General features: G+C 69.5%; 47 protein-coding genes (2 of these 47 running past the window's edge). 15 read left to right on the forward strand and 32 right to left on the reverse strand.

Annotation, left to right across the window (positions count from 1 at the left end; translation table 11 throughout):
• The 16 genes in view from KY572_RS08330 to KY572_RS08405 are tightly spaced (at most 48 nt apart) and all read right to left on the reverse strand, a layout consistent with a single transcriptional unit that may run on beyond the window.
• On the reverse strand, positions 1-1,888 hold the 5' portion of the coding sequence (locus tag KY572_RS08330; protein ID WP_224241986.1) for a hypothetical protein. Its footprint begins 14 nt before the window's first position; 1,888 of the gene's 1,902 nt are visible here — the first part of the coding sequence; the start codon lies at positions 1,886-1,888; its stop codon lies beyond the left edge, outside the window.
• Entirely contained in the window at positions 1,888-2,361 is a 474-nt protein-coding gene (locus KY572_RS08335) for a hypothetical protein (RefSeq protein ID WP_224241987.1), read from the reverse strand. The genes KY572_RS08330 and KY572_RS08335 overlap by 1 nt, the downstream gene beginning before the upstream one ends.
• A gap of 30 nt (positions 2,362-2,391) precedes the next feature.
• Positions 2,392-4,053, reverse strand: coding sequence for a hypothetical protein (locus tag KY572_RS08340; RefSeq protein WP_224241988.1), 1,662 nt, complete (start codon positions 4,051-4,053; stop codon positions 2,392-2,394).
• Between the two features lie 30 nt (positions 4,054-4,083).
• Entirely contained in the window at positions 4,084-5,655 is a 1,572-nt protein-coding gene (locus KY572_RS08345; RefSeq protein ID WP_224241989.1) for a baseplate J/gp47 family protein, read from the reverse strand.
• Positions 5,648-6,055 carry a GPW/gp25 family protein gene (locus KY572_RS08350; protein WP_224241990.1) on the reverse strand — a complete coding sequence of 136 codons (408 nt, stop codon included), beginning with the start codon at positions 6,053-6,055 and terminating at the stop codon, positions 5,648-5,650. The genes KY572_RS08345 and KY572_RS08350 overlap by 8 nt, the downstream gene beginning before the upstream one ends.
• Before the next feature lie 2 nt (positions 6,056-6,057).
• The gene (locus KY572_RS08355) at positions 6,058-6,267 is read right to left on the reverse strand and encodes a hypothetical protein (protein WP_224241991.1); all 210 of its coding nucleotides are present in this window, start codon (positions 6,265-6,267) and stop codon (positions 6,058-6,060) included.
• Entirely contained in the window at positions 6,267-6,710 is a 444-nt protein-coding gene (locus tag KY572_RS08360) for a hypothetical protein (protein WP_224241992.1), read from the reverse strand. Before KY572_RS08360 ends, KY572_RS08355 begins: the two co-directional genes overlap by 1 nt.
• 2 nt (positions 6,711-6,712) lie before the next feature.
• Complete coding sequence (locus KY572_RS08365; RefSeq protein ID WP_224241993.1) at positions 6,713-7,348, reverse strand: phage baseplate assembly protein V; 636 nt, start codon at positions 7,346-7,348, stop codon at positions 6,713-6,715.
• A gap of 27 nt (positions 7,349-7,375) precedes the next feature.
• Positions 7,376-9,352 carry a peptidoglycan-binding domain-containing protein gene (locus KY572_RS08370; protein WP_224241994.1) on the reverse strand — a complete coding sequence of 659 codons (1,977 nt, stop codon included), beginning with the start codon at positions 9,350-9,352 and terminating at the stop codon, positions 7,376-7,378.
• A 48-nt stretch (positions 9,353-9,400) separates the two neighbouring features.
• Positions 9,401-9,934: a hypothetical protein gene (locus KY572_RS08375; protein ID WP_224241995.1), complete on the reverse strand. Its 534-nt coding sequence runs from the start codon at positions 9,932-9,934 to the stop codon at positions 9,401-9,403.
• Entirely contained in the window at positions 9,931-11,559 is a 1,629-nt protein-coding gene (locus KY572_RS08380) for a DNA circularization N-terminal domain-containing protein (RefSeq protein ID WP_224241996.1), read from the reverse strand. Before KY572_RS08380 ends, KY572_RS08375 begins: the two co-directional genes overlap by 4 nt.
• A gap of 2 nt (positions 11,560-11,561) precedes the next feature.
• Entirely contained in the window at positions 11,562-12,575 is a 1,014-nt protein-coding gene (locus KY572_RS08385) for a contractile injection system protein, VgrG/Pvc8 family (RefSeq protein ID WP_224241997.1), read from the reverse strand.
• Positions 12,576-12,578: 3 nt separating this feature from the next.
• Positions 12,579-13,973, reverse strand: coding sequence for a hypothetical protein (locus KY572_RS08390; protein WP_224241998.1), 1,395 nt, complete (start codon positions 13,971-13,973; stop codon positions 12,579-12,581).
• Positions 13,970-14,806, reverse strand: coding sequence for a hypothetical protein (locus tag KY572_RS08395; protein ID WP_224241999.1), 837 nt, complete (start codon positions 14,804-14,806; stop codon positions 13,970-13,972). Before KY572_RS08395 ends, KY572_RS08390 begins: the two co-directional genes overlap by 4 nt.
• 16 nt (positions 14,807-14,822) lie before the next feature.
• Positions 14,823-15,221 (reverse strand): hypothetical protein, encoded by a 399-nt coding sequence (locus tag KY572_RS08400; RefSeq protein WP_224242000.1) that lies wholly within the window; start codon positions 15,219-15,221, stop codon positions 14,823-14,825.
• Positions 15,222-15,236: 15 nt separating this feature from the next.
• Positions 15,237-16,934 carry a phage tail sheath protein gene (locus KY572_RS08405; protein ID WP_224242001.1) on the reverse strand — a complete coding sequence of 566 codons (1,698 nt, stop codon included), beginning with the start codon at positions 16,932-16,934 and terminating at the stop codon, positions 15,237-15,239.
• 255 nt (positions 16,935-17,189) lie between these two features.
• On the opposite strand from KY572_RS08405, the gene KY572_RS08410 reads away from it, so the two are divergent.
• Complete coding sequence (locus KY572_RS08410; RefSeq protein WP_224242002.1) at positions 17,190-18,236, forward strand: NAD(P)-dependent alcohol dehydrogenase; 1,047 nt, start codon at positions 17,190-17,192, stop codon at positions 18,234-18,236.
• A 104-nt stretch (positions 18,237-18,340) separates the two neighbouring features.
• The gene (locus KY572_RS08415; RefSeq protein WP_224242003.1) at positions 18,341-18,757 is read left to right on the forward strand and encodes a group I truncated hemoglobin; all 417 of its coding nucleotides are present in this window, start codon (positions 18,341-18,343) and stop codon (positions 18,755-18,757) included.
• Between the two features lie 19 nt (positions 18,758-18,776).
• Here KY572_RS08415 and KY572_RS08420 read toward each other — a convergent pair whose 3' ends face one another.
• Positions 18,777-23,342 carry a tetratricopeptide repeat protein gene (locus KY572_RS08420; RefSeq protein ID WP_224242004.1) on the reverse strand — a complete coding sequence of 1,522 codons (4,566 nt, stop codon included), beginning with the start codon at positions 23,340-23,342 and terminating at the stop codon, positions 18,777-18,779.
• Positions 23,343-23,441: 99 nt separating this feature from the next.
• Here KY572_RS08420 and KY572_RS08425 point away from each other — a divergent pair, with 99 nt between their 5' ends.
• The 8 genes from KY572_RS08425 to KY572_RS08460 all read left to right on the forward strand — a co-directional run bounded on the left by KY572_RS08425 (position 23,442) and on the right by KY572_RS08460 (position 35,628).
• Positions 23,442-23,819 (forward strand): peptide chain release factor-like protein, encoded by a 378-nt coding sequence (locus KY572_RS08425; RefSeq protein WP_224242005.1) that lies wholly within the window; start codon positions 23,442-23,444, stop codon positions 23,817-23,819.
• 44 nt (positions 23,820-23,863) lie between these two features.
• Positions 23,864-24,286 (forward strand): HD domain-containing protein, encoded by a 423-nt coding sequence (locus KY572_RS08430; RefSeq protein ID WP_224242006.1) that lies wholly within the window; start codon positions 23,864-23,866, stop codon positions 24,284-24,286.
• A gap of 234 nt (positions 24,287-24,520) precedes the next feature.
• Positions 24,521-27,394 (forward strand): PAS domain-containing protein, encoded by a 2,874-nt coding sequence (locus KY572_RS08435; protein ID WP_224242007.1) that lies wholly within the window; start codon positions 24,521-24,523, stop codon positions 27,392-27,394.
• A gap of 105 nt (positions 27,395-27,499) precedes the next feature.
• The gene (gene asnS / locus KY572_RS08440; RefSeq protein ID WP_224242008.1) at positions 27,500-28,900 is read left to right on the forward strand and encodes an asparagine--tRNA ligase; all 1,401 of its coding nucleotides are present in this window, start codon (positions 27,500-27,502) and stop codon (positions 28,898-28,900) included.
• Between the two features lie 98 nt (positions 28,901-28,998).
• Entirely contained in the window at positions 28,999-31,695 is a 2,697-nt protein-coding gene (locus KY572_RS08445) for a type VI secretion system Vgr family protein (RefSeq protein ID WP_224242009.1), read from the forward strand.
• A 15-nt stretch (positions 31,696-31,710) separates the two neighbouring features.
• Positions 31,711-32,295 carry a hypothetical protein gene (locus tag KY572_RS08450; protein ID WP_224242010.1) on the forward strand — a complete coding sequence of 195 codons (585 nt, stop codon included), beginning with the start codon at positions 31,711-31,713 and terminating at the stop codon, positions 32,293-32,295.
• 3 nt (positions 32,296-32,298) lie between these two features.
• Positions 32,299-34,572 (forward strand): type VI secretion system Vgr family protein, encoded by a 2,274-nt coding sequence (locus KY572_RS08455; protein ID WP_224242011.1) that lies wholly within the window; start codon positions 32,299-32,301, stop codon positions 34,570-34,572.
• A 12-nt stretch (positions 34,573-34,584) separates the two neighbouring features.
• Positions 34,585-35,628, forward strand: a complete 1,044-nt coding sequence (locus KY572_RS08460) for a DUF2169 family type VI secretion system accessory protein (RefSeq protein WP_224242012.1) — start codon at positions 34,585-34,587, stop codon at positions 35,626-35,628.
• A gap of 159 nt (positions 35,629-35,787) precedes the next feature.
• Here the strand turns inward: KY572_RS08460 and KY572_RS08465 are convergent, their stop codons facing one another.
• The 4 genes from KY572_RS08465 to KY572_RS08480 all read right to left on the reverse strand — a co-directional run bounded on the left by KY572_RS08465 (position 35,788) and on the right by KY572_RS08480 (position 39,075).
• On the reverse strand, positions 35,788-36,507 hold the full coding sequence (locus KY572_RS08465) for a hypothetical protein (protein ID WP_224242013.1): 720 nt from the start codon (positions 36,505-36,507) through the stop codon (positions 35,788-35,790).
• A gap of 3 nt (positions 36,508-36,510) precedes the next feature.
• Positions 36,511-37,752, reverse strand: a complete 1,242-nt coding sequence (locus KY572_RS08470) for a DUF4150 domain-containing protein (protein ID WP_224242014.1) — start codon at positions 37,750-37,752, stop codon at positions 36,511-36,513.
• 10 nt (positions 37,753-37,762) lie between these two features.
• On the reverse strand, positions 37,763-38,629 hold the full coding sequence (locus tag KY572_RS08475; protein WP_224242015.1) for a 3-oxoacyl-ACP synthase: 867 nt from the start codon (positions 38,627-38,629) through the stop codon (positions 37,763-37,765).
• A 224-nt stretch (positions 38,630-38,853) separates the two neighbouring features.
• Positions 38,854-39,075, reverse strand: a complete 222-nt coding sequence (locus KY572_RS08480; protein WP_224242016.1) for a hypothetical protein — start codon at positions 39,073-39,075, stop codon at positions 38,854-38,856.
• Between the two features lie 54 nt (positions 39,076-39,129).
• On the opposite strand from KY572_RS08480, the gene KY572_RS08485 reads away from it, so the two are divergent.
• Positions 39,130-40,212, forward strand: coding sequence for a HEAT repeat domain-containing protein (locus KY572_RS08485; protein ID WP_224242017.1), 1,083 nt, complete (start codon positions 39,130-39,132; stop codon positions 40,210-40,212).
• 73 nt (positions 40,213-40,285) lie between these two features.
• On the opposite strand, the gene acnA is transcribed toward KY572_RS08485, so the two are convergent.
• From acnA to KY572_RS08510, 5 genes are all read right to left on the reverse strand, one after another.
• On the reverse strand, positions 40,286-43,018 hold the full coding sequence (gene acnA, locus KY572_RS08490) for an aconitate hydratase AcnA (RefSeq protein WP_224242018.1): 2,733 nt from the start codon (positions 43,016-43,018) through the stop codon (positions 40,286-40,288).
• Between the two features lie 160 nt (positions 43,019-43,178).
• Positions 43,179-44,450 carry a phospholipase D-like domain-containing protein gene (locus KY572_RS08495; protein ID WP_224242019.1) on the reverse strand — a complete coding sequence of 424 codons (1,272 nt, stop codon included), beginning with the start codon at positions 44,448-44,450 and terminating at the stop codon, positions 43,179-43,181.
• Positions 44,451-44,586: 136 nt separating this feature from the next.
• Positions 44,587-46,179: an FHA domain-containing protein gene (locus tag KY572_RS08500; RefSeq protein WP_224242020.1), complete on the reverse strand. Its 1,593-nt coding sequence runs from the start codon at positions 46,177-46,179 to the stop codon at positions 44,587-44,589.
• A 7-nt stretch (positions 46,180-46,186) separates the two neighbouring features.
• Entirely contained in the window at positions 46,187-47,110 is a 924-nt protein-coding gene (locus KY572_RS08505) for a helix-turn-helix transcriptional regulator (RefSeq protein ID WP_224242021.1), read from the reverse strand.
• A complete protein-coding gene (locus KY572_RS08510; protein ID WP_224242022.1) occupies positions 47,107-48,126 on the reverse strand; it encodes a helix-turn-helix transcriptional regulator in 1,020 nt (339 codons plus the stop codon). Before KY572_RS08510 ends, KY572_RS08505 begins: the two co-directional genes overlap by 4 nt.
• A 307-nt stretch (positions 48,127-48,433) precedes the next feature.
• Between KY572_RS08510 and KY572_RS08515 the strand changes: the two genes are divergently transcribed.
• Complete coding sequence (locus KY572_RS08515; protein ID WP_224242023.1) at positions 48,434-48,901, forward strand: hypothetical protein; 468 nt, start codon at positions 48,434-48,436, stop codon at positions 48,899-48,901.
• A 97-nt stretch (positions 48,902-48,998) separates the two neighbouring features.
• Here the strand turns inward: KY572_RS08515 and proB are convergent, their stop codons facing one another.
• Positions 48,999-50,135: a glutamate 5-kinase gene (gene proB / locus KY572_RS08520; RefSeq protein WP_407659910.1), complete on the reverse strand. Its 1,137-nt coding sequence runs from the start codon at positions 50,133-50,135 to the stop codon at positions 48,999-49,001.
• Positions 50,136-50,285: 150 nt separating this feature from the next.
• Here proB and hflX point away from each other — a divergent pair, with 150 nt between their 5' ends.
• Positions 50,286-51,938 carry a GTPase HflX gene (hflX, locus tag KY572_RS08525; protein WP_224242024.1) on the forward strand — a complete coding sequence of 551 codons (1,653 nt, stop codon included), beginning with the start codon at positions 50,286-50,288 and terminating at the stop codon, positions 51,936-51,938.
• An 89-nt stretch (positions 51,939-52,027) separates the two neighbouring features.
• On the opposite strand, the gene KY572_RS08530 is transcribed toward hflX, so the two are convergent.
• Positions 52,028-52,501, reverse strand: coding sequence for an FBP domain-containing protein (locus tag KY572_RS08530; protein ID WP_224242025.1), 474 nt, complete (start codon positions 52,499-52,501; stop codon positions 52,028-52,030).
• Between the two features lie 20 nt (positions 52,502-52,521).
• Positions 52,522-53,532: an AraC family transcriptional regulator gene (locus KY572_RS08535; RefSeq protein WP_224242026.1), complete on the reverse strand. Its 1,011-nt coding sequence runs from the start codon at positions 53,530-53,532 to the stop codon at positions 52,522-52,524.
• Positions 53,533-53,706: 174 nt separating this feature from the next.
• Here KY572_RS08535 and KY572_RS08540 point away from each other — a divergent pair, with 174 nt between their 5' ends.
• Together KY572_RS08540 and KY572_RS08545 are read left to right on the forward strand one after the other, a co-directional pair.
• Entirely contained in the window at positions 53,707-54,444 is a 738-nt protein-coding gene (locus KY572_RS08540; RefSeq protein ID WP_224242027.1) for an SDR family oxidoreductase, read from the forward strand.
• A gap of 201 nt (positions 54,445-54,645) precedes the next feature.
• Positions 54,646-55,026 (forward strand): hypothetical protein, encoded by a 381-nt coding sequence (locus tag KY572_RS08545; protein ID WP_224242028.1) that lies wholly within the window; start codon positions 54,646-54,648, stop codon positions 55,024-55,026.
• A gap of 1 nt (position 55,027) precedes the next feature.
• On the opposite strand, the gene KY572_RS08550 is transcribed toward KY572_RS08545, so the two are convergent.
• From KY572_RS08550 to KY572_RS08560, 3 genes are all read right to left on the reverse strand, one after another.
• Positions 55,028-56,701, reverse strand: coding sequence for an amidase (locus KY572_RS08550; protein WP_224242029.1), 1,674 nt, complete (start codon positions 56,699-56,701; stop codon positions 55,028-55,030).
• Positions 56,702-56,768: 67 nt separating this feature from the next.
• A complete protein-coding gene (locus KY572_RS08555) occupies positions 56,769-57,275 on the reverse strand; it encodes a GNAT family N-acetyltransferase (RefSeq protein WP_224242030.1) in 507 nt (168 codons plus the stop codon).
• Positions 57,272-57,671 carry the 3' portion of an SAM hydrolase/SAM-dependent halogenase family protein gene (locus KY572_RS08560; protein ID WP_224242031.1) on the reverse strand. 395 nt of this gene lie beyond the right edge of the window, so 400 of the gene's 795 nt are visible here — the last part of the coding sequence; the start codon falls outside the window, past its right edge — the gene reads right to left on this strand; it ends in the stop codon at positions 57,272-57,274. The genes KY572_RS08555 and KY572_RS08560 overlap by 4 nt, the downstream gene beginning before the upstream one ends.

The raw sequence follows: 57,671 nt of genomic DNA on the forward strand, positions 1-57,671 counted from the left end.
TGGCGACTTCCGGCTCGAAGCGCTCCACGTCGGCACGCACTCCCTTCACCTCCCAGTAGAAGGCCTGCGAGGGGTTGTTGCGGTCCGTGGCGCGGACCACGAAGTGCCCCTCCTGGACCGCCGAGGCCGCGAGCGACGACACGGGCCCCTTGCCCTCCAGCTTGGGCGTGAGCTGCACCGTGCGCTCCTCCTTGCGCACCAGCGCCTCGAAGTAGCGGGGCAGCTCCACCCGGGCCACGCCATCGTCCAGCCGCGCCTCTCCCCGGTAGTAGACGCCCAGCTCCGGGCCCTCGATCGAGGCGTGGAGGAGCTCCTTGCCCTGGGGATCCAGCGGGTGGTCGATCTTGAAGAACTTGCCCGTGCTGGAGGTCAGCCTCCCGGTGATGGTGAGGTTGCCGGTGCCTCGCTCGAGGATCATCCGGTAGGCATTGAAGTCACCCCACCAGAAGTTCTCGTTGTTGGCGTCCGTCCCGACGCCCACGTCCCACAGCGCCTTGTTGTTGCGGTACCACTGCGTCAGCGTCCGGTTGCCGTTGCCATCCAGCCGCAGCACCAGCTCGCCAGGCGCGGCCACGTGCAGCCGGCAAGCCGGATCCTGGGTCCCGATGCCCACATGGCTGCTGCGGAGCGTCATCCGCTCGCCGCCCTGCTGCCAGAAACCCACGGCATCGTCCGGGTCGTTCTCGATGCCGATGAGCAGCTTCATCACCTCGCCGGAGGTGGCGAAGTAGCGGATGAAGGCCTCATCGCCCGAGCCCCCCGCCGCATCCACCGGGAACTGGATGCCGGCCGTCCGGGCATTGCCCACCTTGGGGGTGATGGCGCCGGTGAACTCGGTCCCGGCCTCGGCCCAGATCTTCACCTTTCGCTGCTTGTTGGAGCCTCCGCCGACGATCTCCAGCGCGTCCGACCACTTGCGGTAGGCGATCTTCCCCGCCGAGGGCTCCTTGTCCGCCACGTTGGCGCCCAGCTCGAGGCAGCTGCCGACTCCTCCCAGGGACAGCAGCTCGGTGGGAGTGGGATCGTTGATGCCGACCTGGCCCGTCCCCTTGATGGTGAACATCTCCGCGCCGGCGGCGGTGCCGAAGAAGGAGAAGCGCGCGCCCGTGTTTCCCACGTGGAAGCGCATCTGCCCGGCCCCCATGCCCAGGCCGTACAGGTCGGTGGGGTTGTCGTGCAGGGCGATCTTCGTGTTGGCCATCTCCGTGCCCAGCGACAGCTTGGCGGGCAGGTTCACCTGCGCCGTGCCGATGCCCAGGCTCGTCTTGACGTCCACGATGCCGTTGCGCACCGTGAGGCGCTCGCCGCCCTGCTGCCAGAGCCCCAGGGTGTCGTCCGGATCGTTGTCGATGCCGATCATCAGCTTCATCACCTCGCCAGAGACGGGGTAGTAGCGGATGTAGGCCTCGTCCCCCGAGCCGCCGGCCGAGTTGACGGGGAACTGGATGCCCGCGCCGGTGGAGTTGCCCACCCGGGGCATGATCGTCCCGCCCGTGACGGTCAGGTGCCCGCCCGACAGCGTCAGCGAGCCGGTGATGGTGTCCCCGGCCCGGTTCACCTTGGTGGACTCCAGCGTGCTGGCCCGGTTGTCCAGGCCCGTCAGCCGCGTGTCGAAGCCGCCAGCGCGAGTGATGAGCGTGTTGATGTCCGCCAGCAGATCGCGGTCCACCACCTTGAGCTGGGCCACCGTCACGCGGGAGCCGGGATCGATGCGCGTGCCGTCGATGGCGTTGGGCTGGATGCCCTCGCGCGGAATGAGGGTGCCGTCCGCGCCGCCCTTGTGGGTGTGGGATTGGATCTCCTGCCGCGCACGTACCTGGATGTCGTTCCAGTCGCCGCTGCGGATGAGATCGTTCGGGTCCTTTTTGATGTAGGGCTCGGGAGGCATTAGAAGGTCACCTTCCAGGACAGCGTCATTTCCATGTTGGGGCTCTTGTTGACCACGTCGAACGTGACGCGGTTGTAGAGCACGGGCGGGCGGCCGCTCACCTCCACCTGGACACCCGCCTCCGCCAGGGGCTGCACCGCGCCGCTGCCCGCCGCGGGGAGCGTGGCGGTGATGGTGGCCTCGCTGTCCTTCACCGCGACGGTGGCCTCGGCCCGAGCCAGCTGCTTGGACAGCGCCGTGTCCTTCGGGTCCGGCGCGTTCACCGACCCGGCGTCATCCTTCTTGCCCGTGCCCACGGCGATGAAGAGCCGGGGCGTGCCCTGGATGACGCCGGTGACGAACTGCGCCACCAGGGAGCGCCCGGCGTCCGTGATGAGGTTGTCCACCTCGCGCCGGTCCACCTCGCGCCCGGCCTCGTCTCGCAGCACCAGCGTCAGCCGCCCCTTCATCCCGTGCCTCTCCGTGTTGCCCATGTCTCTGTCGCTCCCGTCGCGGTCCACGCCTCAAGGCGCGAAGCGAGACCAGTCCATTCGCGTGACGTCGAAGATTCCCCCGAGGGTGAGCAGCCCCTCGCCCAGCGGCTGCTTCTCCGCGGGCTGTGGCGCCGTCGCCTTCACCTGGAGCCGCTCCCGCATCCGCGCGTCCTCCGTGGCGCGCGCGGTGAGGTGGACGCCCGGCGTCTCCTCGCCCAGCGGGTGCGTCTCCTCGCGAGGCGGCTCCGGAAAGTCCACGGACACCTGGACGCTGGCCGCGCGGGCCCGCTCCACGGAGCGCCGGAGCAGATCCAGCACCTCGTCGCGCAGCTCCGCGTCCCGGACGGGGACCTGAGGCACGCGCAGGCGGAAGCTGGCCGGAGGGCGCGTCCACCACTCCAGGGTGATGTCCACCTTGCCCGCCATGGGCGCTTCCGGCGCGTCCTGGAGCAGGTTGGTGATCTCCGGGGCGGCCAGGGCCTGCACGTCCTTGCGGGTGAAGCCCCGGTAGGCCCACGTCACCTCGCCCGGCTCCACCGTGGGCGACATCACCTCGTGCTTCAGCAGCGCGAAGCGCGAGGCCATCGGGTCATCGCTCTTCTCGGCGGTGAAGTGGGAGACGTCGAAGAAGGCCTTGCCCTGCAGGAAGAAGATGCGGTCCGAGACGTCCCGGAAGGTGCCGTCCGCCTTGCGCACGAGCGCGCGGCCCTTCGGATCCATGAGGAGCTGCAGCGCGGGGCCCTCCGTGAAGTAGCCCTCGAAGGGCCGCACCTCCTCGGCGGTGCGATCCGGGTGGAGGAGGAGCGCCTCGCCCGCGGCGAGCTGACCGGCGAACAGGAGCGTGCCGTTGCTGCCCAGGTTCTGCACCGTGGGGTAGCTGACCGGCTCGAGCGCGACGATCTGCACCTCGGGGCGATCCTGCACCAGGCTGGGGCTGCGCACCCGGAACGTCTCGCCGTGCCGCAGGCCCGTGAGCAGCAGGCTGCGCGGGGTGAGCGGGCTGTCGGTGAGCAGCATGCGCGCGAGGACGGGGTTCTGCCCCGAGCGCTCCGTGATGGCCTCCGCGCTCTTCTGTGGCCCCTCCTTCTTGCGCGGCCCCTCCTTGTCCCAGACGCAGCGCCCGGAGGCCTCTGGGTTGGCGCAGCCGGGGCAGCTCGCCCGGGTGCCGGGGCGCACGCCCAGCCCGAGCGTGGTGTCGGGCGCCTTGGAGCCCTCTGGCAGCCGGACGAGCCGGGGGCACAGCTCCGTGTCCAGCGCCGCCGCGCCCAGCGTCAGCACCGAGCGCACGGTGGTGGAGCCCCGGGTGGCCACGGGCGCGCTGTGGCGCACCCGGCGGCGGAAGAGCTCCGCCTTGTCGGCCTCGCGTGGCCACTCGGTGGAAGGCTGCTCCCAGTCCGCCCGCTCCCAGGGCTCGCTCTCCAGGTTCAGCAGCCGCGCCAGCCCCTCGAGCGGGTGTGAGGGCTCGTCGAAGGGAGGCACCCCACCGGCCAGCGCCACCCACCGGTCCCTCAGCACGCGCTCGATGGCCAGGTCCAGCTCCGCCAGGCGCGCCGCCATGGCGTCCACCAGCACGGAGACGACGCTGCCCGCCGGCTGCTGCGCGTAGATGCGAGGCAGCACCGAGAGCAGGCGCTCCCGGCGGCGCTGGTGCAGCCGCTCTCGTGGGTTCAGGGGCTCGTCACCGTCCGCCATGACGGGCCTCCCCTCTGGCGAGCGCCGGACTCATGCACCGCCTCCCGCGCCCAGCACCTGACGCAGCTCCAGCACCTCGCGCGGATCCAGCACGTCCTGGTCCCCCGCCCGGACCAGCTCCACCGCCCGCCCGTCGCGCGCGTGCAGCAGCAGGAAGCGGGCGCTGGTGACGGTGGTGGGGCCCAGCCGGCCCTGGAGGGCCGTCAGCAGGGTGTCGAACTTCAGCGGATCGCGGTTCGCCTGCTCCGCCATGTCGTCCAGCGGGGCCCGCAGCGCCGCGCGCACCTCCGCCTCCGTGACGGCCTGGCGGACCTGCAGCTCTACATCCATGAAGACGCGTGGAGCGGGCGGCTCCAGCTTGAGCGCGAACGGCTCGTGCAGCCGGCGGTCGCGATCCAGCCCCGCGCGCTCCCCGGCGCCCACCTGCACGTCTCCGTTGCGCAGGCGCCGGCGGGCCGTCTGGTCCTCCAGCTTGCCCGGCAGCGTCTCCACGTAGGCCCGGAGCAGCGTGTCCTCCTGGGTGCTCGTGGGCTTGGGGAAGACGTCCGACACCTTGTCGTTGCTGGCCAGGATGTTGCGGATCTTCGCCGCGCGGACGTTCTCGCTGGCGCCCAGGCCCTCGATGTAGCGCGCCAGGCCCTGCTGGATGTCCCGGGCAATGGCCTGACGCTCGGCCTCCGGGTAGTCCTGGTTGAGCACCACGGTGGCCTCCACGCGCAGCCAGATCCAGGTGACGCCGCGCAGCATCACCTGGATGCCGGCGGGCCGCGTCTCCTCGATGGCGCGCCGGGCGCGCAGCTCCATGGCGCTGTCGAACTCCACGTCGCCCACCACGACTTCCACCACGCCGGGCTTGCTCTGGGGCTCGTCCACCGTCACGCGCGTGAGTCCCAGCTCGCGCAGCGCCAGCTCCATGGACTCGCGCGTGCCCAGGTTGGCGCCCGACACGGCCCTGCGCGCCCGGGCGCGCAGCTCGTCGTCCGTCTCGTCCTCCTGCTGCTGGACGAGCCGCACGCGGTTGGTGACGCCCTCCACACCCAGCATGGGGCGGGGCATGGTGTTGAGCACGCCCGGCGCCGTCATCTTCTCCAGCTTCTCGGCGTACTTCGCCTGCGCCTCGGCGTCCTCCGGGGTGGTGCCGGCCTTGGGCCTCGGCGGCAGCGCCTGGGTGGAGCGCACCGCCACGGTGGCCTCGGTGCCCCCCTTGGGGATGCTCGAGGAGGCGGTCGTCTCGAAGGGCACGGTGTCCTTGCCGGCCACGGGCGTGCCGGCGGGGATGGGCACCTCCTCGGGCGCGGGCTGGGCGCGGGTGAAGGTGACGGTGCCCTGCAGGTAGCCGCCGCGGCGGCGGACCACGCCCAGCAGCGCCACCACGTTGTCCAGCGCGGCCCCGTGCGCCGTGTCCACGTAGCCCAGCTGGTACACCTGGTCGAGCTGCGCGTAGGCCACGGCCAGCTCTCGCGAGAAGGCCTCCACCAGCGTGCGCACCACGCTGCCCTCGGTGGTGTCCGTGAGGGCCACGCGGCCGCCCATGCCGGAGGACAGGTCCTCCAGGAGGCTGTCCACGATGGACGCGAAGTCCTTTTTCAGGAACTCAGCCAACGTCGATCTCCACCTTCACCTCGAGGGGGGCCCCGGTGGCGGGCCGGACGGCGGCCTCCACCATCACCACGCCTGGCGCGTCCTTGCGCGGCAGCACATCCACCCGCGTCACCTCCTCCACCCGAGGATCCTCCATCAGCGCCCGGCGCACGTAGCGGCGCAGCAGCTCGCGGTTGGGGCCATCCATGGGCTCGCCAATCAGCTCGTGGATGCGGCTGCCGTAGCGCGGGTGGCCGAGCGTCCGCAGCTCGCCGCGCCCCACCAGCAGCCGGAGGATGAGGGCCTGGGCCAGGTTGTCACGCCCCTCCACCGTCTCGAAGTCCGCGGTGCTGGCCACCAGGTCCACCCCGCCCGTCCGAGGGAAGAGGAGCCGCAGGTCTCTCTTGAGCACGTCGGCCATGGCTACATCAGCCTCCCCGGCGCCACCGAGGCGGCCGGCGAACAGGAGATGCCCGGGGACACCATGGCCTGCTGGGCCAGCATGGACAGCGCGGTGGCCACCACCTCGGCGATGGCGCCCGCCAGGTCCGGGGCGTTCTCGCCCTTGAGCCCGTTCTGCGTCATGAGCCCCTTCACGATGGACTCCAGCTGGGCCTTGGTTGGCGCGGGCATTACATCAACCTCCCAGGCGCCGTGGTCGTCAGCCCCGCGATGGCGATGCCGGGCGCCACCTTCACCTGCGTGGTGAAGAGCTGGATGCCCTGCGCGAGCGCCCCGGCGATCACCTTGGCCAGGTCCGGCGCGTTCTCTCCCTTGATGCCGTTGGAGGTGAGCGCGGCCTGGGCCAGGGGCTCGAGCTGCGCGGCCACGGGACCTCCCGCCGGCGGAGGCATCAGCGAGCCCGGCCCCACGGTGCTGCCACTGAGCGCGGGCGGAGGCGCGGAGGCGGGGATGCCGGGCATCACCATGGCCTGGGCCAGGAAGAGGGAGAGCGCCTGGGCCGTCACGTCGGCCAGGGCCTTGGCCAGGTCCGGCGCGTTCTCCCCCTTGATGCCGGCGGAGGTGAGCGCGGCCTGGGCGATGGGCTGGAGCTGCGCGGCTTGGGGCGCGGGCATGGTCATCCTTTCGCCTTCACGCTCTGGGAGCCCACCAGCGGCGCCCCGGTGAAGTAGCACTTGTGCGTCTTGTCGGTGATGACGCCCCCGCCGCCGGTGCCCAGGTCGATGTTCCCCGAGGCGTCCACCTTGCAGTCCTGGCACTTGAGCTCGACGTTGCCCTTCACGTCGAGCTTCAGGTCCTCGTTGGAGACGAGCTCCACGGTGCCGTCCTTCTTCATCGTCAGCATCGTCTTGCCGGCGGTGACGACGGCCGAGCCCTCCTTGTCGATGGCCAGCGAGGTGCCACCCGGCGGTGACTCCACCCGCCACTCGTCCTCGTCGTGCTTCGGGGGCCGCACCTCGTCCGAGTACAGCCGCCCCACGATGATGGGGCGGTTGGGGTCTCCTCCCACGTAGGAGAGGAGCACCAGGTCGCCGACGCGTGGCGGGCTCACCATGCCCACATGGGGCGTGGCGATGGGGACCTTCTTGAGCTCCAGCTCTCCCTCGCGCAGCTTCACGTCGCACTGGTGGTTGTGCGCATCGCCCTCGTCCGCGTGGGGCGAGATGGCCGTCACCACGGCCAGGTCTCCCAGCCGCAGCGACTTCAGCTCGTCCCGGACGATGGCCCGGAGGATGGACATCAGGTCACTCATCGCTCGTCACCCGCCACGCGGCTCCCGCTACTTCTTGCGGAAGGTGTAGGTCACCTGCACGTCGTCGAAGTACGCGTCGATGTCCCAGCCGGCCGTGTAGTGGCCCTCGAGGATGACGAGCATCGCCGTGGCCCCGGGGGGCACCAGCACGTTCTCCACCGACTGCTTCACCCAGTAGCGCTTCTGCGACACCTCGTCGTCCGAGAGGCGCGCGGTGGTGTCCGCCGACTGGGGCCAGGGGTCCGCCTTGCGGGTGGCGGAGACCAGGTCCGCGGCCTCGGAGGTGCGCACGCGCGGACGCGGGGTGCCCGGGCCCTTGAAGACGTCATCCCCGTAGAACTCCACGGCGATGGTGCCCCGGTCCGGCTGCCCCGTCGTCTGGCTGCGCTCCTCGTAGAGCGAGCGGCGCATCACGCTGGCGGTGATGAACAGGTCCCACCCCGCCTTGCGGTCCAGCGTATTGAGGGGGATCCACTGGTACATGCGCGTCACCGAGCCCGCGGGCGGCTTGCCATCCGCCCAGTCCGGCGAGGCCGTGAAGATGGAGTTCTGCGGCTTGCCGGTGCGGCCAGGCACCCAGGGCTCCGTGAAGCGCGCGGCGAAGAAGTACTGCCCGCCGCTGGCGGCCTCGCCCTCGGACCAGCGTCCGCCCTCGTAGCGGTTGGGGCCCGGGCGCAGGTAGCGCGAGCGCAGGGCGACGAAGCCGGGGATGGCGTCACCACCCGCGTCGCTGATCCAGCCGCCGCCGGGCTGCACGGGCGCGGGGCCCACCGCCGGCAGCGCCGCGCCGGCCTTGTAGTAGGGGTAGCGCGCGTGCGCCACGGGGGTGATGCCCTCCTCCTGCGGGGCCTCGGCGCCCGGGTTGACGATGCGCAGGAAGCCGCCCGTGCTGCGCGGCGCGGTGGGCTCGTCCATCGGATCGATGTCCGCGGGCAGGCGCGTGGCGTCGAAGGGCTTGGCGCGCAGGATGTTCTTGGCCGAGTAGTCCAGGTGCATCAGCCGGTTGAGCGTGGCGTTGTCCAGCTCGCCGCTGATGGGCAGCTCGTTGATGGCCTGGAAGCGGCGCAGGCGCTTGGCGAGCTCGGCGCCGAACGCCGTCTTCTGCGCCACGGTAGGCTCGGTGTAGCCCATCTTCTCCAGCAGCCCGAACGTCTCCGCGATGTCCAGGGTGCGGTTGGCCTCGGTCGTCTCGCGGCCGTCGAAGAACCACTCGATGATGGTCTCCGGGCTGCCGCCGCTGCCGCTCCACGTCTCCAGCACGCGCGCGGGCAGCTTGGCGTTGTCCGTGCGCCACAGCCGGCGGGAGCCGTAGCGGGAGATGGCCAGCTTCTCCTCCTCCGGGTGCGTCTTGTCGCCCAGGCCGTACACCGTCAGGTCCTGGTTGAAGGCCCACTGGAGCAGGCGGATCTTCCCGCTCTTCTCCACGTTGACGTGGTGCAGGGTGGAGGCGGGGATCTTCGCCTCGTCCACCGTGCCGTTGGCCAGCCGGGGCAGCATCTCCTGCTCGATGCACAGCAGCCGGTACAGCTCGTGGCCCAGCACGTACACGTCATCCGGGTCCGGGATGTAGCCCAGGTACTCCTTGATGCGGTCCATGATGCCGCCCACGCCGGAGAGCGGGTTCTGGGCGTCCGTGACGGAGATGCCCACCACCGTCTGCACGCCCTTGACGAAGTTGTCGCTGGTGGCCGCCTTGATGAAGTCCGCCGTCACCTCCACGAGGGCCTTGGCCGCGTCCGTCTGGACGAGGATCTCCTGGATGTCCATGGTGAGCTCCACCATGTACGAGAGCGCCTCGGCGAAGCCATTGATGGCCTCACGCACGCCCAGGGCGATGTAGTCCTGGGGGCCGGTGGCGTTGCGCGCGCGGGCGATGCGGATCCACCGCGGCGGGCGCCCCAGGTCTCCCGGATCCTCCAGCGAGTGGCGCACCTGGAAGAGCAGGTAGGCGACGAGCGAGAATGGGTTGCCGGTGGTGGTGGTAGGCGCTGTTTCGGGCGGCATGGGCTGCTTCCTTTCGTGCGTGTCTCGAGAAAAAACGGAGGGTGTCGGTCAGGGCGGGCGGGGAGTGATGTCGGCCAGGAGCGTCCCCAGCGCTCCGCCGTCCGTCAGGGTGGGGTTGGCGCGGCGGCCCAGGAGCAGCTCCAGCTCCTGGCGCACGCCCGCGGGGTCCTCGGGGGCCGGCACCAGCCCGGCGATGCGCACGCCGACCTGCATGGCCGAGTGGCCGGCATTCGCCGCGTCGGTGATGGCCTGGAAGGGCCGGGGATCCAGCCCGAACTTCTCGGGCATCTGACCGAAGTCGATGCCGGTGGCCAGCGCGCCCACGAGATCCGTGGCGACCTCGAGCAGGGCCTTGAGGGCATCTGCCACGCGCAGCACGTCCACCACGTCCTTCAGGGCCCCGGCCAGCCACGCGAGCGCATCCGCCACGGCGGCGAGCACCTTGCGCGCCAGCTCCGGGATGGTGCCGGAGGCCGTGCCGAGCGCGCGGATCCTGCGCCCGGGCTCGCCCTGCACCTGGGTGCGGAAGTCGGCCAGGCCCGCCTTCAGCGCGACGAAGAGGTTCTCTCCCACGGGGCTCATGCCGTGCCTCCCTGGGCGGCGGAGCTCTTGTAGCCGAGCAGCTTCTGCCTCACGTTCGCCACGCCCGTGCGCAGCGAGTCCAGCGACTCCACGGAGGGCGCCATGTCCAGCACGGCGGCGCCGCCGGCCAGCACGTCCTGGCCCGTGCCGAGCGCCTTGGCCATGGGGCCGGTGGCCTTCATCGCGTCGCCGAGGCCCAGCGCCGCGAGGTCCTCACCGCTGGCCTGGGTGATCTTCTCCAGCCCGCCCACCAGCGAGCGGGTGAGCTGCAAGAGGCCCGAGAGCGCGCCCAGCTGGAGCAGCGGCTCGCGAGCGCCCTCCAGCAGCCGGTCCACCTCGTCCAGCACGCCGGCGAGGAAGTCCACGGCCGAGTCGAGCTGAGCCTCCGCGCCCACCTGCTTCACGATGGCGATCACCGCGTTCACGGTGCTGGTGGCCAGCAGCTCGCTCAGGGCGGTGATGAGCTCGCCGGTGGCGGTGACGATGTCGCTGAGCTGCCCCACGTCGCCGGGGTCCTGCCCGCTGAGCGCGCGCACCGGGGACAGCGGGTCGAACCCGCGCAGCTTGGAGGCCAGCTGGCCTCCCTTGTCCCCCACCTTCTTCAGCTTGGAGAGGAACTCCGCCGAGCCCGCCACGCCCTGGACGATGGCGGCGGCGTCTCCCAGGTCCACGCCGGTCAGGTCCTTGACGATGTCCACGCCGCCCGCGGCCAGCTTCTCCACGAACTCGCCCAGGCTGCCGGCGCTGCGCAGATCGTTGATGAGCCCCACCACCTTCTGGGGGTCCACCTTGCCGAGCGTCTGCAGCACCTGGCTGAACTGCCCGCCGGTGAGCGCGTCCGCCTTGTCCACCAGGGCCTTGCCCAGGTCGCTGACGCCCAGCCGGTCCAGCAGGCCCGGGTTGGAGGCGAGCAGCCCCGGGATGGAGGACGGATCCTGGATGGCGTTGTACGCGGCGATGACGTCCGACATCTGGACGTTCTTGAGCTTGTCGGTGATGGCGCCGAGCGCCCCCGAGTCCAGCCCGACGGACGAGAGGATGCCATCGAGCCCGCCGCCGGTGAGCCCGCCCGCGGCGCTGTCCAGCGCGCCCGCGAGATCATCGGTGGAGAGGTGGTCCACCAGGTCCGGGTTGGCCTCGACCAGCTCGGGGAGCGCGGTGGCATCCTGGATGCCGGTGGCCGCGTCCACGGAGCCCTCCGCCCAGCTCGCGGCGTCCGCCTCCACCGCGGCGTCCACCTCAGACAGGGCGGCCTCCGGCTCGGGCGGCTCCTCCACGTGCTCGCGGACCTGCAGGCGGTACCAGTAGCGGTCGCGATAGCCCGCCACCTGCCGCACCTGCAGCGTGTCGATGAGCACGTCGGTGAAGTCCATGCCCGCGGTGATGTCCGCGGAGAAGGGCACTGGCTCGGCCTCGGCCTGAGCGGTGCGCAGGGCCTCCAGGGCCTCCAGCGCGTCCTCGCCCCAGAGCAGGCCCTCGAGCTGGAGCCGCACCGCCGAGCGCCCCAGCTCCTGGAACAGGCTGCCAGCGCGGCCGGGGATGTGCTGCTCCACCCAGCGCCGGCCCTCGTCGGTGACGATGGCCTGGACCCCATGAAGGTCGACTCTGGCGATCCGCACGGCCATCGTTAGAAGTCCATCCTCGTGATGAAGCCCACGCGCGCGTCCAGCCGGTGCCGGACGCGACGCACCCGCAGCGGCCCCGGCGCCGCGCCCTCTCCGGGAAGCTCACTCACCGTCACCCGATCGCCCGGCTTCACGCCCGGGGCGCCCAGCACCTGCAGGAAGCCGCGCACCGGGCGGGCCGCCACCGCCGCCGCTCGTGCCTCGGCCACCGCCTTCGCCGCCTCACCCGAGCGCACCGAGCCATCGAGCACGAGCCGCGGCCGCTCCCCCTCCTGTCCCGGGGAGACCGAGCCGCCTTCGCCCACCGAGGCCTTGCCGTTCACGCTGGACAGGTCCTTGACGAGCCAGTGCTCCTTGCCGGCTCCCTGCGAGCTGGCGGCGCCCTCGCCCCAGACGGAGAACGAGTCGAACGCGGGCGTCGCGGTCTCCAGGTGCAGCGCGAGCACGTCCCCGCCGTACTGGAAGGTGTGCTCCTCGCCCTGGGTGCTGGCGGTGATGAAGCAGACCTTGCCCTCGCCATCCGAGAAGAGATCCGCGCCGCACAGCTCCGCCAGGCGCTGGAGGTGGCGCAGCGCGCGCGGGCCCTTGTGCACCACCCACGTCGCCAGCGTGGGCCCGTCCTCCACGGTGCCCGCATCCACGCCCGCCTGGCCGAGGATGTCCTTGACGATGGCGCCCGCGGTCTTGGCCTCGTAGGCCGTCTCCAGATCGAAGGAGGCCAGCTTCGCCATGCCGTCCATGGCGGTGACGCGCAGGGCGGTGGCGGTGCGCGTCACCGCGAGGACCTCACCGGTGAACACCGGCGACGCCCCGTCACCCTTCCCGAGAGACACCTGCACCGAGTCTCCCAGCTCCGGGGCGCTCAGCGAGGGATCGGCGATCTCCACCACGCAGCGTCCGCCCACGCCGCCCATCGCCAGCTCTCCCGACAGCGCCAGCAGCTGCCGCGCCTCGCGCTGGGGCGTGGTGCTCGCCGTGAGTGAGCCGATGCGGACCTCGCCTTCCACTCGGAGCATGGCTCAGACCTCCACCCCTTCACCGCGAGCCGCGGTCTCGAGGATGTCGACGAGCAGCTCCTCCAGCTGCTCCCGGTCGAGCGGGAGCGCCTGCGCGGCAGGCGGAGCGAACGGATCTTCGTTCCGAAGGAGGCTCTCGGGAGGTGCGGCGAGCTCGGGCAGCGAGGGCGCGGCCGGAGCTGCGCCACGGCTCGGCGGGAAGGCAGCCCCCGAAGGCTCGGGCGCGAAGTACTGGAGCAGCGCGGGCCCAGGTACTGCCGGGCTGCTGCTGCTTCGCTCCAGCACGGGGACGGGCTGGCCCACCCGCTCGGGGCTCTCGGACTCCGCGGTGTCCCGGGTCATCCACCTCGGCCCTCGGGACATCAGCGGGATTCCCTCTCCGCTCGCCCCGCGCGCCACCGGGCTCTCGGGCCGTGCGTGATGCGGAGCGGAAGGCGGGAGCGAGCCACGAACCTCGGAGGCCGCGAGAGGAACTCCCTCAGGGGCGCGCAGCGGCTCCGGAGCAGACACCTGGGTCCGGGGCGCGGCGGCGGTCTCCGCAACCGGTCGCGAGTCCCTCGGTGAGGCAGGAGCGCGGCGGAGCACCAGTCGAGGCAGCCCCGTCGTCGCGGGCCCCACGCTGGCGGGGACCTGCGGCGTGGCACTGCTCACGGGCGCTGACGCTCCAGGCTGCACCGGCGACGAGGCCACCGAGGCCTGTGCCTCGCTCTGGGCAAGAGCCTCACTCGGGACGCGCGATGCGACAGGCACCGCCACCGCTTCGGGGCGGCTCATCCGCACCGCCGACGCGGACACCGGAGGCGGCGCTTCGCTCTGGACGGAGGCCTCACTCGGGAGGCGGGGCGCACCAGGCACCGCGCCGGCCTCGGGTCGGCTCATCGAGAAGAGCGGGAGCTCACGCTCTTCCATGCCCGCGGGGACATCGCTCGGGGCCGCCGTGGGAGAGGGCGCGGTCGGCGCCACACGAGCCGGAGCCCTGTGAGCCGGAGCGCCCGGCCTGTCCCGACGCAGGACGAGCCGGGGCACCGTGCTCGTCGCTGGCGAGGGCTCCGAGGCCCCGGCCATCCCACGAGGCAGGCCCGGGCCTTCCGTTCGCTCCGCACGCATCTGCCCGGGCACCCGCGACGCGGATGCCTCCGCCTCGGTGGGAGCCCCCGGCATGGCGCTCGGGGGAGAGGAAGAAACCACCGCGCGCACTCCCCGGATGACACCGGCGGGCGCGTCCATGACCGGCGGCTGGGCACGCACCTCCTCCGTGCCTCGTCCCTCTGCCGGCGACGCCGAGGTGGGCGCCTCGGTCGCCGCTGCCTCGAGACCGAGCACCTGGACGTCCCGCAGCACGCGCTGGACCGGGCCCGCGAGGATGGCGACCAGCCCCTGTGTCGAGAAGGAGCTCATGGCGTCTCGTCCTCGATCTGGATGACGATCGCATCCGGGTGGTCCGCGAGGCGCGGAGCCCGTGGGCGCGGCGTCGGACGCGGAGCAGGCACGGGCGCCGAGCGGGGCGCCGGGGCGCCGTGGGCGGCATCCAGCAGCCGCAGCAGCCGATCCACCTCGGGAGCAGGCGTGGCCCAGACCTGGCTCGGCGTCCAGCCCAGCTCCCGGCACAGCCGCAGCGTGGTGGCGGCCACCTCCGGCGAGTCGAGCAGCGCCGCCTCTTCCTCCGCCGGCACGTTGACCGCCACGACGGAGTCCAGCAGCGACACCGTGCTGGCCGCGTCGAGCGCGCGCAGGTCCGTCCCCGCCGGCTCCACGGCCTTCACCGAGGCCGCGAGCATGGCCTCCAGATAGCGCCCCGAGTCGAGGCGCCTGCCCTGCCCTTCGCCACGCACGCACCGGGCCAGCGCCTGAAGGCGCTCGCCCGCGGACCACTGCCGCAGCTGCACGCGGCACCGCTCCAGCTCCAGCCAGCCGTCGGGCCCAGGCCGCGCGGAGGGCGCACCTCCGCCCGCCGCCCACCAGAGCGCCAGCGGCGCCGCTTCCTGGGCGAGCGCTCCCTGGAGCCCCTCGCGAGCGAGGACCTCGCCGCTGAAGGCCGCGGTGTCCAGCGCGACGCCGGAGGCACCTGGCTTCAGGTGCCGACCGAGCGCCGCCAGGTGCTCACCGCACGTCCACGGGCGCAAAGACACGTGCTGACCGCCACGCAGCCACACGTGCAGTGGCTGGTGGAAGCCCTCGAAGTGGACCGGGTACTCCACCGCGTCCACCTCGACGAGGGAGGTGGCCTGCATGGCATTTCCCTATCCGTTACTCCACGCGCACGCGCGTCGAGCTGAAGACGTAGGTGGTGGCCGCGGTGCCGCCGGCGTCCATCCCGAAGGACTTGGACTCCACGTAGCACTGGTCGAAGGCGTACGTGACGGCCTGGTCCGTCACGGAGATGCCCTTGTTCTTGGACAGGTTGGCCACCAGCTGGAAGCCGGCGCGCTCGTCCAGGAGCTGGTTGAGCTTGAGGCTCGTCGAGCGCACGACGAGCTCGCCCACCACGGTGCGCAGGCCGAAGCTCACGTCGATGCGCTCATCGCTCCCGATGGCGCGGATGTCCTCCCGCTCGGTGACGACGCGGAAGGCCAGTGAGTGCAGCCCCTCCAGGGGCTCACCGTCCACCAGGATGCTGCTGCTATTGGCAGAGAAGATGGTTGGCACGGGACTCCCCCCTCATCACGTCTGGATCTGGATGGTGGCGTAGATGTAGTCCATGGCCCTCACGGGCCGGACCGCGATGTCCACGCGGACGATGCCCAGGGCGAAGTCCGCCTGGGACGAGTACACGTCGACCTTGAAGGCCGGATCCGCGCCGTCCGTGGACGGCACGATGGCGCTCTCCTTCTCCATCTGGAGGAGGAACTCGGCCAGCTTCTGCCGCAGCGCGCTGCGCCCGTCCGCGGTGTTCAGCGAGCCGATGAACAGGTCTCCCAGCATCTTCACGCCGCGCACCGCGTGGTCCGCGACGCGCCGCACGTTGATCTGGTCTCCGTCCGTCGTCAGGCCGCGCAGCACCACCAGGCCCTTGCTGGGCTCGTTGGCCACGGTGACGACGCTGCCGCCCACCAGGGTGTTCTGGTCGTCGATGCCGATGACCGTCTTGAGCCGGCCCAGCCCCGCCACGCGCTTGAAGGTCGGCGAGTAGTAGTAGGGCAGGCTGCCCACCATGCCGGCCACCGCGCCCACGGTGCCGGGCGGCGTCACCAGCACGAAGCGGTCGGACATGAGGTGGCGCGCCATGTCCACCTGCGCCTCGGGCTCCATGTCCGGAGGCACCTGGCCGAAGCCGATGCGGCCCTTGCAGTCGGCCGCCATCACGTTGCAGTGGCTGATGACCTCGCTGTAGACGCTCGTCACCTTGTCCACGTCCCCGAAGTCCTGGAGCCCCACCAGCACCATGTCCACGTCGGGCTGGTCCCGCAGGCGCTGAAGCGCGGCGCTGTAGTCGGCGGCGGTGGCGTCCTTGCCCCCGGAGAAGGTGAGCGTCTGGGTGTCCAGCGGCCACTCCAGGCTGCTCACGGTGAGCGCGAAGGGCTCCTCGCCCTCCTTCTTCTTGTCGAGGATGCGCTGCAAGCCCTGGATGAGCTGGGACTCGGCGCCCGGGAAGCGCAGGCCCTCGAAGAGCGCCAGCGGGGCGAACTCGCCGGCCGCCTGGGCCTTCTGCATCACCGTGACGGTGGACACGCCATCCTTGGTGGTGGCCGTCACCTTGAGGTCCGGCCCGCCCTTGACGGACTGCAGCACGAGCACCGGCTTCGCGCTCGAGGCCCGGCCATCATCCAGCAGGACGATCTGCTGATCTCCGGTGTCTCCGCCCTTGAGCGTCTTCGCCGTGGCGGAGGACACGAAGCGGATGCTGCTGCTGGCCACCGCCAGCGAGGAGGCCCTCGCCAGGGTGTCCACGATGTACTGGCCGGAGCCGGGCTCGACGGTGAGCTGGCGGTACGTCTCGAACTCGCCGGTGCCGGGCCGCTCGATCTCCAGATCGAAGTTGAGCGGCTCGTCCTTGGCGTTGCGGCGCGACGTCACGCGCACCCGCAGGCCGTTGGCCCAGGTGCCGGCGGCGCGCGCGGTGAGCTGCAGGCTCGGACCGGAGACGCCTGGCAGCGCGGCGGTGGCCTTGGTGCCACCACTCACCGGAGAGACGACGAGCTGGAAGACTCCATTATCCAGCGCCTGCCGGGCCTCGGGGATGCTGTACGCGGCGCTGGGACCGCAGCCATCCACCAGACGGCCCCAGCTCGACGCACGCTCGACTCCCTTCAGCTCCTTTTCGACGATGCCCACGAGCCCCAGCACCCCAGAGGGCGCGAGCTGCTGCGGAACGACGTCCTTGACCACCGTTACTTGGACGCCAGGTACGATGCGAGCCATCCATTCCCCCTCCCAGGCAGCTAGCAGCGGTTGAGGTGCCTCTCGCCTGAGCGCGCGAAGTGTTCGCACATCAACACAGTGAATTCAATGTCCCTTTGGCTGGGGTCCTCATGACGAGACGTGGCACGTCTCATCTGTGATTCCGACAACGCGCTCGCGTGTAAGGGTTTCCCCTCAGCGAGATGCCCTGGAGTGCGGCATTGCGTACAGTCACGATCGCTGGATGCGCTGCCAGAGGCGCAGGGGGGATGACGCATGAGAACAAAGGCGTATCAGCTCGTGGCGTGGCAGCAGCCCGCGGAGCTGCGTGAAGTGGATGTTCGCGAGCCGGGTCCAGGCGAGGTGCTCCTCAAGGTCGGCGGCGCGGGGGCGTGCCACTCGGATCTCACCCTGATGGGGATTCCGCCGGGCTTCATGCCCTATACGCTGCCCTTCACGCTGGGCCATGAGGCGGCGGGCTGGGTGGAGGCGCTGGGTCCGGGAGTGACGGGGTTCGAGCGCGGAGAGCCCGTGCTCGTCTATGGCCCGTGGGGCTGCGGGCGTTGCAAGCCGTGCCGCCAGGGAAGTGAGAACCATTGCGAGCGCGTGTCCGAGCTGCGCTCCCACGGGGGTGGACTGGGGCGGGACGGGAGCATGGCCCACTACCTGCTCGTGCCTTCGTCGCGGCTGCTGGTGCCGCTGGGCTCGTTGGATCCGCGGGACTGGGCGCCCCTGGTGGATGCGGCGCTGACGCCCTACCACGCCATCAAGCGGGCCCTGCCGCAGCTGGTGCCGGGCTCGACGGCGGTGGTCATCGGCGTGGGAGGCCTGGGACAGATGGCGGTGCAGCTGCTGCGCGCCGTGAGCCCCGCGCGAGTCATCGCGGTGGACACCTCGGCGGAGAAGCTGGCGCGAGCGAAGGATCTGGGCGCGGATGCCACGGTGCGCTCGGACGACCGCCCCGTGGAGCAGATCCGCGAGCTGACGCGAGGGCTGGGCGCGGAGCTGGTGCTGGACATCGTGGGCGTGGACTCGACGCTGCAGCTGGCCGCTGGCGTGGCGCGCACGCGCGGACAGCTCGCGGTGATCGGGCTGGGGGGCGGCGTGCTTCCCTTCAATTTCTTCAGCATCCCGCAGGAGTGTCAGGTGGTGGCGCCGTACTGGGGGACGCTCCCCGAGCTGATGGAGGTGCTGGAGCTGGCGCATGCGGGGCGCATCCGGATGACGGTGGAGCGCTTCCCGCTGGAGCAGGCCGCGGAGGCATACAAGCGCATGCGCGAGGGGACGCTGAAGGGGCGAGCGATCATCACTCCCCACGGCTGATCCGCTCCAGGAGGGCAGGAGCCAGGCAGCCGACTCGTGACGTATGCTCCAGCGCCGCCCCAGGAGACGAACTCCTGGGAGCCTGCCGCTTGGAGCCCCGCAACATGAGCAACCGCAGCAACGCCTCGCTGTACGATCGCCTGGGTGGCGTCTACGCCATCTCCGCCGTGGTGGACACCTTCATCGACCGCATCATGGTGGACCCGGTCCTGAACGCGAACCCACTGGTGGACGAGGCGCACCACCGCGTACCGAAGGCGGGGTTCAAGTACCTGGTGACGGAGATGGTGTGCATGGCCACGGGAGGCCCGCAGCGGTACACGGGCAAGGCGATGAAGGAGTCGCACCACCACCTGAAGATCACCCCGGCCGAGTGGACCGTGTTCGCCGGCCACTTCAAGGCGGTGCTGGACCACTACAAGGTGCCCGAGGCCGAGCAGAAGGAGCTGTTCGAGCTCGTCGGCACCACGCGCGGGGACATCGTGATGGAGGAGGTCCCCGCGGCGCGCAAGGCCAGCTGACAGGCCTCGCCGCCAGGGCTCAGGTTCGAGCGCGCGAACTGCGTCGGGCCCTGTAGATCTTCTGTCGCTCGCGAACCACCTCGGGAGGAGGGATGCCCGCCTCCCGATGGCGCGAGAGCAGGCCTCCCAGGACCATGCGGATCTGGCGCTCGAAGGCCTGGGGCTGCTCCAGGAAGAAGGGCCAGAGGACGTCCAGGGACTCCCGCGCGGCGCTCAAGGCCTCCTGGCGCCTGCCGAGCCTGCTCAGGAGCTCGCCCAGGTTGTTCAAGCTCTTGGCCAGCTCGGGCAGGAAAGCCTTCGGGTGCTTCCGCGCCAGCTCGCGGTAGAGCCCCACCGTCTCGTGCGCGCCGCCCAGCGCCTCCTCTCCTCTCCCCAACAGGCCCAGGAAGTTGCAGACATTGCTCAGGGCCATGGCTACGTCCGGCAGGAACATCTCGGGGTGCCTGCGCGCCAGCGTGCGGTAGTGGTCCAAGGCCTCCTGAGCGGAGACCAACGCCTCTTCGTTCCTCCCGAGATCGCTCTGAAACACCCCCAGGTTGTTCACCCCCATCGCCAGCTCCGGCAGGAACACCCCCGGGTGTTTCTGCTCCAATGCACGGTAGTGGCGGACCGCTTCTCGCGCGAAGGCCAGGGCTTCTTCCTTGCTCCCGAGCTCACTGTGGAATGTCGCCAGGTTGGCCAGGCACATGGACAGGTCGTGCAGGAACGCCTCCGGCTGCTTCCGTATCAGCTCGTGGTAGTGGCCCACCGCCTCCTGCGCGGAGCGCAGCGCTTCCTCCCTCCTTCCAAGCTCGCTCTGAAACAGGCCCAGGTTGTTCAGGCTGTGCGCGAACGTCGGCTGGAACGCCTCCGGGTGCTTCCGCGCCAGCTCGCGGTAGTGGCCCACCGCTTCCCGGGTCGAGTCCAACGCCTCCTCTCTCCTTCCCAGCTGGCCCTGGGACTTCCCCAGGTTGAGCAGGCTCATGGCCAGGTCCGGCAGGAACGCCTCGGGGTGCTTCTCCACCAGCGCGCGGTAGTGGATCACCGCCTCCCACGCGGAGCCCAGCGCCTCCTCTCTCATGCCCAGCTCGCCCTGACACAACCCGAGGCTGTTCAGGCTATGCGCCAGCCGGGGCATGAACGCCTCGGGCTGCTTCCCCGCGAGCGTGCGGTAGTGACTCACCGCTTCCTGCTCGGAGCGCAGCGCCTCCTCCCGCTTTCCCAGCTCGCTCTGAAAGAGGCCCAGGTTGATCAGACTGAGCGCCAGGTCCGGCAGGAATGCCTCGGGGTGCCTCTGCACCAGCGTGCGGAAGTGCCCCACCGACTCCTCCGAGGAGCGCAGCGCCTCCTCCCGCTTTCCCAGCTCGCTCTGAAACCCGCCCAGGCTGGTCAGGCTCGTCGCCAGGTCCGACAGGAATGCCTCGGGGTGCTTCCGAGCCAGCTCGCGGTAGTGGCCTACCGCCTCCTGGGAGAGACGCAGCGCCTCCTCTCTCCTTCCTAGCTCGCTCTCGAAGAGGCCCAGGTTGGTCAGGCTCATGGCCAGCTCGGGCAGGAACGCCTCGGGGTGCTTTCGCGCGAGCCCGCGATAGTGGCCCAACGACTCACGGGATGAGCCCACTGCCTCGTCCCTCATCCCCCGCTCGCTCTGACACCTGGCCAGATTGCTCAGACACAGCGCCAGGTTGGGCAGGAACTGCTCCGGGTCCTTCCGCGCCAGCGCACGATAGAGGGCCACTGCTTCCAGTGCGGAGCCCAGCGCCTCCTCTCGTCTTCCCATCTCGCCTTGAAACAGGCTGAGATTGTTCAGGCTCATCGCCAGGTTCGGCAGGGACTCTTCCGAGCCCTGCTCCGCCAGCGTGCGGTAGTGGCCCACCGCCTCCAGCAATGCGGCCAGGGCCTCCTCCCTTCTTCCCATCTCGCTGAGAGACTGGCCCAGGTTGTTCAGGCCGAGCGCCAGCTCCGACAGGTACGCTTCCGGGTGCGCGTGCGCCAGCGCGCGGTAGTGGCGCACAGCCTGTTGAGTGGAATCCAGCGACCCCTCTCTCTGGCCCAGCTGGGTCTGGAAGAGCCCCAGGTTGTTGAGCAGCTGCGCTCTCTCCGCCAGGGACTCGGTGCTCTCGTCTGGAGGCAGGTGCTTCAGCAGGAGCGTCAACACCCGGACGGCCACTCCCCGGAGGGAGATCGATCGCTCCGGCAGCCCAGCCTCCATCAGCCTCCGGGCCACTTCGGGCGTGCCTTCTCGCTCGAGCGCCTTCTCCAGCTCTCCACCGAGCGCGGCGTAGGCCATGCGCTGGCCGACGGCCTTGGCCGCCTCCAGTGCGGCGACCGCTCGCGTCTCCACCGCACCTTCGAGCAACGAGGAGATCCAGCCCCCGGCCTCGGCGGCTCCGATGGACAGCCGGCCCAACACCTCGAAGCCGGCACGCAGCGTCCCCTCATCGGCGCCGTCGAACACACTCCGCAGCCATCCCGAGGCCGCCCTGCCCTCCCCTCGTAACGTCCGAAGCACCAGCGCTTCGCCCAGCAGGTCCGGCTCCAGGCCTCCTACCTTCCACGCTTGCGCCGCCGCGCCGCCCTTCGGGTACAGGTCCTGCAGCAACAGCAGCAACAGCTCATCCCGCGCGCCACATGAGCGCTCCAGCAAGGCGAGCGCCTCCTGCCGACTCGAGGCCCCTCCGGTGAGCGTCAGCGCCGTCACCGCGTGCCGGACCCGCTCCTGGAACAGACGCCGGTCCGCATCCATCACCCCGACGGGCTTCCGCGTCTCCAGCCAGGTGGCCCAGAAGTGCTCCTCGTGGTCGAGGATCCCCTCCATCAGGCTCTCGGCCGTGAACGGAATCTCCCGGACAGCGGCCAGGGCCGCCATGTGGATGTACAGCACCCGGCCAAAGCGGGGATCCTCCAGACTCGATGGCAGCTGCGTCGGCGACTTGCTCCCGAGCAGCTCGGCGAAGCGCCGCGCCGCGTGCCAGAACACAGCCTCGCGCTCCGCTCCCTCGGGCGCGACGGGTGCCACCTCCACCGGAGGCCTGTCGCGCAGGAGAGCCCGAAGCTCGGCGCTCCGCTTCTGGAGCTCCTCCCACCAGGCCCCGGGCTCACGCGCGATGAGGACGATGCGCAGCCGCTCGCGGCCTCCCGCGCTCCGGAGACGCGCCGCGATCTGGAGGAGCGCTCCCAAGCCCTGGTGGCTCTCCGCGTAGTCGACGACCACGAAGGTGGGCCGCTCCGTGGAGGAGACCGCCAGCGGCTCGAAGTGGTCCGCGTCCACGCTCCCTTCCAGGAAGCCTGCTCGCCACCCCTGCTCCCCCAGCTCCTTGCACCACTGGATGAACAGGTGCGTCTTGCCGATACCGCCCGCGCCATGGAAGAGCTGGACGCTCACGGACTCTTCCGCGTCGCACCAGGCTTGAAGCTCTCGCAGCAGCTCGGCGCGGATGGGACGGAAGAACTCCACCAGCTGGTAGCGCGCATTCAGCAGCGTCGCCGCGCTGCGCTCGCGTGGGGGCAGCACCGTACCGGGGACCAGGAGCCGGTCGCTCGCGCCCTCATCCTTCCGGAGCGAGGCCGCCGGCGGCAGGTGCTGGCGCAGGAAGGCCAGCAAGCACTCGGCGGAGGCCCGCGCGGCGAAGTCCTGGAAGTGGTCGCCCTTCCGCGGATCGCCAAAGTCCGTCACGCCCTTCATCACGATCATGTAGGGCAGCGCCAGCTCATGCGCGAGCGCCGCGATCGCCGAGGCCTCCATCTCCAGCCCCTTGACCTTGCGCACGGTCATCGCCAGCTCGTCGAAGACCCGCGGATCCCTCACCACCCTGCTGCCCGTGGCGATGGGCCCCACATGGACCTTGAATGGTCTCGGCTCCGGCAAGCCATCCGGGTAGCGGTTCAGCAGCCGCTCGATGCGCTCGCGGCCCTCGTCCGTGAGCCGCAGCTTCCCGTCCTCGACCAGGCGCGCCTTCCAGAGCTGATCGATGACCTCCTCGTAATCTGGGCACCGCTTCGCCCTGTCGGGGTGCCTGCGCGGATCCTCTCCCTCCTGGAGCCGCTCCAGCACCCAGTCCCGCTGGGCCTCGTAGGCTCGCGGGCGAAGGCCCAGCCACGGGCTGCTCGCGTCCGGGGCGAACGAGCGGGCCGCGTCCTTCCAGCGTGCGTTGAGCTGGTACTGGGAGACGTCACTCAGCACCCGGGACGACTCGGCGCCCGAGCCGTCCCTGGCGAGCTCGAGCCTGCCGGTGTCATACGTCCACAGGCGGTCCGCGATGATGACATCGCCCAGCTCGACCTCTCCCGGGCGTCCCGCGCACCCGCCACACATGGCGAGGCACCGAGGCGAGTAGGCCTGAACGATGGGAGCCGCGGCGGTGACGGCCGCCACCCCGCCCATCTCGCGAGAGCGGGTCACCGCCACGCGAAGTGTTCCACCCCCAACAGCCTGGAAGGTCCGCAGCGCCACCTCGAAGCCCGCGGGCCCCGGCCGCTTCACCCAGTCACTGCCCCGCTCCGCGCCCGTGCCCACCTCCAGCACGGCGTCGTACTCCCCCGGGGTGGCGGCGACGATGAGCGCGTCCACCATCTCCCGAGGCGCCTGACCCGACCCCTGCTGGCTCAAGGACCCTCCCAGGCGCCGGACAACCCCTCCGCCCGCGCTCTCCCGCCCGTCCCATAGCATCGCTCCCCGCCGCGCCTCCAGTGCTAGGCTGGAGCCCGCATGAGCACCTCCCCCACTCGCCGGCAGGCCGCGCTGGCAGCTCTCGCCCTCGACGACGAGGCGCTGCTGAAGGCCTGCGACGTGGAGTACTTCATCGCCTCCGGCCCCGGCGGCCAGCACCGCAACAAGACCGAGAGCGGCGTGCGCCTCACCCACCCGCCCACCGAGCTCTCCATCACCGCCACCGAGCGCCGCAGCCAGCTGCAGAACAAGGGCGTGGCGCTGGAGCGCCTGCGCGAGGCCCTCAAGGCGCTCACCTTCGTGCCCAAGGTGCGCCGCGCGACGAAGCCCTCGAAGGGCGCGCAGAAGCGCCGCCTGGAGAACAAGAAGCTCACGGGCCAGAAGAAGGCCATGCGCGGCAAGAAGGACCTCTGGTGAGCCACCCCCCGACGCCGGCGGCTGGCCGCGCGGAGCTTCCCCCCATGCCCACCCTCGAAGACGCCATCGCCCTGGCCGTGGAGGCCCACCGGGGCCAGCGAGACAAGGCCGGGCAGAGCTACATCCTCCACCCGCTGCGCGTCATGATGCGCCTGGAGACGGACGCCGAGCGGATGGCGGCCATCCTCCACGACGTGGTGGAGGACACGCCCTACACGCTGGAGCGCCTGCGCGAGCTGGGCTACCCGGAAGAGGTGCTCGGCGCGCTGGACTGCCTGACGAAGCGGGAAGGCGAGACGTACGAGGCCTTCATCGAGCGCGTCCGTCCCCACCCGCTCGCACGACGCGTGAAGCTGGCGGACCTGGAGGACAACATGGACGTGCGGCGGCTGCCGACCGTGGGCCCCAGGGAGGCCGAGCGACTGGCCCGCTACCGCGCCGCCTGGACCCGCCTGAAGGAGGCGTGAAGTCGGCCAGCCACTCGCCGCGACGCCACCCCACGCCAGCGCGCTCGCAGAGGGACGTCCGCACGTCCGCCTCAGCCGCCTGCCCTTGAACACCCCTGTCGCCGTTGTGACCTTTCCTCCAAGGTCCCTCGGTCGAGGAGGCGAGCGCAGGCCATGTCTCAGAGTGTCTCCAATCCAGAGATTAATTCTATCCTCGCCGGTCGCCGCTCGACCCTTCCTCAGGAGCGCACGTAGGTGACGGGGCCAGGCGCGAGCCCTCCTTCCCTGGAGGTGGTCGAGGGAATCACCGAGGAGCAGTCCTGCTTCTTCCTCGAGACCATGGTGGCGTGCGCGCCGGTGGGGCTGGCCTTCGTGGACGTGGCGCTCCGCTTCATCCACGTCAACGACACCCTGGCGGCATACAACGGCCTTCCCCGCTCGGCCCACCTGGGCCATCAGGTGAAGGACGTCATCCCCCAGCTCTGGGAGCTGGTCGAGCCCCACTACCGCCAGGTCCTCGAGCAGGAGACGCCCATCCTCAACCTGCGAATCTCGGGAGAGACGCGCCGGGAGCCCGGCGTCCGTCACACGTGGAGCTGCAGCTACTACCCCGTTCGCGACCGGGGCGGCTCGCTGTGCGGCATCGGGACGATCGTAACGGACATCACCGAGCAGTGCCGGGCCGAGGAGGCGCTCGCGAGCACCGAGCGAGCGCTGCGGCAGACGACGGCGGCCCTGCAGCGCAGCGAGGAGCGCTACCGCACCTTCATCAACCAGAGCACCGAGGGCATCTGGCGGATGGAGCTCGTCCCCCCCATCCCCGTGTCGCTGCCCGAGGACGCCCAGATCGAGGCCATGTTCGGCACCGCCTACCTCGCCGAGTGCAACAGCGCCATGGCGAGGATGCACGGCCTGCAGGCGCCCACCTCGTCGGTGGGACGCAGGCTGGATCAATTCCTCACCCGCACCAGTCAGCGTGACACGGAGTACCTCCGGGCCTTCATCCGCAGCGGCTATCGGCTGGAGAGCTCCGAGTCGCGGGAGGTGAGCCGGGATGGCTCGCTCAAGGTGTTCCTCAGCTGCCTGGTGGGCGTGGTGGAGAACGGCCTGCTCGTCCGCGCCTGGGGCACCCAGCGCGACGTGACGGAGCAGACCCTCGCCCGGATGGCCCTGGAGTCCAGCCAGGAGGAGGCCCGGCACCACGCGTGGCAGCTGCGCGTCATCACCGACTCCCTGCCAGCGCTGGTCACCTATATCGACCGGGATGAGCGTGTCCTCTTCTGCAACCAGACCCACGAGACGTGGTTCGGGCTGAAGCCCGAGCAGCTCATGGGCAAGACGGTGCGCGAGATCTTCCTGGACCAGTATGCGCGCGTGAGGGACTGGACCCGCAGGGCCCTGGACGGCGAGACCCTGAGCTACGAGGCCGCCTATACCCGCAAGGACGGACAGCAGATCCACGTGCAGGCCACGTACGTCCCGAGACGTGATGAGCAGGGACAGGTGCAGGGCTTCGTGGCCCACCTTCACGATGTGACGGACCGCAAGCTGGCGGAGGCCGAGCTGGAGGCCCAGCGCTCCCGGCTCCACGACATCCTCATCCACTGTCCGGCCTCCATCTGCATCTTGAGCGGCCCCCGACAGGTCTTCACCCTCGTCAACCCCATCTTCCAGCGACTGGCGGGAGGCAGGGCGCTCCTGGGAACCTCCCTGATGGACGCGCTGCCCACCCCCGAGGCGCGCGCCTTCTCCGAGAAGGTTCGCCGCGTCTACGAAACGGGAGAGCCCCTCTTCGAGAAGGAGGCCCCGCTGCGAGTCGTGAGCGGTGAGGGCTGGGCGAACGAGCGGCTCTTCAACTTCCTGCTCCACCCCCTGCGGGATGCCCGAGGGGACGTAGACTCGGTGATGGCCTTCGCCATCGACGTGACGGAGGAGGTCCAGGCGCGGCGGAAGGTGGAGGAGTGGGCCGCGCAGCTCTCCCACCAGGAGCGGTGGCTGCGCTCGGTGCTCGACTTCATGCCCGTCGCGCTGCTGCTGCTGGAGCCCGACAGCGGCCGGGTGCTCTTCGCGAACCGGCACGCCCACCGGATGGCGGGAGGGACCTTTCCCCTGGGGGTGCCCGCGTCGGCCTACGACTCGGCCTACCACCTCCTGGATGAGGACGGCAGGCCCATCCCCATGGATCGGGTCCCCGGGGTGCGAGCCGCCCGAGGAGAGCGCGTCCAGGGCGCGTCCCTGATCTGGGTCACCCCCGTGGGGCGCTACCGCCTGCACATCGACTCCGAGACGCTCCCCGCGGCCCATGGCCACCCGGCCACCGTGCTGCTGGCGCTCCAGGACGTGAGCCAGCTCAAGCAGATGCAGGATGAGCTCCAGAAGGCCGTCCAGCTCCGGGATGAGTTCCTCACGGTGGCGTCGCATGAGCTGAGGACCCCGCTCACGCCCTTGCAGCTCAAGCTCCAGAGCCTGGTGCGCGACTGCTCGGCCGACCTCCCGCCGGAGCAGCTCCGGGAACGGCTGCGCAAGACCGTCGGGAGCGCCACGCAGCAGGTCCACAAGCTCGTGGAGCTCATCGGCGATCTGCTCGACGTCTCCCGGCTCACCGAGGGCCGGCTGTCCCTGGACATCGAGCCGGTGGACCTCTCCGCCCTGGTGCGAGACGTGGTGGAGCGCTTCGAGCCCCAGGCGCTCCGGGCGGGCTCCCCCCTCGTCGTCCAGGCCGACGAGCCCATCATCGGGTTCTGGGACAGGCTGCGCCTGGAGCAGGTCGTCGACAACCTGCTCTCCAACGCGCTCAAGTACGGACCGGGCAGGCCGGTGACGCTCCGGGTGGAGCAGCACGGGGAAGAGGCCCGGCTCACGGTGAGCGACGAGGGGATCGGCATCCCCTCCGAGAGCCTCCCGCGCATCTTCGAGAAGTTCGAGCGGGCCGTCTCTCCCCGCCACTACGGGGGCCTGGGGCTGGGCCTGTACATCACCCGACAGATCGTCCAGGCGCTGGGAGGCGGCATCCGGGTGGAGAGCCAGCCCGAGCGGGGGGCGACCTTCACGGTGGAGCTGCCCATGGCGTGCGCCAGCCCCCTGCACGAGCCGCCCGCCAGCGCTCCTCCCCCGGCCCCCCCTGGCTGAAAGTGCCTCCGCCAGGCGCCCCGTCGCAACAGCGCTCTTGTCCTTCGGCCCGAGCACGGCTAACTCGCTCTACCGACTTGGAGCAAGGGAGCAAGGGAGAGCGCCATGCAGGTCGTCAGTGTGAAGAAGGCCCTCGCGGGCTCGGTGCCCGCGGGCTCGAAGGTGGAGGTCCGCGGCTGGGTGCGCACGCGTCGCGACTCGAAGGCCGGGATCAGCTTCGTCAACGTGCACGATGGCTCGGTCTTCGATCCCATCCAGGTGGTCGCGCCCAGCTCGCTGCCCAACTACGAGAAGGAGATCCTCCACCTCACGGCGGGCTGCTCCGTCATCTGCCGCGGCACGCTGGTGCAGTCCCAGGGCAAGGGCCAGGCCTTCGAGCTCCAGGCGGACGAGGTCCAGGTGCTGGGCATGGTGGATGACGTGGAGACCTACCCCATCCAGCCCAAGCAGCACACGCTGGAGTTCCTGCGCGAGGTGGCGCACCTGCGCGTGCGCACCAACACCTTCGGGGCCATCACCCGCGTGCGGCACTCGGCGATGCAGGCCATCCACCGCTTCTTCCACGAGGAGGGCTTCTTCTGGGTGAACACGCCCATCATCACCGCCAGCGACGCGGAGGGCGCCGGGCAGATGTTCCGCGTCTCCACGCTGGACGTGGTGAACCCGCCGCGCACGCCGGAGGGGAAGATCGACTGGCACAAGGACTTCTTCGGCAAGGAGGCCTACCTCACCGTGTCCGGGCAGCTGAACGTGGAGGCCTACTGCCTGGCCATGTCCAAGGTGTACACGTTCGGCCCCACCTTCCGCGCGGAGAACTCGAACACCACGCGCCACCTGGCCGAGTTCTGGATGATCGAGCCGGAGATCGCCTTCGCCAACCTGAACGACGACGCGGACCTGGCCGAGCGCTTCCTCAAGTATGTCTTCAAGGCGGTGCTGTCCGAGTGCGGCCCGGACTTCAAGTTCTTCGAGGAGCGCGTGCAGAAGGGCGTCACCGAGCGCCTGGAGAAGTTCATCAACTCCAGCTTCGAGCGCATCGACTACACGAAGGCCATCGACATCCTGAAGAGCGCCAAGAAGAAGTGGGACTACGCGCCCGAGTGGGGCAATGACTTGCAGACCGAGCACGAGCGCTACCTCACCGAGGAGCACGTGGGCCGGCCGGTGGTGGTGATGAACTACCCGGAGAAGATCAAGGCCTTCTACATGCGCATCAACGAGGACGGCAGAACCGTGGCGGCCATGGACGTGCTGGCCCCGGGCATCGGAGAGATCATCGGCGGCAGCCAGCGCGAGGAGCGGCTGGACGTGCTGGACAAGCGCATGCAGCAGTTCGGCCTGAAGCCCGAGCACTACCAGTGGTACCGCGACCTGCGCCGGTACGGCACGGTGCCGCACGCGGGCTTCGGGCTCGGGTTCGAGCGCCTCATCGTCTACATGTGCGGCCTGCAGAACATCCGTGACGCCATTCCCTACCCGCGCGTGCCGGGCTGGGCGCAGTTCTGAGCGGCGCAAAGGCAGACGGAACCATCGACGTTCGCTTGCAAGGTGTAGTATTGCTGCCTTTCTGAGGCAGTGCGCTGCACCTTGCAGGCGGGGGAGATGTGGCACGCGATCATCGGCTTGTCCTTGAGCTGCAGGCAGGACCGTTCGCGGCCCCGGACCTCGTCGTCACCCGGCTGACGGGCCAGGAGGCCCTCTCCGAGCCCTTCGAGTTCCAGGTCGAGTTCTTCCCCACCTCCCTGGAGCCGCTGGACACCCGCGAGCTGCTCGACACCGCGGCGAGCCTCTCGGTGCGCGATCCGGAGGGGGCCGAGCGCTTCATCCACGGGTGGGTGGAGGCGGTGGAGGATCTCGGCGCGCGGCAGGGTCATCCCGAGTACCGAGTGCGGCTGGTGCCTGGACTGAGGCAGCTGAGCCACGTCCGCCGCAGCCGCATCTTCCAGAACCTCTCCGTCCCGGACATCGTCGCCCAGGTGCTGAAGGCGGGGCATGTGGATCATCGCCTGGCGCTCTCGGGCAGCTACCCCAAGCGCGAGTACTGCGTGCAGTACCGCGAGTCCAACCTGGACTTCGTGCGCCGGCTGCTCGAGGAGGAGGGCATCTTCTACTTCTTCGAGCACGGCCCGGACTCGCACGTGATGGTGCTGGGAGACGGGGCGAGCGCGCACGAGCCGCTGCCGGGCGAGTCCACCCTGCTCTTCCGCGCGGAGACGGGCCAGGCGCCCACGGTGGGCGAGCACATCACCCGGGTGGCGCGCACGCACCGGCTGCTCCCGGCCCGGGTGGCGCTCCGGGACTTCGACTTCGAGCGCCCCACGTTGGATCTCACCGCCCAGGCCAGGGAGAGCCAGGGCGTCCAGGCGCTGGAGATCTACGACTACCCGGGTGACTACGTGCAGCCCGCGGAGGGCAAGCGGCTGAGCAAGGTGCGCCTGGAGGAGCTGCGCTTCGGCGTGAGGACGCTGGCGTGCGCGGGGACGTGCCACCGGTTGCTTCCGGGGTCCACCTTCTCGCTGGCGGAGCACCCGGACGGAGAGCTCAACGGGGAGCTGCTCGTGGTTCGCGTCCGCCACGAGGGACGGCGCCAGGAGATCGTCGGGGACGCGGAGGCCGTCGAGGGCTCCTACCGCAACGAGTTCGAGACGCTCCCAGCGGGTGTTCCGTACCGGCCTCGCCGCGCGACGACTCGGCCCGTCATTCCAGGCATCCAGACGGCCACCGTGGTGGGGCCCTCGGGCGAGGAGCTGCAGCCGGACGGGCACCACCGCGTCAAGGTCCAGTTCCACTGGGACCGGGAGGGGCAGCGCAACGAGCAGAGCTCCTGCTGGGTGCGGGTGGGCCAGTCCTGGTCGGGCGAGGGCTGGGGGGCCAGCTTCATTCCCCGCGTCGGGCAGGAGGTGGTCGTCCGCTTCCTGGAGGGCAACCCGGACCGGCCGCTGGTGGTGGGCGCCGTCTACAACGGGAGCAACCCTCCTCCGGTGGCCCTGCCCGACGAGAAGACGAAGAGCACCCAGCGCACGGACTCCAGCCCGGGGGGCGGAGGCTTCAACGAGGTGCGCCTCGAGGACGCGGCGGGAGAGGAGGAGGTCTACCTCCACGCCCAGAAGGACGAGAACCTCGAGACCCTCAACGACAAGACGCAGATCATCCGGGGTAACGAGACGCTCCTGGTGGAGAAGGATCGCTCCCGGCAGGTGAATGGCAACCAGTCGCTCGCGGTGAAGCTGGAGGATGACTCGGCCATCGAGGGCAACCAGTCGCTGACGGTGACGGGCAACCGGGACACGCGGGTGAAGGAGAGCCAGGACGAAGGGGTGGAGGGGAGCCAGAGCATCACCGTGGCCATGGCCCACACCCTGAACGTCAAGGAGGCCGTCGCGGTCAACGTGGGAGCCGCCGCGGCGCTCACCATCGGCGCGGCCTACTCGGTGAACGTGGCCCTGGCCTTCAACAAGGCGGTGGGCGGGGCCCGGCTGGAGCAGATCGCCGGACTGAAGAGCGAGGACGTGGGCGTCGACCGCTCGGAGACGATCGGCGGCACCCGGAGCAGCGACGTGCTGGGCGAGGTGGAGGAGGTGGTGAAGGGCAAGCTGGTCCAGGACACGGGCCAGGACCGGAAGGACGAGTCCGGCCGGCACACCTTCACCGAGGTGAAACAGGAGACGGCCTTCACCTCGAAGGACATGAAGTTCAAGGCGGACGAGGCGGCCGTGGTGGTGGGTGACGAGCTGGCGCTGCTGATCGACAAGTCCGGGACGGTGAAGATCTGGGCGAAAGAGCTCACCGTGGACGGCTCGAAGCTCAAGCTCAAGGGCAGCAAGATCGAGAAGAAGTCCGGAGGCAGCGGCCAGGGCAAGTCCTTCCAGGAGGTGTTGGATCCCTCGGTGGCGAACGAGGTGGCCAGCCACCAGGGAGACCAGGGGCCGCTCTCGCCCCAGGACGCCAAGGCCTTCAAGGACGGCAAGTACACCGAGAAGGTCCTCACGAAGGACGTGCAGGTGGAGCGCCTCCACGGAGGTGGAGCCTTCCCCCAGGGACGCTGGGTGACGGGCGGGCCGCGCCCGCTGGGGCTCGAGGGGAAGATCCGCATGGCGCTGCGCCCCGAGTGGGGCAACGCCGCCTCCCAGTCCAGCTCGTTCACCCTCAAGGCGGGGACCAAGGTGTACGAGGGCGTCGTCGCGGGCCAGGGTACGGGCTACGCCGGCGGGGCGACGCAGATCCTCATCGATGTGCCCAAGGCGGTGCTCGAGAAGGGCGGCGCCGCCACGGGCACGTTTCTCAAGACGGTGTTCCTCTAGGAAAGGCTGGCAGCCGTGGGACTGCTCCCCAGACGTTCCATCCTCTCCAAGCTGCACCCGGGCCAGGAGTTCGGGTCGCTCGAGGAGCTGCTGCTCTTCCAGCAGCGGCTGGCTGCCGAGCTGGAGAAGGGCGCGGTGGAGCGCATCCCCGTGGGCAAGCTGTACTCCCACACCACCCCCGAGGAGTGGTACCGGGAGAAGGACTCGGGCACCGTCTACCGCTACATTCCCCCCGAGTTCCCTCTCAAGGGGCGCTGGGCGCACGTGGAGGATCCCGAGGAGCGCTCCTACTTCGAGCAGCTCTGCGGGACGGATCGGCCGACGAAGGAGCAGTACGCCTCGCTCGCCGCCGAGCTGGAGAAGCGCTGGCGACAGGGCGAGGTCGAGCGCGCTCCCAGTACGAGCTCGAAGATCGCGGGAACCTGGGTGTACCACCACGCTCCTTCGGACGAGACCTTCGAACTCTTCCCTCCCCTGCCCTCCACCGGGTGGGCCATGTGGCGGAAGGTCTTCCGCTCCGAGAAGGCGGGGAGCTGGCCCGGCGAGCTGAAGAGGGACGTACCACCGGCCCGCGGTGGAACCGAGCGGGAGAGGAAGTGACCCATGGCGATTGCCACTGCGCCGCTGGCGGCGAACCAGGCGGAGTTCGAGTTCGAGTGTGGTCCCCACCCGGTGGGAGAGCTGGCCGTGCTCGGCTTCACGGTGGAGGAGTCGCTCTCGGCGCTCTACCAGGCGGAGATCGAGCTGGTGCCCGGCCCGGACATCGAGGTGGACGGCGCGGGCCTGCTCGGACAGGACGCGCTGCTCACGATGCAGCTGGGAGACGGCTCGGCGCGCTTCCTCCACGGCATCATCGGCCACGTGCGGTGCTGGGACGAGGGCACCGGCCCCGAGCGCAAGCGCTGCCGCGTGCGCGTGGTGCCGAAGCTGTGGACGCAGCGGCACGTGCGCCGCAGCCGCATCTTCCAGGAGATGACCACGCCGGACATCGTGAAGAAGCTCCTCGGCGAGGCGGGCGTGGAGCACCGGCTGGCGCTCTCGGGCAGCTACCCCAAGCGCGAGTACTGCGTGCAGTACCGCGAGTCCAACCTGGACTTCATCTCCCGGCTGCTCGAGGAGGAGGGCATCTTCTACTTCTTCGAGCACGAGCAGGGCTCCCACACGCTGGTGCTGGGGGATGCGCCCTCCGTGCACGAGCCGCTCGCCGGGGAGTCCCGTCTGGTGTTCCGGGACCGGAGCCACATGGTGGCGGGAGCGGAGGCGGTGAACGAGTTCGCCTCGCGCCACGAGGTGCAGCCCGGCGCGGTGATGCTGCGCGACTACAACTTCCTGCGGCCCTCGAGCGACTTGAGCGCGGATGCCTCGGCGGACGGCGCCGACGCGGTGCTGGAGGTGTACGACTACCCCGGGCGCTATGACGACGTGGGAGCGGGGCGTAACTACTCGAAGGTGCGCCTGGAGGAGCTGCGCGCGCGGGCGGAGACAGCCACGGGCTCGAGCGTCTCCCGGCGACTGACGCCGGGCTACACGTTCGAGCTGGCCGAGCACTCGACGGGCGCCTACGACGGCGAGTACCTGGTGGTGTCCGTCACGCACCGGGGTTCCCAGCCAGAGGTGCTGCCGGGCACACAGGCCCAGCGGCCCGGAGAGCAGCACGAGCCCTACCGCAACCACTTCACCTGCCTGCGCAAGGCGGTGCCCTTCCGGCCCGAGCGGAAGACGTCACGCCCGTGGCTGCCGGGTCCGCAGACGGCGGTGGTGGTGGGCCCGGCGGGCGAGGAGATCCACACGGATGAGCACGGGCGCATCAAGGTGCAGTTCCACTGGGACCGCGAGGGCAAGGGGGACGACAAGAGCTCCTGCTGGATCCGGGTGAGTCAGGCGTGGGCGGGACCGGGCTGGGGCGCGCTGTACCTGCCGCGCATCGGGCAGGAGGTGGTGGTGGAGTTCCTGGAGGGGGATCCGGACCGGCCGCTGGTGACGGGGAGCGTGTACAACGGGCACCACCCGCCTCCGCTGGAGCTGCCAGGGGAGAAGACGAAGAGCACGCTGCGCTCGAACTCGAGCCCGGGAGGTGGAGGCTTCAACGAGCTGCGCTTCGAGGACGCGGCGGGCTCGGAGGAGGTGTTCTTCCACGCGCAGAAGGACTTCAACATCGTCGTGGAGAACGACAAGTCCCAGCAGGTGGGCGGCAACGAGAAGCTGCTGGTGGAGAAGGACCGGAGCCGGGAGGTGCACGGCAACCAGTCGCTCCAGGTGAAGAAGGACGACTCGTCGGTCATCGGCGGCAACCAGACGCTGGACGTGACGAAGAACCGCTCGACGACGGTGGGCGGCAACCACACGGAGTCGGTGGGAGGAAATCAGTCCGTCACGGTGGGAGGGGCGCAGAGCGTGTCGGTGACGCTGGCGTCGGCGGAGAACATCGGCCTGGGCAAGGCGGTGAACATCGGCGGGGCCTACGCGGTGACGGTGGGCGGCGCGATGAACGAGCTGGTGGGCGGGCTGAAGTCCGAGCAGGTGGGTGGCGCGAAGGTGGAGATGGTGGGCGCCAAGAAGTCCGAGACGGTGAAGGGCAACCGCACGTTGAGCGTGGGCGGGGACTCCTCGGAGACGGTGAAGAAGAAGCGCAACCTGAAGGTGGACCAGGACCACCTGATCAACGTGGGAGGCAAGTTCCAGATCCTCGCGAAGGAGAGCTACGCCATCCAGGGCAAGGAGCTGGTTCTGTCGGCGGAGGAGTCATTCACGCTGCAGGTGGGCAGCGCCACCATCCAGGTGAAGAAGGACGGCAAGGTCGTCATCAAGGGCGGGAAGATCGAAGTCACCGCCTCGGGTGACATGGTGCTGAAGGCCTCGGAGATCAAAGAGAACTGAGCCCCTGTTGTCATGCCGAACCTCGAGAACCTCACGAGCTTCAGCGCGGTGGACCTGCCCTCCATGAACAAGGAGGGCGAGGAGCTGCTGGTCATCTGCGTCGCGGGGCGGTTCGACCTGCCGCCCGCCGGAAGGCCATCCAGTGAGCCGCCCAAGCCGAGCGAGGAGCAACGGCCGCCGGTGATGGAGGACGTCTACTGGGGCGAGCCCGGCGCCTCGAGCCTGCGCTACGAGGGACAGACGGCCTACACCCGCCCGGGGACGGACATCTACGTCTCGGGACACGCGTGGGCTCCGGGAGGAAAGCCTGTCCCGGAGATGCTGGCGGCAGTGAAGGTGGGCCCCTGCCAGAAGGGGATTCGCGTCTTCGGAACGCGTGTCTGGTACCGCGGAGCCTTGGGGCTCAAGGCCTCGGCGCCAAGGCCCTTCGAGTCCATGCCGCTGCGGTACGAGCGCAGCTTCGGCGGGGTGGCAGCCTCGACTGGGAAGGAGCCGCCGGCGTACGAGCCGAGGAACCCGGTGGGGATGGGGTTCTATGGTTCGGCCAAGGAGGCCGTGGAGCAGCCGCTGCCGAACCTGGAGGATCCGCTCCATCTGATGAGCAGCCCGACGGACCGGGTGGCACCCGCCGGCTTCGGCCCAGTGGCTCGAAGCTGGCAGCCCCGCCTCGCGTTCGCTGGCACCTACGACCAGGCGTGGACAGAGCAGCGCGCCCCTCTGTGGCCGAGGGATTTCGATCCGCGATTCTTCCAGGCCGCGTCACCCGGGCTCATCGCCTCGGCTGGACTCAAGGGCGGGGAGCCCGTGGTCCTCGGTGGCTTTTCACCCGATGGGCAGATCTCCTTCCCGCTTCCTCGCCATCGGTTGATGGTCAAGAGCGTGTTCCGAAACCGCGTCGACCGGCGGGCGATGCTCCTGGACGCGGTACAGGTCGACATGACCGAGCGGGCGCTGACGATCATCTGGCGCGCGGCGATTCCGGCCCATCGAGAACTGGCCCAGCACGAGAACAGTCTCATCAGGGAGTTGGAGCACTGGGAGGAAGCACCCTCATGAATGCGCGTCGGCGAGGCGTGGAAGACAAGCAATGCTCAGGCAGCTGATCACTGCTCCGCAGTGGAGCTTCGCATCTCCCGCCTCCGAGAGAACCCTCCATGGCCATACCGGGCGCGCCTGAGCACCAGGCTTGTCCCTGCGTGGGAAAGGTCCCGACAGCTACATCTTCTCCACGCCTCCCAGGTCTTCGATGATGGCCCGGAAGCGTTGGAACTCCTTGGGGTCTCGCCCTCCCGCTCGAAACCAGAAGTTCGGCGCGTCGGGCCTCCGAGAGAGCTCGATGCATGCGTCTCCTCTCTCGAAGAGCAGACAGTGCCGCGGATACGGGAGCCTACGGAAGCCCAGCTTCTCGAAGCTCGCAGCCAGATCCTCTATCTCAGGAGCATCCTGAGACGTGGAACTGACGAAGTAACTGGCGCGAAGAGAGAACTTCGAAAGGCAGACATTCTCCATACCCCAAACGAAGAGCATTTCCCTGAGACTGACGTAGTACCGCGAGAGGCTTGTCTCCCACGCATCCGTCCCAAAGGGCATCCGAACAACCTCATGATCCCCGTCTTCGGACGGCGCCTCGAGATCCAGCCAGTAGTGCGCCTCGTCCAGGGAAGGGTCCCCGAAGACGAACAGGAACCGCCGTGGCGGCAGCTCCACGGACGCAAACCGATAGAGCTCGGCTATCTTGGTGGGCTCATGCGTATCCACATGGGCGAGGAGTGGCCCTCCATTGATACCCATGACACTGGCGAACGCTCGGTAGAAGGCCGGGAGCGGCTTGCCAAAGGTCTCCTCCAGTTCACTGATGCGCCATTTGTGCGCGCCTTGGAGCGAGCGCCGATAGCCCGGAGCATACCGTTCGAGAAAATCCAAGAGCTCGTCCATGGTTCAGGCGCACTCCTTATGGTTGCCACAGAGCATCTCGGGTAGGAGTTTCTGGCAGACAGCACATGACGGTACGGACTCACCGTGGCCGAACTGAAGCTTCTTCTCCTGGGGAGCCTCGCCTTCCTTCTCCGTACGCAGATGTGTCACGCCAACCGAGGTCTGCACCTTCGCATCCATCTCGGGCCTGCTGGGCACGGGGGAATACCAGCGTTCCGACATGCTCTTGACCTTGTGACCCGACGCGCCTCCCGCCTGAAGGAGTTTGGGGGCCGCACAGGTCCATGTCCTTCCCTCGGTCTCGCCCGAGGCGCGCTGGTAGTCACTCATCTTGAAGGTGTCGACCCGGGTGAAGGGGGTGTCCGCCACGGCTGCCTTGAAACCTGGCGAGACCATGCCTGAACAGCTGGCAAGCATCTTCGGTCGCTGAGGGCATTTACAGATACAGACCCCCACCATATATCCCTGCATATACGTCTGGGTGTGTCTGTCCAACCGCAGCACCGGCCCCATGCCCTGGAGCTGAGCGTTGATGCGCACCAGCAGGCCCTCATACAGGCCATCCAGCCACTTCCTGCGTGCGCTGATCCTTGCCGCTCTTGCAGTGAGACCTCGGGTCTCTGCCGCGTCGGCAGCCCTCGCCAATCTGGCTTTCTTTCGTGCGTACTCATACCTCAGCTCGAGGTACCTATCGATGAGGGGCCTCTGGTCCTTGAATCGATCCCCGAGGGCCTGGAAGACGCTGTCCACGAACCCTTTGACTTCCGGGGTCTCGTGGACCCGGTGGTTCTCCTCCGAGCCGGTGCACAACCTGCACTTCGCGTCATCTCCGTAGGCGAGCCCCGTGCCTCCCTTCGCGATGAAGCAGACGTTGAAGGTGTTGCCGTTGTGCATGGTGGGATCGAGGAACCGCGTCACGCCTTTTCCCTCGACCTTGACGTCGGTGCTGGAACCGCTCCACGTCATCTTTCCCTTGAACTTCGAGGAGACGAGCCCTCCCAGGGTTCCAGGCTCGTCCCCGGAGCTCAGGCTGATCTCTGAGTCCGCGAGCGCAATCGCGTTACCCGCGATCGTCGTCGTCTTACTGCCCTTGGAGAGCATCGAGTCCTGCGCCGAGTTCACAAAGGGCGTAGGAACCGGGCCGCCGGGCGTTGGTACCTTGCACACGTCTGGCGGCGCCGAGACATGCGTGTTCCCATCTCCCTTGTGGAGGATCGAGCGACCATTCGCGAAGACTTTTGTCATGACGCCCCCCTCAGCTGACAGGCGAAGTCCCTACTACACACGCGCCAATGCGTCCTCCATCAGCGCTCCCATATAGCAAAGCCCGCGATGCCTCGCGCTGCTGACGAGCGCTCGGGAACAGCGCGGCCCCCAGCATGACGGGGCCTGCCCCACCTCCGCAGTCGCCGAGTCCTTCTCCTGCCACCTGGAATCGCAGTGGCTCCGGCATCAGCGCGGCGTTGCGCAAGTACGCTCGAGAGAACTCCGTTGACCAGAACGACTCTCCAGGCTGGCATGCCAGCACGGAATCCACCCGCTGCGAGCCCATCGCGGGTGCCCCGCGTAACTGTCGAAACACCTGCGTCAGCCCCTCCGCCATGCTTGGAACAGCCCGCGCGAAAGGCCGCGATTCCTCCCCGAGCGCCGTGGCCAGGAGCACACCCAATGCCTCACGGCTCGACGTTCTGGCGGCTGCCGGCCGCGCGACGAGCACAAACCCGGCGGCCTCACCTGGGATGCGCCCATCCGGATTCAGCGCCCCGAGGTGGAGCTGCTTCGCGGCGAGCGCCCTCAGCGACATCCCGTCACACAGCGAGTCGACTGCTCCTACCAGAGCCACGGGCCCTGATCGACCCGTTCGCAGATCCGTCTGCGCCGCGACAAGGGCCTCGAAGAATCCAGCCCGCCCGCCTTCGTACATTCCCGCGAGTTCGAGCCGTCCCCGCGCCACTGCCAACAATGCCTTGATCAGTTCATCTCGTTTCACTGCCGCGCCCACTCCCGCCTCCGGCAGCCCGAGATACAGCGGAACCGGCTTCATGCCCTCTTCCGAGAAGAACCCCGTCACCTCCAAGAGCGCCTCGCGTCCCAAAGCGATCATCCGGTCCGTACGCGACAACGAAGGCTCGAGGAGTTGGAGCCTCGAAGCACGAACCGGCTCGCCCGTACCGTCCAACACCTCCGTTTCGGAGAATCGCACCACCCCCGCTCGCATGGAGGCGAGCGACGTCTGCGCCGAGATTCCAACGGGCGTGCAGAGGCCCAACCCCAGGAAGAGTTCCCCTCCCATGCATTGCCCCGCTCGAGCAAGAGAGCACACCTTACCGGCTGCGCCGTCATTCGTCAGACTGAGTATAGAATGAGGTGAGCTGAGCGTGTGAAAGTGACATGAGAGATCTCCCGTCCCTTCGTCAGCATCCTGGCTTGGTGGAGTTCCTCCGCGATTTCCAGGAGGAGCACCTCTCGGAGGTCGAGTTCCTCCTCGGCCAACGCAGGCGGTACGTGTGGAACCCCGAGATCCCATGGCCCGACCTCGCTGATCTGGAACGACGCATCGAGGCCCATGTCGATGCGCTATGCCTGGGAGGTGGGACAGCCCTGGAGCTGGCTCGTGAGGCCATGGCTGGAGGCGATGAAGCGCAGGTCATGGCGGGGGCCTACGTCGTCGCCTCGTTCCAGGAGAAGGATGGAACGGACGGACTGGGCGAAGCGATCCGCACCCTGGAGGAGACGGCCGAGGATCTGCTGAGCGTCTGGGAGGAGGTGCTCGTCCTCTTGGAGCATCCCCGCGTCGCCGAGCGGACGAATCCGCTGCTGGCCTCCGCTCGTCCCGAGGTGCGCGCTGTGGCCGCTCGCATCCTCGGGCGCCGCCATGAGGGCAACGCCGAACGCATCCTCCCGCTGTTGGATGACGCCTCGCCCGAGGCTCGCAGTGCCGCCGTCATGGCCCTGGCTCGGCTCGACTACCGCCCCGCCGTCACGGCCATCGAGAACCTGCTTCAGTACGTTCCTGTCTCGGAGTGGGAGCCGCTGACCTTCGCCGCGCTCTGCCTGGGTTCTCCTCGCGCCCTGCGGCACTGCCGCCAGGCCTGTCAGTCAGGGGGGGAGATTCCCCAAGGTTTTCCCCGCCTCCTGGCCATGGCCGGCGAGGAGAGGGACCTTCCGCTGCTCGAGAAGCTCTGCTCCCACCCGAAGCTGGCCTCTCGCGCCATCGCCGCGGTGGGCATCATGGGCGTTCCCTCCTCCGTCCCCTTCCTCATCGAGCACCTCTCCTCGGATGCGCTCGAGGTCCGGCTCGCCTCCGGCGCCGCGCTCAACCTCATCACTGGCGCGAACCTCCATGTGAGCGTCCGGGCCATGGAGGAAGGTGCCGATGGCGACGAGCCCGGCCGCATGGTCCGCCTCCCCGTCACGGATGCCACCACCTGGTCTCAGTGGTGGGATGGGCACGTTCCCCGCTTCTCCGGCTCCCGGCGCTTCCGGCGCGGCAAGCCCCTCTCCCTGGGCATCTGCGTCGAGGAGCTCGCCGATCCCTCCAGCCCCTTCGACACTCGCGAGCGCGCCGCTCAGGAGCTGCGCATCCACTCCGGCCAGGCCATCGGCTTCGAGCCCGATTGGCCCATCCGCCGCCAGCGCGCCGCCATCGACCGGTGGCAGGACTGGTGGTCCGACCACCGCGGCTCACGCCCCTTCCGACGGTAGCCCGCAGAAATGAGTCGGCCCGGTACACCCTGAGGCGCACCGGGCCGCTCGTGACTTCACCCAGCTCCCGCTGCTACGCCTTGGCCAGCTGGCGCAGCACGAACTGCAGGATGCCTCCGTGGCGGTAGTAGTCGAGCTCGTTCGGCGTGTCGATGCGGCACACCGCCTTGAACTCCTTCGTCCCGCCCTCGCCCTGGGCCTTCACCGTCAGCACCTTCTGCGGCGCCAGCCCGTCCGCGATGCCCGTGATGGTGAACTTCTCGTGCCCCGTCAGCCCCAGCGACTGCGCGTCCTGCCCCGCCTCGAACTGCAGCGGCAGCACGCCCATGCCCACCAGGTTCGAACGGTGGATGCGCTCGAAGCTCTTCGCGATCACCGCCTTCACCCCCAGCAGCTGCGTGCCCTTCGCCGCCCAGTCGCGGCTCGAGCCCGTGCCGTACTCCGCTCCCGCCAGCACCACCAGCGGCGTCCCCTCCTGCTGGTACTTCATGGAGGCGTCGTAGATGGTCATCCGCTCGCGCGTGGGGATGTGCACCGTCACTCCACCCTCCACCCCAGGCACCAGCAGGTTCTTCAGGCGGATGTTCGCGAACGTGCCACGCACCATCACCTCGTGGTTGCCGCGCCGCGCGCCGTACGAGTTGAAGTCCTTCGGCTCCACTCCCTCCGCCATCAGGTACTTCGCCGCCGGGCTGTTCTTCGCGATGTTGCCCGCCGGGGAGATGTGGTCCGTCGTCACCGAGTCGCCCAGCAGCGCCAGCACGTGCGCCCCGTTGATGTCCTTCAGCGCCCCCGGCTCCTTCGGCAGGTTCTCGAAGAACGGCGGCTTGCGCACGTACGTGCTCTTCGCATCCCACTGGAAGGTGTTGCCCTTGCTCACCTGCAGCTGCTGCCAGAGCGCGTCCCCCTCCATCGCGTGCGAGTACTGCCGGCGGAACTGCTCCGGCTTCACCGCCGTGCGGATCGTCTCCTTGATCTCCTCGTTCGTCGGCCAGATGTCCTTCAGGTACACCGGCTTGCCGTTGCGGTCATGCCCCACCGGATCGGTGTCCAGGTTGCGGTTCACGTCGCCGGCAAGCGCGTACGCCACCACCAGCGGCGGCGAGGCCAGGTAGTTCATCCGCACGTGCGGGTTGATGCGGCCCTCGAAGTTGCGGTTGCCCGACAGCACCGCCGCCACCACCAGGTCGCCCTCCGTCACCGCGTTCGCCACCGGATCCGGCAGCGGGCCCGAGTTACCGATGCACGTCGTGCACCCGTAGCCCACCACGTGGAAGCCCACGCCCTCCAGGTACGGCAGCAGCCCCGCCTCCTTCAGGTACTCCGTCACCACGCGGCTGCCCGGCGCCAGGCTCGTCTTCACCCACGGCTTCGCCGTCAGCCCGTGCTCCACCGCCTTCTTCGCCAGGATGCCCGCGCCGATCAGCACCGCCGGGTTCGACGTGTTCGTGCACGAGGTGATGGCCGCGATCACCACCGCGCCGTGCCCCATCTTGTAGCTCTGGTTGCCCGCCGTCACCGTGGACGTCTGCTGCAGCCGCTCGGGCGGCACCGGCGCCGCGGGCGCCTTCGCCTTCCCGCCGCCCTCGTCGTCCTCGCCCTTGCTCTTGCCCGCCGCCAGCATCTCCACCAGCGACTTGTCGTACGCGCCCTTCATCTCCTTGAGCGGCACCCGGTCCTGCGGACGCTTCGGGCCCGCCAGGCTCGGCACCACCGTGGACAGGTCCAGCTCCAGCGTGTCGCTGAACACCGGCTCCGGCGCCCCGTCCACGCGGAACAACCCCTGCTCCTTGCAGTACGCCTCCGTCAGCGCCACCACGTCGTCCGGGCGCCCCGTGAAGCGCAGGTAGGCCAGGCTCTCCTCATCCACCGGGAAGAAGCCGATCGTCGCGCCGTACTCCGGCGCCATGTTGGCGATGGTCGCGCGGTCCGGCAGCGACAGGCTCTTCAGGCCGCCGCCGTAGAACTCGACGAACTTGCCCACCACGCCCTTCTTGCGGAGCATCTGCGTCACGGTGAGCACCAGGTCCGTCGCCGTCGCGCCCGCCGGCAGCTGGCCCGTCAGCTTGAAGCCCACCACCTGCGGAATCAGCATCGTGATGGGCTGGCCCAAGAGCGCCGCCTCCGCCTCGATGCCGCCCACGCCCCAGCCCACCACGCCGATGCCGTTGATCATCGTCGTGTGGCTGTCGGTGCCCACCAGCGTGTCCGGGAACGCCACGTTCCCGTTCCGGAACGTCACCTGCGCCAGGTACTCCAGGTTCACCTGGTGGCAGATGCCCACGTCCGGCGGCACCACCCCGAAGCCCTTGAACGCCCCCTGCCCCCAGCGCAGGAACGCGTAGCGCTCACGGTTGCGCTCGAACTCCAGCTCCGCGTTCTCCTTGAACGCCGCCGTCGTCGCGAACGTGTCCACCTGCACCGAGTGGTCGATCACCAGGTCCGCCGGATTGCGCGGGTTGATCTTCGCTGGGTCTCCACCCATCGCCGCCAGCGCCTCGCGCATGGCCGCCAGGTCCACCACCGCCGGCACTCCCGTGAAGTCCTGCAGCAGCACGCGCGCCGGGTGGAAGGAGATCTCCGTGTCCGGCGTGGCCTTCGGGTCCCACGCCAGCATCTTGTCGATGTGCTCCTTCTTCACCACCCGCCCGTCCTCGTGACGCAGCAGGTTCTCCAGCAGCACCTTCAGCGACACCGGCAGCTTGTTCACCGCCGCGTTCGCCTTGGCCAGCTTGCTCAGGCTGTAGAAGTCGTACGTCGCCGAGCCCACCTTCAGCTGGCTCTTCGTGCCGAAACTGTCCGTCATGTGCGTTCGCCGTCCTTCCCGTACGGATTCGCGGGTCTTCTAGGCCCGCGTCGGGCGGCTTGCAAAGAGTTCGTGCGCTCAAATCAAAGGGCCGACGCTTGCCCTCATTCGGCGCATAAGCCCTTGACGTTCCTGAGCTTTTTCGAACACTTCTTCCGCTTCAGAGGATCTTCCGGAAGAAGTACAGTACCCGTTCCAGTGCCTTCTGCCAGAAGGGCCGCCGGCGGAACTCCTCCAGGCTCACCTCGCGGCAGCTCCCGCAGTCGTTGCGGAACGAGTCCTCCAGCGCCTTGCCCAGCCGGGGATCCGCGAAGACGGCGTTCACCTCGTGGTTGAACAGCAGGCTCAGCCGCTCGAGGTTGAAGGAGCCGATCGTCCCCCACACCCCGTCCACCACCGCCGTCTTCGCGTGCAGCACCCCGCGCTGCCACTCGAAGATGCGGACGCCCGCGCCCAGCAGCTTCTCGTAGAAGGCTCGCGTGCAGTGCTCCAGGAAGGGGTGATCGCTGCGGCCGTTGAGCAGCAGGCTCACCTCCACCCCGCGCTGCGCCGCCTCGCGCAGCACCGCCACCATGCGCCGGTCCGGCACGAAGTACGCCGCGGCGATCAGCACGCTGCGCCGCGCCCGCGCGATGGAGTGCAGGTACGCCCGGTGGATGCTGCGCCGGCTGGAGAGCACCGACAGGCACACCTCTCCCCGCCGAGGCCCCGGCCGCCTGAGCCGCCGCACCTGCTGCAGCCGGTTGCGCAGCCGCCCGAGCCCTCCCTGGAAGGCCATGCGCCAGGTGGCCAGGAAGCGGCGCTCCAATTCGTGCACCGCCGGGCCTTCAATCCGCAGCACGTCGTCGCGCCAGCCCGCGCCCTTGCCCTCGCCCACCGGCGCCCAGTGCGCGGAGATGTTCACCCCGCCCACGAACGCCACCTCGCCGTCCACCACGAGGATCTTCCGGTGGTCCCTTCGCAGCAGGTAGCGCAGCCCGCGGCTCAGGCTGAAGGGCTTGAAGGGGCGGATGTCCACCCCCCGCTGGCGCAGCGACTCGAAGAAGCCGCGACGGCTCGTCCACGAGCCCACCGCGTCATAGAGCACCTTCACGTGCACGCCGCGCTCGGCGGCCTCGGCCAGCACCTGGCCAAACAGCTCGCCCACCGCGTCGCTGATGAACATGTACGTCTCGAGCCGGACATAGCGACGCGCGTTGCGGATGGCCTCCAGCATCGCCGGGTACGCCTCCACGCCGTCCCTCAGCAGCTGGCAGGAGTTCCCCTGGAGCACGGAGTGGCTGCGCGGCAGGTAGTAGCGAGCCAGCAGCCGGTTGGGGACGCTCGGGCTCCAGACGACCCCGTGCTCCGGGACGGGCCCCGAGTGCCGTCGCGCGAGCGCGCCCTCGTTGCGGGACTCCGTGCGCGCCGGTCGCTCCTCGAGCCGCGCCAACCCCGTCTCCTCGCTCCCCACCCCCTGCTCGTACATGGCAAGGGTAGGGTGCGAACGGTCGGGCGAAGCGGCAACCCACCCACGGCCCCGCCGTTCCTACACGCGGCGTTGCCTCGTCCACTGCTCGACGGAAGGCCTACAGCCCGTACTCCGCGCGCTTGTTCTCCGCGTGCGTGGCGCAGGGCTGATCATACTCGGGGAAGTACTCGCGGATGTACTCCAGCGTGTGCTTGGCCGCCGCGAAGTTCTTCTGGTTGTAGTAGCCCTCGGTCTCCAGCAGCAGCTTGGCGCACGTCTTGTCCAGCTCCTGCTGCGCGTCCTTCATGCGGTCGCGGGCCTCGAAGTAGAGGTCCGGCTTGGGCTCCGGGTGGGCCTCCAGCAGCAGCCACGCCTCGCGGAAGGACTTCCACGCCTCGTAGCGGTTGCGCGCGCCCACGTCCGCGCGCTGGAAGTTCTGCTTGCCGCGCTCGTAGGCGTTGCGCGCCTCCACCTCCAGCTGGTTCGGCGGCAGATCCGGCAGCAGCGCCTTCTCCACCCACACGTTCCAGATGCGCCACTCGTCCTCGCCCGGCGGGTTCTTCGTGTTGTCGAAGGTGATGCGGTTGGTCTCCCCCTTCTTCAGCAGGTTGGGAGGAACCATCAGCTCCAGCGAGCGATCGCGGCTGGCCAGCGTGTCCGGAGGCACCGGGCCCACGTCCACGCCGTTCACCGTCACTACCACCTCGCCCTGGGAGATGCCCTGCGCCTGGTAGTGGATGATGACCACCGCGCGCGTGGCGGCCGCGTACTCCCAGGTGAACGTCTTCAGGTCCGCCCGCTGCCAGGTGACACCCACGCCCAGGCCGAACGAGTCCGAGATGGGCTGGTTGGAGAGCGCATCCGGCTCGTCCCCCGGACCGATGATGGTGGGCCCCGTCATCACCGACCAGTACGCCCCGCCGATGATCAGCGCCGCCAGCACCAGCGCGCCGCCGATGACGCCGCGGCGCACGTTCGTGCTGGCCTCGAGCCAGAAGAGCTTGATCTGCGCGATGCCGCCCGGCGACTCGCGCTTGATGCGGGCGCGCTCGGCGGCGGACAGGCCACCCGCGCGAGCCGGCGCCGAGCGCTCCACCGCGTTGCCAGCGCTGGAGGCGGGCGCACGCCTGGGCGCGGGCGAGGCCGGCGCGGCGCGCTCGATGGCCGCGGAGGACGCACCCGAGCGGGCTCCGCTGGAGGTGCGCGGACGCATGGCGGGCAGCGCGCGCGTGGCCGAGCGCTGCAAGCTGGCCAGGTTCTCCGGATCGGCGTCGTCACCCTCCGGCTTGAGCGCCTCGCCCTTGTTCTTCGCGCGCGGCTTCACCTTGTCCGCCGAGACGATGCGCGTGCTGCCCTCGCCCTCCGGCGGCGGGGCCTGGATGGCCGCGTCCGTGTTGGGCTCCGGCTCGGGCTCCGCCGCCAGCTCCCCGAAGACGAACACCACCGGCCCCAGCGTCAGCTGATCCCCGTCCTCCAGCGCCCGCTTCTTGGTGATGGGCGAGCCATTCACCTTGGTGCCGTTGGAGCTGCCCATGTCCTCGATGAGGAAGCGATTGCCCTCCTCGAAGATGCGGCAGTGCTTGCGCGACACACCAGCGTCGTAGAGCACGACGTCGCACTCGGGAGTTCGCCCGATCAGGACCGAGTCCTGATCGAACTCGAACTCCTTGCCCGCGTCCTTGCCCTCGGCGATCTTCAGCTGGAAGCCCATGGAATTCCTAGAATCCTAGCGAGGCTTGGGCGGCGCGGGCAACGGCCGCGCGCGCAGAGGCCGGCTCCACTACCTCGGCCTCTCCTCCGAAGGAAAGGATCCATTGTGTCAGCCAGCGCTCGCTATCTCCAGCCACCCGCACCTCGACGCCTCCGTCCGGGAGCGGCCGAGCGTCCGAGCCGAAGCGCTCGGTGACGTAGGGGGCCACCAGCTTGGAGAAGCGCACCCGCACGCCCGCGTCGGTGCGCGCCGGGTTGGGCACCGCGGCCCGCGCATCCGCCGGGGGCTGGAAGGAGATGTCCGTGAGCGCCAGGCTCTCCATGCGGTCCAGCCGGAACAGCCGCGAGTCCTGCCGGGTGTGGCAGAAGCCCTGGAGGTACCACTGCCCGCGGTGGTTGAGCAGCTCGTAGGGGCGCACCCGGCGCGGCTCGGAGGTGCGGCCCGGGCTGGCGTAGTCGAACGTCACCTCGCGCCGCTCGAGGATGGCGCGCGTGAGCGGCCCCAGCGACTGCGGAGCCTCCGAGGTGGCGTCGATCTTCCGGTACATCTCCCGGTAGCGCTCGCGCGCGCCCGAGGGGAGGATGCGCTCCAGCTTCTGCACGGCGTTCTGCAGCGCGTCACCGGCGGCCGGGCGCAGCAGCTCCGCGGCGGCGGCCAGGGCCGCGGCCTCACCGGCCGTCAGGCGCGGCGGGCGGGACAGGCGCTGGTCCAGGTCCACGTAGACACGGTCGTTGTCCACGTAGATGTCCACGTAGTCGTCCGGGTTGAAGGGCGGACGGCCCACGCAGGTGAGCAGGTCCAGCTCCTCCATCAGGTCCTCGCGCTTGACGTTGAGGGCCTTGGCCAGGTCATCCACCGTGACGCCCGGGTGCTTGGACACGTAGGGCACGAGGAACAGCAGGCGGCGCAGCCGCTCGTGGACGGTGCTCATGCGGTCACCTTCTTCTCTTCGGCGGCGGCGTGCCGCTCGAGGATGCGCGCGGTCATCTCGCGCACCTTGGAGACGGCGGCCTCGGGAGACTCCACCCGGCACTCCGGCCCCAGCGCCATGCTGAAGCGCAGCAGGCCGTCCAGCGACGTGACGCTCAGCCTCGCCCGCGAGCCCTCCGCGGTGGACTCCACCGCGGCGCCGGGGAACAGGCTGGCGGCGCGCTGGGCCAGCTCGCCGCGCAGCAGCAGCGTCACCTCCATGGGCTCATGGAAGCGGTGCTGCCACGGGTAGTTGGCCACGTGCGAGTCGAGCGAGAAGTCCGCCGGCACCTCGAAGTCGGGCGTGCGCGGCTTGGCCGTGTTCACCTTCAGCTCGCGGATGCGCTGCACGTGGAAGGTGCGCAGCCCCTGCCGCAGGTGGCAGTAGCCCACGAGCGTCCACACGCCCCGGCGCAGCGCCAGCCCGTATGGGTCCACCCGGCGCTCCGTCACCTCCGAGCGCTTGGGCGAGGCGTAGGCGATCTGCACGTACTTGTGCGCGGCGCACGCCTCCCAGAGCTGCTCCAGCCGGGCCGACAGCTCCGGATCGCTCTGCGCGGCGCCCACCTCCATGCGCACGCGCGGCGAGGGCAGCGCGTCACCGGCGAAGAAGCCGATCTTCCGCAGCGCGTGCGCCAGGTCATCCCGCCCCGGGAAGGCCCCCGAGGCCAGCGCGGCGCTGCCCGCGGCGTACAGCACCGCCAGCTCCTCCTTCGTGAGGTTCGCCTCCGGCAGGTAGTACGCGCTCCGGTCGACGATGTACCCGTCCTTCCGGTCGTCGTCTCCCTGGATATAGGTGAGCGGCAGGCCCAGCTCGAGCAGCTCCGCCTTGTCGCGCTCGAACTTGCGCTCGGCGGCATCGTCCGAGATGCCTCCGTAATCGGCGGGGAAGTGCTCACGCAGCTCCGCCCACGAGATGGGCTCTCGAGCGTCGAGCAGCAGGGCGACTAGATCCAGGAGGCGTTCCGTACGGTCCATGTCAGGAGGGCGGCGACGATGGCGAATCCGGGTACGTGGGGTCAAGGCGGGCATGGGCATCGGGCGAGTGGACGGGCGCGACGAGGTGTGTCTGGATCGGATATCCACACCTCACTGAACGCGCAAGCAGGTAGATCGACGTAGTCAACCCGACTACATTCAGCAGGCAGCCAACGGGGCGGGGGGGACTCGCTCTCTGGCTCCGTCTGGGTTATTCCTTACACAGCAACCGGAGACGCCTGACTGGGTTGGGTGATGGGGATAGGACCGGGCCGGCATGGCGCGAAGGTTGCTTAGAGGACTCACCGTGAACCGCACTTCCCTTCTCAGAAGCGTGATTGTCGGGCTGGCGTTGGTGGGCCTCACCACTTCCCTGGTACCGGCAACGGCTCAGGCCGAGCCGCTCTACTTCGCGCTGGAGGTGCGTCGCGAGGGACGCCTGGTCGCCCAGCCCAAGCTGTTGGGTGAGACGGGCCGCACCCTGCGGGCCGAGCGCCGCAAGCCGGGCGCCAGCCAGCCGGACTACCAGCTGATCCTCACCCCCATCGTCGAGGGGAACACCTTCCACCTCTCGCTGGAGCTGACGCTGCCGGAGCTCCGGGGCCACTCGGAGCTGGCGCTGCTCCATGGCCAGCAGCGCAAGCTGCAGCTGGGCAAGGTGCCCGGAGAGCTGGAAGTGTCCCTCATGCTGATGCGAGTGGACTCGCCCGAGTTCCGGGCGCTGATGGACCTGGCCGCCGACAGCGAGGGGCAGACCGGCTCCCGGCCCATCTGACGTCCCGCTTCCGTCCCAGTTCCGGAATGGCTGATCCCACTGCTGGGATTCAGGCAGGCGACTGTCCGCTCCCCTGCCCTCCCTGACAATCCGTCACTCAGGGCACCTGGACCACTGCCAGGTCGTCCCGGTGCACGGCCTCGTCGATGTACCGATAGCCGAGGATGGACTCGATGTCGGTGCTCTTGCGGCCGGCGATGCGGCGCAGCTCGCTGCCCTCGTAGGCGCTGAGCCCCCGGGCGAAGACCTGGCCCTGCTCGTCCGCGAGGTCCACCGGATCTCCCCGGCCGAAGTCTCCCTCCACCTGCTTCACGCCCGAGGGCAGCAGGCTGCGCTTGCCGTTGACGATGGCCTCGCGAGCCCCGGCGTCCACCACCAGGCGGCCCTTGGAGCGCAGGGCGTGGGCGATCCAGGCCATGCGCGCGCTGCGGCGGTTCTCCCCGGCCTCGAAGAGCGTGCCCACCGGCTCGCCCTGGAGCACCGAGCGCAGCCGGCCCGGCACGGCGCCCGAGGTGATGACGCAGCGGATGCCCCGCTCGGCCACGCGGGCGGCGGCGCGGACCTTGGTGGACATGCCTCCGGTGCCCACGGTGCTGCCGCTGCCCCCGGCCAGGGCCAGCAGCTCTGGCGTCACCACGTCCACCTGGTGCATCAGCTTCGCCTGCGGATCCTTGCGCGGGTCGGCCGTGTAGAGGCCCTCCACGTCCGACAGCACCACGAGCACCTCCGCCTCGATGACGCCCGAGACGAGGCTCGCCAGCGTGTCGTTGTCGCCGAACTTCAGCTCGTCCACGGACACGGTGTCGTTCTCGTTGATGACGGGCACCACGCCCACCTCGATGAGCCGCTCCAGGGCGTGCTTCACGTTGAGGTAGCGCCGCCGGTCCTGCACGTCCTCGTGGGTCAGGAGCACCTGCGCCACGCGCCGATCCGCCCGGCCGAAGGCCTCCTCGTACGCTCGCATCAGGCGGCTCTGGCCTACCGCCGCGCAGGCCTGCTTGCCGGGAATATCCTTGGGCCGCGCCGGCAGCCCCAGCCGCTCCACCCCCAGGGCGATGGCGCCGCTGGACACCACCACCAGCTCGCGTCCCTCGGCGGCCCAGAGCAGATCCTCGCTCAGCGCGTCGAAGTGCTCGCGGTTGAAGCGCCCCGTGGCGTTCGTCAGGGCATTGGTCCCAATCTTCACCACCACGCGCCGGGCGGCGCGGATGGCCTCTCGTCCAGAAGTGCTCACGGGCCCCAGACTAGGCTGGAAGACCGCGTCATGTCCGTGTGTTCCCACCAGTCCCCCTTTTCGGGCCTGGAGCCGTGAATCCCGGCTGGCAAGCCCTTAAAGTGAAGGACAGGTACGGACGCGGGCCTTTCCGCGCGGGAGAAGGAAGATTTGAAGGAAATCTACGGCAACACCCTGGGCCTCAAGCAGAGCGAGCAGCAGCGCCTGCGCAACACCTACCGCCGCCGCGTGGCCCCCTACGAGATCGTCTCGGCGGAGCTCGCCCGCCACCTCACCGAGCTGTCCAGCGAGCTCAACCGCCAGATCGGCGTGCTCATCAACCGCAAGGGCGACATCGAGTACGTCGTCGTCGGCAACGCCCACAAGCTGGAGCTGCCCGACATCGGCCGCGCCCGCGCCGGGCAGATTCGTCTGCGTGGCCTGCGCCTGGTGCACACGCACCTCAAGAGCGAGCCGCTGACCAAGGACGACCTCACGGACCTCGCGCTGCTGCGCCTGGACATGGTGGCCGCCGTGGGCGTGGGCCACGAGGGCCTGCCGGGGGTGCTGCACTACGCGCACCTGGTGCCGGAGAACGGCGCCAACGAGTTCTGGCGCGTCGCGACGCTGCCCAGCGTCCACCAGGACCAGCCGGACCTGATGGCCACGCTGGAGGCGCTGGAGCAGGAGTTCAACCGCAAGGCCGCCGCGCGCGCGGTGGGTGGGCGGGAGAAGGCCATCCTGGTGGCGGTGTGCCTGGACGGCAACCGCGCCCGCGCCGAGGGCAGCCTGGCCGAGCTCAAGGAGCTGGCGCGCACCGCCGGCGTGGAGGTGATCGACAGCGTGCTGCAGATGCGGCGCGAGGCCGACCCCCGCTACCTCATCGGCCGCGGCAAGCTCGAGGACCTGAACCTGCGCTCCATGCAGTCCATGGTGGACCTGATCATCTTCGACAAGGACCTGACGCCCTCGCAGGGCCGGCACATCGCCGAGGCCACCAGCCTGAAGGTGCTGGACCGCACCCAGCTCATCCTGGACATCTTCGCCCAGCGCGCCCAGAGCGCAGAGGGCAAGCTGCAGGTGGAGCTGGCCCAGCTGAAGTACCGGCTGCCGCGGCTGGTGCAGAGCGATGACTCGCTCAGCCGGCTCGCCGGTGGCATCGGCGGCCGAGGCCCTGGTGAGACGAAGCTCGAGATCGATCGCCGCCGGGTGCGTGAGCGGATTACGCACCTGGAGAAGCGCATCGACGCCATCTCGCGCGAGCGCAGCGTGCGACGGGCCCAGCGCAACCGGCGCGAGCTGCCCGTCATCTCCATCGTGGGCTACACCAACGCGGGCAAGTCCACGCTGCTCAACGCCATCACCAACGCCGAGGTACTGGCCGAGAACAAGCTGTTCGCCACGCTGGACCCCACCAGCCGCCGCCTGCGCTTTCCTCAGGAGCGCGAGGTCATCATCACCGACACGGTGGGCTTCATCCGGGATTTGCCCAAGGACCTGGTGGCCGCCTTCCGCGCCACGCTCGAGGAGCTGTACGACGCGAGCCTGCTGCTCCACGTGGTGGACGCGGCCGACCCCGCGCGCGACGAGCAGGTGGAGGCGGTGGAGGGCATCCTCGGCTCGCTGGGGCTGATGGAGAAGCCGCGCCTCATGGTGTGGAACAAGGCGGACCTGCTGTCGGCCGAGGACGTGGAGGCCCTGCTGCGCTCGAAGGGTGGCGTGGCCATCAGCGCCGAGAAGCGCGAGGGGCTCGCGGCCCTGCTCGCCAAGGCGGACACCACGCTGTTCGCCGAGGGCGCCTCCGAGGCCCTGGGCGCGCTGTAGCCGCTCGGGCCTTCCTGGCGGTCCGCTCGTAACAGGCCCACCTCGAGGCACCCGCTCCGGCGGACCCGAGGTGGGCTGCACTGCCATCCCTACTGCTTCAGGCCGGTGTCGAGCCCCAGGCCCTCGCTCGCGAAGCGCTCCATCTTCCCGAGCAGCGCCTTGATGTCGTCCAGGACGCTCCGCCCTTCCCGGTTCGCCGTCGACTCCAGCCGCTCGCCGCAGCGCAGGTCCAGGCACAGGTTCACGCCCACCCGGCGCTTCGAGTCCAGGTCCGTGGTCAGCAGTCCGATCTGGTCCGCCGAGCCGTAGGCATGGCACCACTCACAGAGTCGGGACGTCAGGGTCTTGTCGCCTTGCTGATCGCGCCGGAAGGCGATGCCGATGGGCCGCTGCTGCCCTGGTGCCTGGAACACCAGGAAGACGCGCACCCCGTAGGGGTCCACCCACGCGAGGTAGTCACGAACGAAGAGGGGAAACCGGGTGCCCTTGGGGGGCTCGACGACTTTTCGGTCCCGGGAGCGGAAAGTGTTCAGGAAGTCCTTCTCTGAGGCGATCTGGAACATGGGAATTCCCCGGACGCAGCCTACGCACGCCGCTGACGGCTGTCTCTCACCGCTCGCAGCGGCTCCCTAACCGGTGGCAGCAGGTCTTCTTCCCTCTCGCGCAGCCGGCGCAGGTCCTGCCCCGGTGGCGCCCCGAACAGACGGCGGTACTCACGGCCAAACTGAGAGGGGCTCTCGTATCCCACGCGGAACCCCGCCGTCGCCACGTCCACGTCCGCGCTGAGCAGCAGGCGGCGAGCCTCCTGGAGCCGCAGCTGCTTCTGGTACTGCAGCGGGCTCATGGCCGTGACGGCCTTGAAGTGGTGATGCAGCGAGGAGGGGCTCATGTGCACCTCGCGTGCGACATCCTCGATGCGCAGCGGCTCCGCGAAGTGGACCTTGAGCCAGTCGATGGCCCGGGCGATGCGCTCCGCCTGGCTGTTCTCCGTGGCGATCTGCCCCAGCTTCCAGCCGTGCTCCCCCTTGAGGATGCGGTAGAGGATCTCCCGCATGGCCAGCGGCGCCAGCGTGGGGATGTCCTCGGGCGTCTCCAGCAGGCGCACCAGCCGGAGCACCGCGTCCAACAGCGCCGGCGTCGTCTCCCCGAGGAACAGGCCTCGGGACGGATTGCGCTCCTTCGGCGGGGGGTGGCCCGCCTTCAGGATCAGCTCGGCGAGCTCGACCGGGTCCAGGTCCAGCTGGAAGCACAGGTATGGCGCCTTGGGCGTCGCTCGCGTCACCTGGCCCGTGACGGGCAGATCCACCGAGACCACCAGATAGTTCGAGGCGTCGTAGGGGTAGACCTCCTCGCCCAGCATCACCTGCTTGCTTCCTTGCGCGATCATGCAGAGCGCGGGGCGATAGAGGACTCGCAGCGGCTCTCCGGAACGAGAGGCGCGGATCAGCGACACGCGCTCGATGGCCGTCGCGTGGAAGCCGTCGCGTGGGGTGAAGCGATCGATCCATGAGGCCAGCTCGGCCAGGCGCGTGGGGTCCTTCCTGCTCGCGCCTTCGCTGCTCGGACCGCTCGACAGTGGAGCCCAGGAGGTCATCGTCTTGGAGTATCAGACTATTCCCTCCGCTGGGAGGGGCTCGTGCTTTCGCCGTGTCTTGCAGGAATAGGCTAGAGCGCGCCAGGAATGGTCTACCGACTCGCACCCTCGGATCCGTAGTTTTGGCGCAGTTCCGGGGCACACCGCCACGGACTCGAAACCGCGAGGAACACCATGTCCGGAATCAAGGGAAAGGTCGTTGTCATCACCGGGGCCAGCAGCGGCATTGGCGAGGCCACTGCCCGCCTGCTCGCCCGGAGCGGCGCTCACGTGGTGCTCGGCGCCCGGCGCACCGACAAGCTCGAGGCGCTCACCAAGGCCATCACCGCCGAGGGGGGCTCGGCCCGCTACCGGCAGCTGGATGTCACGCGTCGCGAGGACATGGAGGCGTTCGTCGAGTTCGCGCTCGGCGCCTTCGGCCGCGTGGACGTCGTCATCAACAACGCGGGCGTCATGCCCCTGTCCATGCTGGAGGCGCTCAAGGTCGACGAGTGGAACCGGATGATCGACGTGAACATCCGGGGCGTGCTCCATGGCATCGCCGCGGCCCTCCCGCTGATGAAGAAGCAGCGGAGCGGCCAGTTCATCAACCTCTCGTCCATCGGCGGCCACGCCGTCTCGCCCACGGCCGCCGTGTACTGCGCCACCAAGTTCGCCGTCATGGCCATCTCCGAGGGCCTGCGCCAGGAGGTCGGCGGCGACATCCGCGTGACGGTCATCTCACCGGGCGTCACCGAGTCGGAGCTCGCCGAGAGCATCACCGATCCGCTCGCCCAGAAGACGATGAAGGACTTCCGGCGGATCTCCATCCCCGCCGAGGCCGTCGCCCGGACCATCGCCTTCGCCATCGATCAGCCCGCTGACGTCGATGTCAGCGAGATCATCGTGCGGCCCACCGCGAGCCCTTACTGAGCCGCCAGGCTGGCAGCGAGGCCCGCTCGAACGGGCCTCCCACCCGAGGGCTGCCTCCCTGCCAGGATAGACGGGCAGCGGAAGGGGCTGCAGGGTCCTCGCAGCCCCGCCAAGAAGCAGGGCTCCAGGCCGGCCCGTCACAACCGGCTCGTCGTTGCCTCTCAGGAGAGGGCCACTCTCCGGCTCAGGAGGCGCGGGAACGTGAAGATCGACGACATAGACGGACGCACGGCCATCAAGAGCTGGCTGGCTGGCATCCCCAAACCGGACCAGGTGCTCCGAAGGCAGGACGATGGCTGCTATGCCTTGTTCTGGAAGAACCCAAGCCTGGCCGAGGCCCCCGCGCATATCGTGATCGACGTGCACTACACGGACACCGGCTATGTGCTCGGCCACTGCTTCGTCAAAGGGTGGGAGGGACAGCTCGACATGGACGACACCGAGTTCAGTGCCAAGGTGGCGGGGATCGTCCCGAAGAAGTCCCCCCATGGGCGCTGGCCGGACGATCCCACGCACACCATCACCGGCGGCTGGGGCCCGAAAGTTCCCGGCAACCCCAACTGGACCTTCCGCGAGCACTGATTCAGCGCAGGACGCGCACGTGTGAAGGCGGCGTGCGGTGCTCCGTGGTGCGCTCCACCACGCGCCCCAGGCGCAACAGCAGGTGCTCCTCGTACGGCCGCCCCATGAGGTGGAGCCCCACCGGCAGGCCCGCCTTGTCGAAGCCCGCCGGGACGCTCAGCGCCGGGCAGCCCGTCAGGTTGGCCAGCCGGATGAACCGCATCAGCGCGTCCACCACCGGCAGGTTCGACTCTCCTGCCGGCAGCGTCTCCTCGGGAATGGCCGGCGCCGTGGTGGCCGTCGTCGGCGTGACGATGACGTCCACGTCCGCCAGCTGCGCCAGCAGCTCGCGCGTCAGCCGGTGCCGGTGCCGCAGCGCGTGCACCAGGTCCGTCGCCCGGAAGTGCCGGCCGATGGCCAGGTTCGTCCGCGAGTCGAGCCCGAAGTCCGAGGCGCGCTCCCGCAGCTGCTGCAGCATGGACGACGCCATCTCGCTCAGGATGATGCAGCTGTGCGTCCACAGCACCGTGTTCAGGTCCGGCGGCGGAATCTCCACCACCGTGGCGCCCGCATCCGTCAGCACCTTCACCGCCTCCTTGCAGCGCGCCACCACGTCCGCATCCGCGTCCTCGAAGTACGGCCAGCAGATGCCGAGCCGCACTCCCGCCAGCCCCGCGTTCTCGTAGCCCGACAGGTGGTGCGTCGGCTGGCTCTGCGCCACGACATCCTTCCCATCCGGCCCGGCTAGCAGGGCGTACATCGCGGCGACATCATCGACGGTGAGCCCCATCGGCCCCACGTGCCCCACGTTCCAGCACAGCGGCGGCACGCCCGTCTCCGGGATGCGCCCCCACGTCGCCTTGAGCCCGACGATGCCGCACAGCGCCGCCGGAATCCGGATGGAGCCGCCACCGTCCGCTCCAATGCTCACCGGGCACAGCCCCGCGGCCACCACCGCCCCCGACGCGCTCGAGCTGCCGCCCGTCATGTGGCCCCGGTTCCACGGGTTGCGCGCGGCGCCGTGGTGCGGGTTCAACCCGATGGGGTTGATGCCAATCTCGTTCATGTTCGCCTTGCCCAGGATGATGGCTCCCGCCGCCTTGAGCCGCGCGGCCACCGTCGAGTCCGCCGTGGCCACCTGGTTCCGGAACTTCGTGCCCAGCGTCGTGGGGAAGCCCGCAACGTCCACCTCGTCCTTCAGAACCACCGGCACACCGTCGAGCACGCTCAGCGGCCTGCCCGCACGCAGCCGCTCGCCCGCGGCCTCCGCTGCCCGCAGCACCTCCTCGGGCTTACGCGCGACGAAGAGGCCCAGGCGCTGCGCTCCGCTGTCCAGCCGCTCGATGGCCTCGTGGACCCGCCGCATCACCGTGACGGGCTCCACTCCGCCCTCGCGGTAGGCCCGCGCGTAGGCGGCCACCGTCTCACGCTCCGACTGCACTGGCGACGCGGCGATGGCGCGCGCGGCCTGCTCGTGCGGTGGCTGGAGCTCGGCGGCGGGCGCTCCGTGCGGCAGGGGGTACTGGATGGGTGGGGCATCTCCCGCGGACAGCTCGCGCCAGTGCTCGATGCCGCTGTCCTTCACCAGCTTCTCCAGCACCACCGACCCGATGCCACTCTCGAGGGTGTTGACGAACGCCTTGAGTGCCAGGCCCGAGACACGGGGCGCCTTCACCGGATTCCGCTGGTAGGTCATGAGGCCGCAGCCTACCGCTCCGGCCCTCTCCAGGCACACCGCGGCAGCCCCGGGCTGGCGCTCCGACTCAGAACTGAACGGCGAAGAAATCGAGCTCCGCGCTCTCCGCTGAAAGCCGTACCTTCCGCTCGAACGTCATGCCCAGCTTCTTCAGCAGCTTGATCGAGCTCTGATTCGTAGGGTCGACGATCGCGGCGATGCGAGGCAGCTTCAGCGTGTCCCTGCCGTACGCCAGCATGGCAGACGCCACCTCCCACGCGTAGCCGCTGCCCCAGTAGCGCGGGAACAACGCGAAGCCGATGTCGACATCCGGCAGCGTGTCGCGCCGGAGCAGGCCACTCATCCCGATGGGCGTGCCGTCCTTCAGCTCGACCCTGTACAGACCGAAGCCATGACGGGCGTACTGAGTCAGGGGCACGGTCTCCAGGTAGCGGCGAGCGTCCTCCAGGTTCCGCACGCCTCGATCCCCGATGAACCGCAGCCACGAGGGCTCGTTGAGCAGCCCGAGGATGAAGGGCGCGTCCTCCAGCACGAACCTGCGGACGACCAGCCGCTCCGTCTCGAAGACCTTCATGACGCCCCCTCCTCGGGCTCGATGCGCACTCGCTCTCCCCGCTCAGCCCCCAGCACCGAGGCCGCACTGCCATCCCGCGCGGAGACCTCCAGCAGCCCCGCGCTGCCCACCAGCGCCAGCAGCTCCCCCGGCGCCACCGCCTGGTAGTGCGGATGCGGCGCCCCCTCCACCACCGTCAGCCCCACGCGCACCCGGAAGCGAGCCGGCAGCTGCGCGCCTGGCAGGTTGGTGATCAGGTTGCCGTACGCATCCACGTGGACCACCTCGCCCACCGGCAGACCGTCCTCCTCCATGGGTACCGGCATACGGAACGGCGCCTCCAGCCGCTCCAGCGGGCGTCCCAGCCGCTCCAGGGGCACACCCGTCGCCAGGTGTCCCACCACCGGCGCGAAGAGA

Origin of the sequence: Hyalangium gracile (assembly GCF_020103725.1) — a bacterium.
In the GTDB taxonomy this organism is placed as follows: Bacteria; Myxococcota; Myxococcia; order Myxococcales; family Myxococcaceae; genus Hyalangium; species Hyalangium gracile.

Excerpts from the sequence above, each read along its gene's own strand:
- KY572_RS08365 (WP_224241993.1), bottom strand. The coding sequence starts at position 7,348 with ATGAGTGACCTGATGTCCATCCTCCGGGCCATCGTCCGGGACGAGCTG.
- KY572_RS08530 (WP_224242025.1), bottom strand. The coding sequence starts at position 52,501 with ATGTTCCAGATCGCCTCAGAGAAGGACTTCCTGAACACTTTCCGCTCC.
- KY572_RS08370 (WP_224241994.1), bottom strand. The coding sequence starts at position 9,352 with ATGCCGCCCGAAACAGCGCCTACCACCACCACCGGCAACCCATTCTCG.
- KY572_RS08375 (WP_224241995.1), bottom strand. The coding sequence starts at position 9,934 with ATGAGCCCCGTGGGAGAGAACCTCTTCGTCGCGCTGAAGGCGGGCCTG.
- KY572_RS08380 (WP_224241996.1), bottom strand. The coding sequence starts at position 11,559 with ATGGCCGTGCGGATCGCCAGAGTCGACCTTCATGGGGTCCAGGCCATC.
- KY572_RS08485 (WP_224242017.1), top strand. The coding sequence starts at position 39,130 with ATGGCTGGAGGCGATGAAGCGCAGGTCATGGCGGGGGCCTACGTCGTC.
- KY572_RS08535 (WP_224242026.1), bottom strand. The coding sequence starts at position 53,532 with ATGACCTCCTGGGCTCCACTGTCGAGCGGTCCGAGCAGCGAAGGCGCG.
- KY572_RS08505 (WP_224242021.1), bottom strand. The coding sequence starts at position 47,110 with ATGAGCACCGTCCACGAGCGGCTGCGCCGCCTGCTGTTCCTCGTGCCC.
- KY572_RS08355 (WP_224241991.1), bottom strand. The coding sequence starts at position 6,267 with ATGCCCGCGCCAACCAAGGCCCAGCTGGAGTCCATCGTGAAGGGGCTC.
- KY572_RS08500 (WP_224242020.1), bottom strand. The coding sequence starts at position 46,179 with ATGGGCTTCCAGCTGAAGATCGCCGAGGGCAAGGACGCGGGCAAGGAG.
- asnS (WP_224242008.1), top strand. The coding sequence starts at position 27,500 with ATGCAGGTCGTCAGTGTGAAGAAGGCCCTCGCGGGCTCGGTGCCCGCG.
- KY572_RS08390 (WP_224241998.1), bottom strand. The coding sequence starts at position 13,973 with ATGAGCTCCTTCTCGACACAGGGGCTGGTCGCCATCCTCGCGGGCCCG.
- KY572_RS08465 (WP_224242013.1), bottom strand. The coding sequence starts at position 36,507 with ATGGACGAGCTCTTGGATTTTCTCGAACGGTATGCTCCGGGCTATCGG.
- KY572_RS08455 (WP_224242011.1), top strand. The coding sequence starts at position 32,299 with ATGGCGATTGCCACTGCGCCGCTGGCGGCGAACCAGGCGGAGTTCGAG.
- KY572_RS08415 (WP_224242003.1), top strand. The coding sequence starts at position 18,341 with ATGAGCAACCGCAGCAACGCCTCGCTGTACGATCGCCTGGGTGGCGTC.
- KY572_RS08425 (WP_224242005.1), top strand. The coding sequence starts at position 23,442 with ATGAGCACCTCCCCCACTCGCCGGCAGGCCGCGCTGGCAGCTCTCGCC.
- KY572_RS08480 (WP_224242016.1), bottom strand. The coding sequence starts at position 39,075 with ATGGGCCTCGATGCGTCGTTCCAGATCAGCGAGGTCGGGCCATGGGAT.
- KY572_RS08430 (WP_224242006.1), top strand. The coding sequence starts at position 23,864 with ATGCCCACCCTCGAAGACGCCATCGCCCTGGCCGTGGAGGCCCACCGG.
- KY572_RS08470 (WP_224242014.1), bottom strand. The coding sequence starts at position 37,752 with ATGACAAAAGTCTTCGCGAATGGTCGCTCGATCCTCCACAAGGGAGAT.
- KY572_RS08410 (WP_224242002.1), top strand. The coding sequence starts at position 17,190 with ATGAGAACAAAGGCGTATCAGCTCGTGGCGTGGCAGCAGCCCGCGGAG.
- KY572_RS08385 (WP_224241997.1), bottom strand. The coding sequence starts at position 12,575 with ATGCTCCGAGTGGAAGGCGAGGTCCGCATCGGCTCACTCACGGCGAGC.
- acnA (WP_224242018.1), bottom strand. The coding sequence starts at position 43,018 with ATGACGGACAGTTTCGGCACGAAGAGCCAGCTGAAGGTGGGCTCGGCG.
- KY572_RS08550 (WP_224242029.1), bottom strand. The coding sequence starts at position 56,701 with ATGACCTACCAGCGGAATCCGGTGAAGGCGCCCCGTGTCTCGGGCCTG.
- KY572_RS08350 (WP_224241990.1), bottom strand. The coding sequence starts at position 6,055 with ATGGCCGACGTGCTCAAGAGAGACCTGCGGCTCCTCTTCCCTCGGACG.
- KY572_RS08335 (WP_224241987.1), bottom strand. The coding sequence starts at position 2,361 with ATGGGCAACACGGAGAGGCACGGGATGAAGGGGCGGCTGACGCTGGTG.
- KY572_RS08340 (WP_224241988.1), bottom strand. The coding sequence starts at position 4,053 with ATGGCGGACGGTGACGAGCCCCTGAACCCACGAGAGCGGCTGCACCAG.
- KY572_RS08510 (WP_224242022.1), bottom strand. The coding sequence starts at position 48,126 with ATGGACCGTACGGAACGCCTCCTGGATCTAGTCGCCCTGCTGCTCGAC.
- KY572_RS08540 (WP_224242027.1), top strand. The coding sequence starts at position 53,707 with ATGTCCGGAATCAAGGGAAAGGTCGTTGTCATCACCGGGGCCAGCAGC.
- KY572_RS08460 (WP_224242012.1), top strand. The coding sequence starts at position 34,585 with ATGCCGAACCTCGAGAACCTCACGAGCTTCAGCGCGGTGGACCTGCCC.
- KY572_RS08555 (WP_224242030.1), bottom strand. The coding sequence starts at position 57,275 with ATGAAGGTCTTCGAGACGGAGCGGCTGGTCGTCCGCAGGTTCGTGCTG.
- KY572_RS08405 (WP_224242001.1), bottom strand. The coding sequence starts at position 16,934 with ATGGCTCGCATCGTACCTGGCGTCCAAGTAACGGTGGTCAAGGACGTC.
- KY572_RS08395 (WP_224241999.1), bottom strand. The coding sequence starts at position 14,806 with ATGCAGGCCACCTCCCTCGTCGAGGTGGACGCGGTGGAGTACCCGGTC.
- KY572_RS08360 (WP_224241992.1), bottom strand. The coding sequence starts at position 6,710 with ATGCCCGCGCCCCAAGCCGCGCAGCTCCAGCCCATCGCCCAGGCCGCG.